Source organism: Arthrobacter sp. ZGTC412 (assembly GCF_002929215.1).
Classification (GTDB): Bacteria; Actinomycetota; Actinomycetes; order Actinomycetales; family Micrococcaceae; genus Arthrobacter.
Genome location: NZ_PJII01000012.1, coordinates 1 through 56,651, shown reverse-complemented (window position 1 = coordinate 56,651; position 56,651 = coordinate 1). Strand labels below are relative to the sequence as shown.

At 65.7% G+C, this 56,651-nt stretch carries 52 protein-coding genes (1 of these 52 running past the window's edge); 27 read left to right on the top strand and 25 right to left on the bottom strand.

The annotated features are described in order from the left end of the window. A protein-coding gene (locus CXQ88_RS14100) for a PEP/pyruvate-binding domain-containing protein (RefSeq protein WP_104044785.1) crosses the window boundary here: on the top strand, positions 1-2,386 show its 3' portion. 311 nt of this gene lie to the left of the window's left edge; the window shows 2,386 of its 2,697 coding nt (coding positions 312-2,697); its start codon lies beyond the left edge, outside the window; it ends in the stop codon at positions 2,384-2,386. Between the two features lie 7 nt (positions 2,387-2,393). Here the strand turns inward: CXQ88_RS14100 and CXQ88_RS14095 are convergent, their stop codons facing one another. After that, positions 2,394-2,660, bottom strand: a complete 267-nt coding sequence (locus CXQ88_RS14095) for a hypothetical protein (protein ID WP_104044784.1) — start codon at positions 2,658-2,660, stop codon at positions 2,394-2,396. A gap of 193 nt (positions 2,661-2,853) precedes the next feature. On the opposite strand from CXQ88_RS14095, the gene CXQ88_RS14090 reads away from it, so the two are divergent. Beyond that, positions 2,854-4,092, top strand: a complete 1,239-nt coding sequence (locus tag CXQ88_RS14090; RefSeq protein ID WP_104044783.1) for an MFS transporter — start codon at positions 2,854-2,856, stop codon at positions 4,090-4,092. A 209-nt stretch (positions 4,093-4,301) separates the two neighbouring features. Continuing rightward, positions 4,302-5,381: a glycerophosphodiester phosphodiesterase family protein gene (locus tag CXQ88_RS14085; RefSeq protein WP_104044782.1), complete on the top strand. Its 1,080-nt coding sequence runs from the start codon at positions 4,302-4,304 to the stop codon at positions 5,379-5,381. On the opposite strand, the gene CXQ88_RS14080 is transcribed toward CXQ88_RS14085, so the two are convergent. Beyond that, on the bottom strand, positions 5,378-6,583 hold the full coding sequence (locus tag CXQ88_RS14080; protein WP_258061876.1) for an FAD-dependent monooxygenase: 1,206 nt from the start codon (positions 6,581-6,583) through the stop codon (positions 5,378-5,380). The two genes, CXQ88_RS14085 and CXQ88_RS14080, sit on opposite strands and share 4 nt — an antisense overlap. A 225-nt stretch (positions 6,584-6,808) precedes the next feature. On the opposite strand from CXQ88_RS14080, the gene CXQ88_RS14075 reads away from it, so the two are divergent. Next, positions 6,809-8,413, top strand: a complete 1,605-nt coding sequence (locus tag CXQ88_RS14075; protein ID WP_104044780.1) for a serine hydrolase domain-containing protein — start codon at positions 6,809-6,811, stop codon at positions 8,411-8,413. A 73-nt stretch (positions 8,414-8,486) separates the two neighbouring features. Beyond that, positions 8,487-9,788 (top strand): hemolysin family protein, encoded by a 1,302-nt coding sequence (locus CXQ88_RS14070; RefSeq protein ID WP_104044779.1) that lies wholly within the window; start codon positions 8,487-8,489, stop codon positions 9,786-9,788. A 26-nt stretch (positions 9,789-9,814) separates the two neighbouring features. On the opposite strand, the gene CXQ88_RS14065 is transcribed toward CXQ88_RS14070, so the two are convergent. Further along, positions 9,815-11,008: a glycosyltransferase gene (locus CXQ88_RS14065; protein ID WP_258061875.1), complete on the bottom strand. Its 1,194-nt coding sequence runs from the start codon at positions 11,006-11,008 to the stop codon at positions 9,815-9,817. Positions 11,009-11,418: 410 nt separating this feature from the next. Between CXQ88_RS14065 and CXQ88_RS14060 the strand changes: the two genes are divergently transcribed. Continuing rightward, positions 11,419-11,853 (top strand): ester cyclase, encoded by a 435-nt coding sequence (locus tag CXQ88_RS14060; protein ID WP_104044778.1) that lies wholly within the window; start codon positions 11,419-11,421, stop codon positions 11,851-11,853. 115 nt (positions 11,854-11,968) lie between these two features. On the opposite strand, the gene CXQ88_RS22140 is transcribed toward CXQ88_RS14060, so the two are convergent. From CXQ88_RS22140 to CXQ88_RS14040, 5 genes are all read right to left on the bottom strand, one after another. After that, the gene (locus CXQ88_RS22140; RefSeq protein ID WP_258061874.1) at positions 11,969-12,901 is read right to left on the bottom strand and encodes an excalibur calcium-binding domain-containing protein; all 933 of its coding nucleotides are present in this window, start codon (positions 12,899-12,901) and stop codon (positions 11,969-11,971) included. 67 nt (positions 12,902-12,968) lie between these two features. Beyond that, the gene (locus CXQ88_RS14050; RefSeq protein ID WP_258061872.1) at positions 12,969-14,081 is read right to left on the bottom strand and encodes a GmrSD restriction endonuclease domain-containing protein; all 1,113 of its coding nucleotides are present in this window, start codon (positions 14,079-14,081) and stop codon (positions 12,969-12,971) included. 376 nt (positions 14,082-14,457) lie between these two features. After that, on the bottom strand, positions 14,458-14,838 hold the full coding sequence (locus tag CXQ88_RS14045) for a VOC family protein (RefSeq protein ID WP_104044776.1): 381 nt from the start codon (positions 14,836-14,838) through the stop codon (positions 14,458-14,460). 339 nt (positions 14,839-15,177) lie between these two features. Then, entirely contained in the window at positions 15,178-15,354 is a 177-nt protein-coding gene (locus CXQ88_RS21835) for a hypothetical protein (RefSeq protein ID WP_181037521.1), read from the bottom strand. A gap of 94 nt (positions 15,355-15,448) precedes the next feature. Further along, positions 15,449-15,982 (bottom strand): proteasome activator, encoded by a 534-nt coding sequence (locus CXQ88_RS14040; protein ID WP_104044775.1) that lies wholly within the window; start codon positions 15,980-15,982, stop codon positions 15,449-15,451. A 237-nt stretch (positions 15,983-16,219) separates the two neighbouring features. On the opposite strand from CXQ88_RS14040, the gene CXQ88_RS14035 reads away from it, so the two are divergent. Next, positions 16,220-17,404 carry a metallophosphoesterase family protein gene (locus tag CXQ88_RS14035; RefSeq protein ID WP_104044774.1) on the top strand — a complete coding sequence of 395 codons (1,185 nt, stop codon included), beginning with the start codon at positions 16,220-16,222 and terminating at the stop codon, positions 17,402-17,404. A gap of 139 nt (positions 17,405-17,543) precedes the next feature. On the opposite strand, the gene CXQ88_RS14030 is transcribed toward CXQ88_RS14035, so the two are convergent. Then, positions 17,544-17,870 carry a hypothetical protein gene (locus CXQ88_RS14030; protein WP_104044773.1) on the bottom strand — a complete coding sequence of 109 codons (327 nt, stop codon included), beginning with the start codon at positions 17,868-17,870 and terminating at the stop codon, positions 17,544-17,546. A 55-nt stretch (positions 17,871-17,925) separates the two neighbouring features. On the opposite strand from CXQ88_RS14030, the gene CXQ88_RS14025 reads away from it, so the two are divergent. After that, positions 17,926-18,321, top strand: coding sequence for a DUF1801 domain-containing protein (locus CXQ88_RS14025; protein ID WP_104044772.1), 396 nt, complete (start codon positions 17,926-17,928; stop codon positions 18,319-18,321). Positions 18,322-18,362: 41 nt separating this feature from the next. On the opposite strand, the gene CXQ88_RS14020 is transcribed toward CXQ88_RS14025, so the two are convergent. Next, positions 18,363-19,286, bottom strand: coding sequence for an AraC family transcriptional regulator (locus CXQ88_RS14020; RefSeq protein WP_104044771.1), 924 nt, complete (start codon positions 19,284-19,286; stop codon positions 18,363-18,365). A 275-nt stretch (positions 19,287-19,561) separates the two neighbouring features. Here CXQ88_RS14020 and CXQ88_RS14015 point away from each other — a divergent pair, with 275 nt between their 5' ends. The 7 genes from CXQ88_RS14015 to CXQ88_RS21580 all read left to right on the top strand — a co-directional run bounded on the left by CXQ88_RS14015 (position 19,562) and on the right by CXQ88_RS21580 (position 26,924). Further along, on the top strand, positions 19,562-20,914 hold the full coding sequence (locus CXQ88_RS14015; protein ID WP_104044770.1) for an ABC transporter substrate-binding protein: 1,353 nt from the start codon (positions 19,562-19,564) through the stop codon (positions 20,912-20,914). A 20-nt stretch (positions 20,915-20,934) separates the two neighbouring features. Beyond that, positions 20,935-21,903 (top strand): carbohydrate ABC transporter permease, encoded by a 969-nt coding sequence (locus CXQ88_RS14010; protein ID WP_104044769.1) that lies wholly within the window; start codon positions 20,935-20,937, stop codon positions 21,901-21,903. Then, positions 21,900-22,820 carry a carbohydrate ABC transporter permease gene (locus CXQ88_RS14005; RefSeq protein ID WP_104044768.1) on the top strand — a complete coding sequence of 307 codons (921 nt, stop codon included), beginning with the start codon at positions 21,900-21,902 and terminating at the stop codon, positions 22,818-22,820. Before CXQ88_RS14010 ends, CXQ88_RS14005 begins: the two co-directional genes overlap by 4 nt. 41 nt (positions 22,821-22,861) lie before the next feature. After that, complete coding sequence (locus CXQ88_RS14000; protein ID WP_104044767.1) at positions 22,862-23,920, top strand: NAD(P)-dependent alcohol dehydrogenase; 1,059 nt, start codon at positions 22,862-22,864, stop codon at positions 23,918-23,920. Positions 23,921-23,922: 2 nt separating this feature from the next. Then, a complete protein-coding gene (locus CXQ88_RS13995; protein ID WP_104044766.1) occupies positions 23,923-24,882 on the top strand; it encodes a carbohydrate kinase family protein in 960 nt (319 codons plus the stop codon). A gap of 4 nt (positions 24,883-24,886) precedes the next feature. Next, a complete protein-coding gene (locus CXQ88_RS13990; protein ID WP_104044765.1) occupies positions 24,887-26,362 on the top strand; it encodes a mannitol dehydrogenase family protein in 1,476 nt (491 codons plus the stop codon). Between the two features lie 112 nt (positions 26,363-26,474). Beyond that, entirely contained in the window at positions 26,475-26,924 is a 450-nt protein-coding gene (locus CXQ88_RS21580) for a hypothetical protein (protein ID WP_146069214.1), read from the top strand. 16 nt (positions 26,925-26,940) lie between these two features. Here CXQ88_RS21580 and CXQ88_RS22385 read toward each other — a convergent pair whose 3' ends face one another. From CXQ88_RS22385 to CXQ88_RS13975, 3 genes are all read right to left on the bottom strand, one after another. After that, the gene (locus CXQ88_RS22385; RefSeq protein ID WP_258061871.1) at positions 26,941-27,408 is read right to left on the bottom strand and encodes a hypothetical protein; all 468 of its coding nucleotides are present in this window, start codon (positions 27,406-27,408) and stop codon (positions 26,941-26,943) included. Positions 27,409-27,477: 69 nt separating this feature from the next. Further along, positions 27,478-27,801, bottom strand: coding sequence for a hypothetical protein (locus tag CXQ88_RS22380; RefSeq protein ID WP_258061870.1), 324 nt, complete (start codon positions 27,799-27,801; stop codon positions 27,478-27,480). 2 nt (positions 27,802-27,803) lie between these two features. Continuing rightward, on the bottom strand, positions 27,804-28,316 hold the full coding sequence (locus tag CXQ88_RS13975) for a GNAT family N-acetyltransferase (RefSeq protein WP_104044763.1): 513 nt from the start codon (positions 28,314-28,316) through the stop codon (positions 27,804-27,806). Between the two features lie 168 nt (positions 28,317-28,484). On the opposite strand from CXQ88_RS13975, the gene CXQ88_RS13970 reads away from it, so the two are divergent. Both CXQ88_RS13970 and CXQ88_RS13965 read left to right on the top strand, forming a co-directional pair. Beyond that, positions 28,485-28,946 (top strand): MarR family winged helix-turn-helix transcriptional regulator, encoded by a 462-nt coding sequence (locus tag CXQ88_RS13970; protein WP_104044762.1) that lies wholly within the window; start codon positions 28,485-28,487, stop codon positions 28,944-28,946. After that, positions 28,943-30,202: an MFS transporter gene (locus CXQ88_RS13965; protein WP_104044761.1), complete on the top strand. Its 1,260-nt coding sequence runs from the start codon at positions 28,943-28,945 to the stop codon at positions 30,200-30,202. Before CXQ88_RS13970 ends, CXQ88_RS13965 begins: the two co-directional genes overlap by 4 nt. A gap of 161 nt (positions 30,203-30,363) precedes the next feature. Here CXQ88_RS13965 and CXQ88_RS13960 read toward each other — a convergent pair whose 3' ends face one another. From CXQ88_RS13960 to CXQ88_RS13950, 3 genes are all read right to left on the bottom strand, one after another. Next, the gene (locus tag CXQ88_RS13960; RefSeq protein WP_258061869.1) at positions 30,364-30,750 is read right to left on the bottom strand and encodes an SRPBCC family protein; all 387 of its coding nucleotides are present in this window, start codon (positions 30,748-30,750) and stop codon (positions 30,364-30,366) included. A 70-nt stretch (positions 30,751-30,820) separates the two neighbouring features. Beyond that, a complete protein-coding gene (locus CXQ88_RS13955; protein ID WP_104044760.1) occupies positions 30,821-31,753 on the bottom strand; it encodes a 2-hydroxyacid dehydrogenase in 933 nt (310 codons plus the stop codon). 94 nt (positions 31,754-31,847) lie between these two features. Next, positions 31,848-32,849, bottom strand: a complete 1,002-nt coding sequence (locus CXQ88_RS13950; protein ID WP_104044759.1) for a phosphotransferase — start codon at positions 32,847-32,849, stop codon at positions 31,848-31,850. Between the two features lie 108 nt (positions 32,850-32,957). Between CXQ88_RS13950 and CXQ88_RS13945 the strand changes: the two genes are divergently transcribed. After that, the gene (locus CXQ88_RS13945) at positions 32,958-33,710 is read left to right on the top strand and encodes an ArsR/SmtB family transcription factor (protein ID WP_104044758.1); all 753 of its coding nucleotides are present in this window, start codon (positions 32,958-32,960) and stop codon (positions 33,708-33,710) included. Positions 33,711-33,783: 73 nt separating this feature from the next. On the opposite strand, the gene CXQ88_RS13940 is transcribed toward CXQ88_RS13945, so the two are convergent. The 4 genes from CXQ88_RS13940 to fdhA form a co-directional block, all read right to left on the bottom strand. Then, positions 33,784-33,999: a hypothetical protein gene (locus CXQ88_RS13940; RefSeq protein ID WP_104044757.1), complete on the bottom strand. Its 216-nt coding sequence runs from the start codon at positions 33,997-33,999 to the stop codon at positions 33,784-33,786. Between the two features lie 54 nt (positions 34,000-34,053). Continuing rightward, a complete protein-coding gene (locus CXQ88_RS13935; RefSeq protein WP_104044756.1) occupies positions 34,054-35,415 on the bottom strand; it encodes an MFS transporter in 1,362 nt (453 codons plus the stop codon). Between the two features lie 29 nt (positions 35,416-35,444). Continuing rightward, positions 35,445-35,795 (bottom strand): GNAT family N-acetyltransferase, encoded by a 351-nt coding sequence (locus CXQ88_RS13930; protein WP_104044755.1) that lies wholly within the window; start codon positions 35,793-35,795, stop codon positions 35,445-35,447. A gap of 112 nt (positions 35,796-35,907) precedes the next feature. Next, positions 35,908-37,125, bottom strand: coding sequence for a formaldehyde dehydrogenase, glutathione-independent (gene fdhA, locus CXQ88_RS13925; RefSeq protein ID WP_104044754.1), 1,218 nt, complete (start codon positions 37,123-37,125; stop codon positions 35,908-35,910). 313 nt (positions 37,126-37,438) lie between these two features. On the opposite strand from fdhA, the gene CXQ88_RS13920 reads away from it, so the two are divergent. Next, positions 37,439-37,768: a DUF6457 domain-containing protein gene (locus CXQ88_RS13920; RefSeq protein ID WP_104044753.1), complete on the top strand. Its 330-nt coding sequence runs from the start codon at positions 37,439-37,441 to the stop codon at positions 37,766-37,768. Positions 37,769-37,789: 21 nt separating this feature from the next. Here CXQ88_RS13920 and CXQ88_RS13915 read toward each other — a convergent pair whose 3' ends face one another. Continuing rightward, positions 37,790-40,117: an FdhF/YdeP family oxidoreductase gene (locus CXQ88_RS13915; protein ID WP_104044752.1), complete on the bottom strand. Its 2,328-nt coding sequence runs from the start codon at positions 40,115-40,117 to the stop codon at positions 37,790-37,792. 256 nt (positions 40,118-40,373) lie between these two features. Here CXQ88_RS13915 and CXQ88_RS13910 point away from each other — a divergent pair, with 256 nt between their 5' ends. From CXQ88_RS13910 to CXQ88_RS13900, 3 genes are all read left to right on the top strand, one after another. Further along, the gene (locus CXQ88_RS13910; protein WP_104044751.1) at positions 40,374-42,077 is read left to right on the top strand and encodes a RecQ family ATP-dependent DNA helicase; all 1,704 of its coding nucleotides are present in this window, start codon (positions 40,374-40,376) and stop codon (positions 42,075-42,077) included. 52 nt (positions 42,078-42,129) lie between these two features. After that, positions 42,130-43,329 carry a TerC family protein gene (locus tag CXQ88_RS13905; protein WP_104044750.1) on the top strand — a complete coding sequence of 400 codons (1,200 nt, stop codon included), beginning with the start codon at positions 42,130-42,132 and terminating at the stop codon, positions 43,327-43,329. Positions 43,330-43,436: 107 nt separating this feature from the next. Next, positions 43,437-47,051 carry a TM0106 family RecB-like putative nuclease gene (locus CXQ88_RS13900; protein WP_104044749.1) on the top strand — a complete coding sequence of 1,205 codons (3,615 nt, stop codon included), beginning with the start codon at positions 43,437-43,439 and terminating at the stop codon, positions 47,049-47,051. 78 nt (positions 47,052-47,129) lie between these two features. Here the strand turns inward: CXQ88_RS13900 and CXQ88_RS13895 are convergent, their stop codons facing one another. The 3 genes from CXQ88_RS13895 to CXQ88_RS13885 form a co-directional block, all read right to left on the bottom strand. Next, entirely contained in the window at positions 47,130-47,468 is a 339-nt protein-coding gene (locus CXQ88_RS13895) for an acylphosphatase (protein WP_104044833.1), read from the bottom strand. Between the two features lie 109 nt (positions 47,469-47,577). Then, the gene (locus CXQ88_RS13890) at positions 47,578-48,504 is read right to left on the bottom strand and encodes a pullulanase X25 domain-containing protein (RefSeq protein WP_104044748.1); all 927 of its coding nucleotides are present in this window, start codon (positions 48,502-48,504) and stop codon (positions 47,578-47,580) included. A gap of 262 nt (positions 48,505-48,766) precedes the next feature. Further along, the gene (locus CXQ88_RS13885) at positions 48,767-49,828 is read right to left on the bottom strand and encodes an adenosine deaminase (protein ID WP_181037520.1); all 1,062 of its coding nucleotides are present in this window, start codon (positions 49,826-49,828) and stop codon (positions 48,767-48,769) included. A 48-nt stretch (positions 49,829-49,876) separates the two neighbouring features. Between CXQ88_RS13885 and uvrA the strand changes: the two genes are divergently transcribed. Next, positions 49,877-52,453 carry an excinuclease ABC subunit UvrA gene (uvrA, locus tag CXQ88_RS13880; RefSeq protein WP_104044747.1) on the top strand — a complete coding sequence of 859 codons (2,577 nt, stop codon included), beginning with the start codon at positions 49,877-49,879 and terminating at the stop codon, positions 52,451-52,453. Between the two features lie 170 nt (positions 52,454-52,623). Further along, positions 52,624-53,298, top strand: coding sequence for a LysM peptidoglycan-binding domain-containing protein (locus tag CXQ88_RS13875; protein WP_104044831.1), 675 nt, complete (start codon positions 52,624-52,626; stop codon positions 53,296-53,298). Positions 53,299-53,460: 162 nt separating this feature from the next. On the opposite strand, the gene CXQ88_RS13870 is transcribed toward CXQ88_RS13875, so the two are convergent. Next, complete coding sequence (locus CXQ88_RS13870; RefSeq protein WP_104044746.1) at positions 53,461-54,051, bottom strand: hypothetical protein; 591 nt, start codon at positions 54,049-54,051, stop codon at positions 53,461-53,463. 156 nt (positions 54,052-54,207) lie between these two features. Here CXQ88_RS13870 and CXQ88_RS13865 point away from each other — a divergent pair, with 156 nt between their 5' ends. The 3 genes from CXQ88_RS13865 (at position 54,208) to CXQ88_RS13855 (ending at position 56,394) form a co-directional block, all read left to right on the top strand. Continuing rightward, positions 54,208-55,122, top strand: coding sequence for an MSMEG_6728 family protein (locus CXQ88_RS13865; RefSeq protein ID WP_104044745.1), 915 nt, complete (start codon positions 54,208-54,210; stop codon positions 55,120-55,122). A gap of 3 nt (positions 55,123-55,125) precedes the next feature. After that, positions 55,126-55,986, top strand: coding sequence for an NAD-dependent epimerase/dehydratase family protein (locus tag CXQ88_RS13860; protein WP_104044744.1), 861 nt, complete (start codon positions 55,126-55,128; stop codon positions 55,984-55,986). 84 nt (positions 55,987-56,070) lie between these two features. Next, a complete protein-coding gene (locus tag CXQ88_RS13855) occupies positions 56,071-56,394 on the top strand; it encodes a DUF1622 domain-containing protein (RefSeq protein WP_258061882.1) in 324 nt (107 codons plus the stop codon). Positions 56,395-56,651: the final 257 nt, after the last annotated feature.

The window sequence follows — 56,651 nt, the reverse complement described above, 5'->3', positions numbered from 1 at the left end:
TCTCGACGGCGGAGACACAGCAGTGGCGGTGCGCTCCTCCGCCACTGCCGAGGACCTCGAATCGGCCAGTTTTGCCGGGCAGCAGGAAACCTACCTCAACGTCCGCGGCGTAGACGCGCTGACAGAAGCCGTAGTCGACTGCTGGGCGTCCCTCTGGACGGCGCGGGCGATTGCCTACCGCGCCCGCGAAGGCGTGGGACCGGAGGAGGTGCGCCTCGCCGTCATAATTCAACAGATGGTGGAGGCCGACGCGGCCGGGGTGATGTTCACGGCCAACCCCACCAACGGGCGGCGCGACCAGACAGTGATCAGTGCCGCGTGGGGCTTGGGCGAGTCGGTGGTCAGCGGGACCGTCACCACGGATGACGTGGTGGTCGACGCCGGAACCGGCACCGTGGTGTCGCGGCAGACAGCCTACAAGGAAGTCATGACCGTCTACGCGGAGAACGGCACCCGCGAGCAGCCGGTGGCGGCAGCCCGCCGTCGTACGCCTGTTCTTGATGACCGGGCGGCGGCCGAGCTGGCCGGCTATGGACAGCGGAGCGCGGATCACTTCGGCGTTCCGCAGGACATCGAGTGGGCGCGGGCCGGTGGCCGGTTCTTTATCCTGCAGTCCCGGCCCATCACGGCGCTGCCTGAACCGGCGGCCGACACCCCGGAGACTTGGCCCCTGCCGTATCCGAAAGGGCTCTACTTCCGGGCGAGCATTGTGGAACAGCTGCCGGACCCGCTCTCGCCGCTGTTTGCCGACCTGATTGACGGCTCCGTGGCGCGGTCACTCAGAGCCCTGATGGCCGAGGCGCTGGGCAAGAACGTGATCCGCGACGGCGACGTCGGGCTGCCCACCATCAACGGCTACGCCTACTACTATTACCGCAGCTCGGGCATGTGGCGGATGATGGGCAAGGCGCTGACGGCGGTGGGCGCGCTGGCCCGCGGCAAAGCACACATGGGAGTGGCCGGCTGGCGAGAGTTCTCGCATCCCCGGTACGAACGGGTGATCAAGGACTGGCAGGCGAAGCCGCCGGCGGAGCTCACCGGCGAGGAAATGCTGGCGGGTGCGCAGGCGCTGCTGGACGCCGGCACCGTGTATTACACAGCCGTGCAGTCGATCATTCCGCTCGCCGCCACCAGCGAAATCTCCTTCCGGGCGTTCTACGACAAGCTCGTCCGGCGCGACGGCGATCCTCCGGCCCAGACGTTCCTCCTCGGCTACGACAGCGAACCCATCCGCGCGGAGAAGTCACTGTACGATCTGGCGGGCTGGGCCCGCAGCGATCCCGGGCTGGTATCGGCTTTGCTGGAACGGCCGACGGCGGTACTAGCCGAGTGCCTGCGTACCGGTTCGCCGCCCGAAGGGGTGGACGGCGTCCTGTGGCAGGAATGGCGTTTCGCCTTCCGGGAGCACCTGGGCCTCTTCGGCCATGCAGTCTACAACCTCGATTTCGCCAGCCCTGTGGCGGCCGACGATCCGTCCGCCCTGCTGGAAACGGTGAAGTTCTACCTGCGCGGGCAGGGCACGGACCCGCATGAGCGGCAGCGGCAGTTGACCGAGCGACGGGAGTCGCTCACTGACCAGATGGCCGGCCGGCTGGGCCCGCGCCGCCGGGACGCCTTCCTCCGGCTGCTCCGGTGGGCGCAGGACCTCGCACCGCTCCGCGAGGACGCGCTGGCCGACGTCGGTCTGGCCTGGCCGCTGCTGCGGCAGATGCTGCTCGAGCTGGGGCAACGACTGGTGGACTCGGGCGTCATCGCTTCGCCGGACGACGTGTTCTGGCTGCGGTACCAGGAGCTGCGGAGCGCCGTCGAGTTCGGCCTCGCCGCGCCCGGTGGACGGACTGAGGCCCGGGCCGCCGTCGTCATTGCCGGAGCTGAGCGGCCGGTCCGCGCCGCCGCCGTCGAGGAGCGGAGGATGCTGTGGCGGGGCCAGGCGAAGGCCGCCGCCCCGCAAATGCTTCCCGAGAGCCGGTGGATGGAGCGGGCCTTCGGGTCGATGATGCCGGCAGGCTCGCAGCACCAGAGCGGCGACATCATCAAAGGCGCCGGAGCCAGTGCGGGCCGGGTCAGCGCTCCCGCCCGGGTGCTGGCCGGGCCGCAAGACTTTGGTCAGATGGAGCCCGGGGACGTCCTGGTGGCCCGCATCACCACTCCCGCATGGACGTCGCTTTTTGCGATGGCCTCCGCGGTGGTGACCGACGTCGGCGGCCCGCTGAGCCACAGCTCCATCGTGGCCCGCGAGTACGGCATCCCTGCCGTCCTCGGCACGGGAGTGGCCACACAGCGGATTGCCACCGGCCAGCAGATCAGCGTGGATGGCGACGCCGGCACGGTCACGATTGAGCGGCAGGCTGCTGCGGTGCCTGGTGACGATACCGCGGGTGCCTGAGCGCCGGCTACTCCCCCATCCCGGGATGAACCGGAACGAAGTCAATCTTGTTGCCGGAGTTCGTCCGGCCCGACGACGTCCTGGAGTATCCCCGCGCATCGAGATCGTTCTTGGCGCGGAAATCAGCGAGCGCTGCATCGTAGGCGTTATTCAGAGTCTGGCCTGAGAACTCACCGGTGGTGCCGTCGGTGAAAGTGATGCTGATTCGGACGCTGGCGGGGTAGTGCCGGCTCATCCGGATAAAGCCTTCTGCGTCCTGTTGGAGAGTAATCAAGGGAATCTGCTTTCGTTGTGGGGCAAAACTCCAGTCTGACGCAGATTGCAACTGGCAGGTACCAGCAGGGCCCCCCAACGCGTGCCGCATCTGCACCGAGGCCCTTAGTTCACCCTGTAAACTTGTTGGAGGAATCGTTGAGGCCAGCAGCGCCCGGGTTCCGCTCCCCTCCCCCTTGAATGGAACCCCCTTAATGTCCTCCGCGATTTCCGCGCCGGTGGCCAAGCCTTTTCCGCTTGCCGCCATGGTGGTCCTGGCCACCATCGCCTTCACCGCCATCACCACCGAACTGCTCCCCTCCGGCCTGCTCCCCCAGATCAGCACGGCACTCAACGTGTCCGAGCCGGTGGCCGGCTACCTCGCCGCCGCCTACGCCGCCGTCATTGTGGTCACCGTGGTGCCCGCCGCGCGGCTGCTCGCCAACGTACCGAAGCGGCCGTTGCTGGTGGCACTTGTCCTGACGTTCGCGCTCAGCAACGCCCTTGTGGGCATCGCCCCCGACTTCACGTTTGCGATGGTGGCACGGCTGGTGGGCGGCCTGGCGCACGGGCTGCTCTGGACCACCATGGCCCCGTACGTCGCCCGCGTGGTCCCGGCCGACAAGGTGGGCAAGGCCCTGGCCATCGTCTTCAGCGGCAACAGCCTGGGCCTGGCCATCGGTGCCCCGATCGGAACCGCGCTGGGCACAGTCCTCGGCTGGCGCTCGGCGTTCCTGGCCCTTGCCGGCTTCGGCGTGCTCCTCGCCGTCCTGGGCTTCCTGTTCCTGCCGTCCGTCCGGCGCGGCGCCGGCGAGGTCCGCCCCTCCATGCGCGCGGCCATCGCCCAGCCCGGCGTGAAGTCCGTCGCGATGGCCTGGCCGCTGCTGGTCCTGGCCCACTTCGCGCTCTTCACCTACATCGCCCCTTACATCCGCGAGGCCGGCCTGCCCGACTACGCCATCAGCCTCTCCCTCACCGTCCTCGGCGTCGCCGGTCTGCTCGGCATCTGGATCGCTGGGATGACCGTTGATTCGCACCCGCGCCGTTCGCTTTTGATGACGACGGCGGCAATCGCCGTTTCGATGCTGGCGTTGCCGTTCGTGGGTGGCAGCCTTGTCTTCGCGCTCGCTTTGATGACGGTGTGGGGTGCCGGGCTGGGAGCCATCGGCATCTACAACCAGTCGGCCATCCTCCGCGCCGGCCGCGAGAACAAGGACGCCGCCAACGGGCTCACGGTCCTGACCATCCAGCTGGGCATCACCATCGGCGCCCTCTACGGATCCGCCGCTTTGGTTGTGGCCGGGCCCTTGTTGGTCCCGGCGGCTGCGGCGCTCCCGGTCATCGCCGCACTGGTTATCGCCTGGGCTGGTAAGACGGCGGCGTACCCGCCCGGCCCGCGCGAGTCCACCTGGAAGCGGCCCCGGCCCGTCAAGGAACTCGAGGAAACGCACTAGGCGCCGGATGCGCGAGCGCTGTCGCTAGGGAAAAGAGGAATGGGGAAAAATGGCTGCAAAGTCCGCTCAAGATTGACCGGCAAGCAGGGCATCAGCATCCCGCGTTAACCTTCGCTCCAACTCCCTACCCCAAGCACGCAACCTGCCCTCCCTAGCGTTGACGGGTCACCGGCCAACAGCCGGCCCCGTCTCACCAGGAGGAAACACCCATGCGCCAAGTCCTGACTGCCGCGGCAGCCGCCGCCCTGATCGCCGCCATGGCGAGCCCCGCCGTCGCGAGCTCCGAGAACGAAGCCGGCACGCCGTCGTCGAACGCTTCCGGAGCGGCGCCAACGGCGACAACAAGCGTCATTAAGACGAACGAGCGCAACGGCTCCTTCGACCTGCAGAGCCACCGCGGCGGCCGCGGCGAATGGACCGAGGAGTCCCTGGCCGCGTTCGAAAACTCCCTGGCGCTGGGGGTCACCACCCTGGAGCTGGACACGCACCTGACCGAGGACGGCAAGGTGGTCGTGTGGCACGACGACACCATCCAGGCCGGCAAGTGCAAGGACACCGCCGCCGCCACCGCCAAGGATCCCGAGTTCCCGTACGTGGGCGACCGCGTCGCCGAGCTGTCCCTGGCGCAGGTCAAGACGCTCGACTGCGGCTTCAAGCAGCTGTCCGGCTACCCGGAGCAGGACGTCGTCGAGGGCAACCGGATCGCCGAGCTGAAGGATGTATACCAGCTGGTCCGCGATACCAAGGCCGCGAAGGTCCGCTTCAACGTGGAGACCAAGGTGGAGAGCAGCGAGATCGGCGGCGCCGGCATGGAGTCCCTTACCCGCGCCGTGGTGGCCGAGATCAAGGCCTCCGGCATGGCAGACCGCACCACCCTGCAGTCCTTCGACTGGTCCTCCCTGAACCTCACCAAGGAGATCGCGCCGGAGCTGCCGCTAGTGGCGCTGTCCAGCGGCAACGCCTGGATGGGCGTGGGCCAGCCCGGCGCCAGCCGCAACCTGGGCGGCATCGACATCGACGACTACAGCGGTTCCCTGCCCAAGGCGGCAGCTGCCCAGGGGTACGACGTCGCCTCCCCCACGTTCAGTTCCGTCACCCCTGAGATGATCGCCGAAGCCCACCACCTGGGCCTGCCCGTCATCCCATGGACCGTGAACACCACCGCCGACATGGAGCGCCTGATGGACCTGGGCGTGGACGGCATCATCACCGACTACCCCACCCGCCTGCGCACCCTGATGGAGGAGCGCGGCCTGAAGCTGCCGAAGGCGTATGAGGTGAAGGGCTAACCTTTTCCGCTCCTGCCCACGATCTGGCGGGCCACCAGCCGGTCAGCTCCTGGCAGGCGGCTTCCCCTGATAATCCACCGCCGCAGGAGGCGCTGGGCCCTGTTTGCGGGGAGGAACGAGGACGCCGCGCGCCTCCCCGCAGCCTGGGCTTCCTCCACCACGGGCCGCCAGCGCCGCTCGAACTCAACGAGAGCGGGGCTGATCCCTTCAGGCGACGTCACCGGGCCGAGGACGTCACCCAGCAGCGCTGCGCCGGCGACAGCCAAAGAGGCCCCTTGCCCCGCGACGAGCGACACCGCGCCGCACGCATCCCCAACAAGAACGCACCGCTCCCGCTGCCAGCCGGGCATAACCACCTGGGCGACAATGTCGTCGTACGGATGCTCCGGACACAGATCAAGCAGGCGGTCCACCGCCTCACCAAGCCCGGAAAACTCCCGGTGCAGCCGTTGCCCCGGACTCCCGGCGGGCAGATGCCCAGCCGCGCCGGTGGCATCCCGATAAACCATAAAGGCCGCCACCTGATCCGAGCGGAGGCCGTAGAGCCCCGCCATCCGGTCGATGCTGTCGGTCAGGACAAACCGGTTCCGGAAGCGGGCGTTGAGGACCGGCTCGGTCACGATGAAGGCGACGGCACGCATACCCAGAGGCCGCAGATACTCCTCTTCCGGGCCGAAGACCTGAGCCCGGACGGCGGAGTGGATGCCGTCGGCGCCCACGAGGACGTCGGCGGGTGCCTCGTCCGGCAAGTCATCGACGGTGACCCGCACGCCGTCCCCGCCACTCACAATTCTGCCCGCCGTCGCACCGTAGCGGACCCGCACCCGGCCGGGTGCCACGTCGTCGAGGGCGGCAAGGGCAGCCTGCTCCAGGTCGGGACGCAGCAGGCTGAGGACTTTACCGCCAGCGAAGCGGGCGAACTGTCCGTAGTCGAGGCTGGACGTGGTCCGTCCTCTTGCGTCGACGTATTCGACTGCGTCCACGCGGTAGGCCACGGCTGCGAGCCGGGGGTAGAGACCGATGCGCTCCGCGGCCTCCACCCCAAGTCCAAAGAAATCCATCATGTAGCCGTCAGGGCGCGGAGCCGCGGCCTTCTCCAGGACCTCGACGTCCCATCCGGCCAGACCGAGCTGGCGGGCCACCACGAGGCCGGCAATGCCCGCCCCGACCACCACAGCCCTCATGACCTGCCGAACCACCACGGACGGCTGCTAACGGTCCGTATTGACCACAATGAACGGCACGGCCGAGTCCTCAGCTTTCAGCTTGAGCTGCTGACGGGCCAGCGCTTCGATCGAGATCTTTTGCATGAGGCAAACGTACCCACGGGTGGGTCAAATTGGCAGGGGCCGGTTCCTCCACTGATTGTTTTCCCCCCGGCCAGGCCCTACCGTGAAGGGACCGTCAGCCGAAACGCAGGTGTGGGCATGCGAACAGTTTTTGGGTCTTCGCGGTGGCTCCTGTTGTGCTTGCTGGCCGCGGGGATGCTCGGCCTTGCGACGCCGGAGCCCGCCGCACCCGGTACCTCACCGCCGGGCCCCGCGACTTCCGGGCAGACCTACGAGGCGTTGGACGACTTCCTGCAGGACCAGCTCGACTCCCTCGGGATTCCCGGCGCCGCCGTCGCCGTCGTCCGGGACGGCGTCCAGGTGCACTCGGCGGCGTTCGGCCGCGCTGACGACTCCGGCCGGCCGATGACCGCGCAGACGCCGGTGCTGCTGGCCTCCACCAGCAAGTCCTTCACCGCCATCGCCGTGATGCAGCAGGTGGAGGCCGGGCGGCTGGAGCTGGACGAGCCCGTCCAGACCTACCTGCCGTGGTTCACCTTGAACGACAGCCGTTCCTCCACGATCACGGTCCGCCACCTGCTCCACCAGGCCAGCGGCATGTCCTCGAAGGACACGGCCTTCGAAGCCTCCGACGCACAGGAGCCGGAAGCCCTCGAAGAGGAGGTCCGCGCCCTGTCCGGCTCTCCCCTTGCCGGCCAACCGGGCGCGGCCTTCCACTACGCGAGCGCCAACTACAACGTCCTGGGCGTCCTGGTGCAGACAGTCTCCGGCCAGCCATTCGGAGACTACCTGGAGGAGCACGTCTTCGAACCGCTGCAGATGGCCAACAGCCATCCGACCCGGGCTGCCGCACGCGCGGACAACGCTGCCGCCGGCTACTCCCGGTGGTTCGGCTCATTCTGGCTCAAGACTGATGTGCCCGCTCCCATTGCCGGGATGCCGTCCTCCACCCTGTACGCCTCGGCGGAGGACCTGGGGCGCCAGCTGACGGCACTGCTCGACGGCGGGCGGTTCGGCGGCGCCCGGATTCTTCAGCCGGCAAGCGTGGCGGCGATGTTCGAGCCACGGGTCAGGGTAAGCGATTCACAGAGCTACGCGATGGGCTGGTTCAGCCGGGCACTCGTGGAGTCCACAGATCCCTCGGCACCTCCCGTCCCGGACGAAGCGTTGCCGCGGCTCGTGGAGCACCAGGGGGAATGGGGCAACAGCCACACCTACCTGGCTGCGGTTCCGGAATCCGGCCTCGGCGTCGCACTGGTCATCAACGGCAACGACACCGCTGCCCCGTCGCGGCTGAAGTCGATCGACACCAACCTCCTCCGGATCCTCCACGGACACTCCCCCGTGCCCGCCGTTGTTTTTGAGGACTGGCTGCAGCAGTACAGCTGGGCGGTGTCGATGGCACTGTTGCTCGGGGAGCTGCTGAGTCTGTGGCTGTCGCTCCGGTTCCTCCTCCGGAGGCCAGCACCGCTAAAGGCGCGGTGGGTTCTCCTGGTGTGGGCCGCCGTCGCGCTCGCCCTCGACGCGTTCGCCCTCTGGCTGTGCCTGATCTACGCGCCCGCCCGGTTCGACACCCACCTGTTCGTGATCGTTCGCCAGTTTCCCGACGTCGGCATCTCGCTGGTGCCTATCCTCGCCCTCGCCCTCCTCTGGCCACTCCCGCGGACGGTCTGGCTGCTCGGTAGGTTGCGCGCGGACTCGGGGGAACCCGCCGTTCGGGCTAGGGACGCCGGCGGCAACTGAACGCGCCGCCCGGCGCCCAGCCCAACGCCCCGCCTGCGGCCCGACCTACCCAGCCATTGGGTAGTGTCTGATCATGGACGGCGACACCCTGCTGAATTTTCTGTTGGTCCTCTTCTTTGTGCTGCTGGGCGGAGTCTTCGCCGGCACTGAAATGGCGTTGGTGTCACTCCGCGAGAGCCAGGTGCGCCGGATGGAGAAGTCAGGAAAACGCGGCGCCCGGATCGCAGCGCTCGCCGGGAACCCCAACCGGTTCCTCTCCACCGTCCAGATCGGGGTGACTCTGTCCGGTTTCTTCTCGGCTGCTTACGGCGCCTCCACCATCGCGCCCGACGTCGAACCCCTCCTGGCAGGCATCGGCTTCGGCGCCGCCGCGGAACCTGCTTCATTCATCGGCATGACGCTGCTGGTGGCGTACCTTTCCCTGGTACTCGGTGAACTGGTGCCCAAGAGATTGGCCATGCAGAGCGCCGTCGGTTTCACCAAAGTCCTGGCCCCTCCCCTGGGCGTCCTCTCTGAAATCATGCGGCCCGCCGTCTGGTTGCTCTCCGTCTCAACGGACGCCGTCGTGAGGCTCTTCGGCGGCGATCCCAACGCCAAGCAGGAAAGCGTCAGCTCGGAGGAACTGTGGGACATGGTGGCGGAAAGCGACATGCTGGAAGAACACAGCCGCAGCATCCTGTCCGACGTCTTCAGCGCCGGGGACCGCTCGCTGCAGGAGGTGATGCGCCCCCGCACCGACGTAACGTTCATCAGCGGCAACCTCAGCATCGCCGAGGCGTTCAGCGCGGTCAGGGACGGGCCCTTTTCGCGCTATCCCGTGATTGACAAAACACCCGACGACGTCCTTGGCTTCATCCACGTCCGGGACCTCGTGCCCCGGGACGGGAAGCACGACGACGGGCAGGTGCGGGACATCGTCCGGGAGATCCTCCCGCTGCCCGGAACCAACAAAGTCCTGCCGTCGTTGCAGCGCATGCGAAGGCTTGGCCAGCACATTGCGCTGGTGGTGGACGAATACGGCGGCACGGACGGCATCGTCACCCTTGAGGATCTGGTTGAAGAGCTGGTTGGTGAGATATACGACGAGTACGACGCCGGCACGGACGCTGAGGACCGCGTCACCAAAGGCGACGGGTCTATTGACATCGACGGCGGGCTGATCCTGCAAGAGGTCGCCTCCGCGTCTGGCATCGAGCTGCCGGAGGGGCACTACGAGACGGTGGCCGGCTTCGTTATCGACCGGCTGGGACGGCTGCCCCGGGTCGGTGACAGTGTGGAAGCTGACGGCCACGTTTTGACGGTGACGGCGATGGACCGGCTGCGCATCTCCCGGATCCGGGTGACGCCAGGTTCCTTGGAGCTTCCACCTTCCTGATCCCACCGGTGCCCACCGCCGCGCGCTCATGGGCCTGCCAGGTCCTCCAAAACACTAAGCGCGACGGCGGTCCCGTCCTCTTTCCGCAAGCGCTCTCCAACTTGGACTGCCCTGTCCCGGCATCCCGCTGACGCGGCGAGGGCAGCGGTCAGCCTGTCCTTGGTGAGCCTCCGGTACGGGATGGGCTTCGGTGCCAGGCCTTGGCGGTGCAGAAGATTCCCCCAAAACGGCTGATCAGCAATGAAAGGCACCACCACCGATGGAATTCCCGCCCGCGCGACGGCGTGGACCGTCCCCGCGCCGCCGTGGTGAATGGCGGCCGCAGCCCGCGGCAGGACAAGGTGGTGGGGCACGGAGTCCCTGACCAGCACATCGGCTGCCCCGGTTACCTCGCGAACGTCCATCCCTCCCCAACCCCCTGCCACCAGGATATTCAGTCCGCTCCTGCGCGCTGCCTCGGTAACCGTCGCCCCCCGTTCCCTGGCGTCGCCGGCCTTCATGGAACCGAACCCCGCATACACAAAGTCCCCGGAGTTCATGAAGTCCTCCAGCTCGCCGTCCCCGTGCGCTGCCAAGGGCTTGGCGACCCAATGGCCCGTGAGGTGGGTTGTTTCGGGCCAATCCGATGGCCGGGGCAACAGCTGCGGACTTACGGGGACCATCGCGAACCGTGTACCTGCCCTCCGTTTGGGGCCGGCAGGCAGTATCTTCAGCGCAGTCTTCAGCTTATTCCTGAACATCATCGGACCCGCGTTAGCCGCACTGTAGGTGGCACGGTTCAGCGGACCCAGGCTTGCAATACTCGTAAACGGCGCAGCGAACTCCCGTGTGGGGGTGAGTGGAACGGTCTCGACGATAACGGCCGGAACTCCAAGGCTCTCTGCAGCGATCGGCGCACTAAGAACCTTCGGGTGATACACCACAACATCCGGCGAGAAGGCAACAGTGTGCTCCACAGCGGCGAGCAGCATCCGTCCCATGGCAGGCCGGATCACGGCACGGAATGTTCTGGCCGCGGCCCGCGGAGACACCCCCTGGTCGCCGATGAGATGCGCGAAATCCATGCGCAGGCTGACCGTATCCAGGTTTGCCGTGTCTGCCCCGGAGTTTTCCGGAATGGCGATCCGGATCTGGTGGCCCCTTGCCTTGCCGGCCCGTGCCAATGCCAGAAAGGGCTCGACGTCGCCGCGTGTCCCCGCGGTAAGCAGCAGGATCTTCACAACTCAGCCCCAGCGGTCGGCCAGGCTCACACCGTTGGCGGCCACGGCGGCGATGTCCCGCCAGGCACGCTCCGCGCACTCCTCCCACATAGGTCCAGTATCCGCCCGATGGGCAAGCCCGCAATCCCCCAAAGTGGGGATTCCTTAAGCACCCGGGGACCCCGGTGAGATGATCGCGACCGGTGGTGCCGTCGTCGTATTTTTCCTGGGAGTCCTTGCCGGGTGGTGGCTTTCGGCGCCACGGTGCTGGCTCTGATAGCGCTGGTTGCGCTGCCGTTCTGAAGGCGTAGCACGGCTCGTTGACAGTGGTGATGGAGGGATGTGCAATTAATTTGGCTCCCACAGCAGCGGAAGCCAATCCCCGAAGCGGCCCCCGCTTCCGTGAGGCCGCCCAAAATTGGAGGTCAACAATGGGACAGGCACGGGAAGTCATGGATCGCCTGACCACGGCCATGAATGAAAAAGACAAAGAAACACTGGCACGTTGCTACGCCACCGAGGCTGTCGGGTACACCCCTGACAAGGGGGAGCTCCGCGGGCGTGACGCCATCACCAGCTACCTCTTTGACTTCTGGGAATCCATGCCAGATGTCCGGTACGAGCACGCGGCAAGGCATGAGGCAGGAAGCGTGGCGGTGGATGAGGGCTTCGTCGTCGGAACCAACACAGGCCCGCTGCGCATGCCCACAGGCGGAACCATGCCAGCAACCGGCAAACAACTCAGGATCAGAAGCTGCGACATCGCGACCGTTGAGGGTGGCGAGATCACCTCTCACCGCTTCTACTTCGACCAAGTGGAGTTCCTGTCACAGCTCGGACTGATGCGGGAAATGTCCGAGCATTAACCGGCTGTACGCCAAGAAGAAGAAACGGAAATGCCGTGGACACCCTGCGAAGGGGTATCCACGGCATCCTGTTCACCGGGTCACTTATTCGACGATGCGAGTTGGGTAGTGGACCCTACTTGTCACACCCAATGCCGTCGCGGTCCCTGTCGAGGTGCGTTCCATAGCCTGGCGTGCCGGCATACACCGGCGCTGCTCCTGCTGCCCGCGCTGCAGCGCAGTTGGGGTAGTAGGCCGCTGCCGGTGCTGGCACGGCTGGGGCCGGAGCGGGAGCTGGGGCGGGAACCGGCACCGGTGCAGGCTTTGCAGCCTGCGCAGCTGCTGCTTCGGCCGCTTGCCGGGCTGCAGCCTGTTCTGCGGCCAGCTGAGCGGCGGCGGCCTTGTCTGCAGCCACCTTGTCGGCCGCTGCCTTCGCAGCCTTTGCAGCCGCAGCTGCCTTTTCAGCCGCAGCCTTTTCAGCCGCAGCCTTTTTAGCCACAGCCTTTTCAGCCGCGACCTTCTCGGCCGCCGCCTTGTCTGCAGCAGCCTTCTCGGCGACAACTCGCTTTGAGTCAGCCTCGTTCATCCAGACCAACCGCTGATCGGTTCCCCGGGTGCAGATGAAGGTCTGGCTGTTGTACTTCTGCGTTGCAGCAGCAGTGGCGCAGGTCGAGTTTGCGGGGTTCGTCGCCGTCGGGGTGGGAGTTGGCGTGGCCGTTGCCGACTGAGAAGCAGGGCTCACAAGAGCTGCCTTGTCTGTATCCGCCCGGGGCGCGGCGGTAGCACCAACGACCCCCGCGCCCAGAATCAGAGCAACGAATCCGGAAACAGCGACCAGACCGCCGGATTTACGGTGCGGCAGCCCAACCCACGAGCGGCGCTTGAACAGCAGCACATAGAGCCCTGTGAGCAAGGCGACCAGGCCAAGGATAAACAGCACCATCCCCACTCCTCCGGCCACAGCAAATGGAATCAGCAGTAGCAGCAGCACTGCGGCCACGATCCAAAAAAGTACGGTGGGCTTCCAGCGACGCTGCTGGGGCGCAGGAGCATATGGATTATGTGTCAATTTTCCCCCTAGGAAATGGTTGTGATGGTGATGCAGATGGGGCGTGGAAGCCCCAAGACTTTGGGTGCTACTCGCAGGCCACGCCGTCGGAATCGCGGTCCATCCCCGAGCGGTAGCCAGCCTGCCCGGCGAAAAGCGGCGCGGCACCTGCAGCCCTGGCCGCTGCGCAGTTCGCGTAGTAGGCGGCTGCGGGGGCGGCCGGGACTGGGACAACCGGGGCCGGGGCAACCGGGGCGGGAGGCACTGGAACCGGTGCCGGTGCTGCGGCAGCCGGAGCAGGAGCAGGTGCCGCCACTGGCGGTGCCGGCTCGGCAGCAGGCGCAGAAGCTGGTGCCTGCTGGTTCGTCGGTGCCGGCTGGCCGGAGCAATTGGCAAGGATGCTGGCCATCGCGACGTGTTCCGCCTGCGTGATCCACAGGCTATACGTCGCCTTCACCGAAACCTGCCGGGCGACATACTCGCACCGGAACCCCTTGTTCGGCGGCAACCAGGTGGCGGCGTCGCCGTCGCCCTTTTTTATGTTGGTGGGTCCGTCCGTCGCCTGAAGGTTCAGCGGATCATTGGCGAAAGCCGTCCGTTGCTCCGTGGTCAGCTGCTGCGCACCCTTCTGCCAGGCATCGCTCAACGCCACAACATGGTCGATCTGGACCTTGCTGCTGGTCCCACTCCCCCGCAGGAAGCTGATGCTGGCGCCGGTGTACGGGTCGGCGAGCATGCCGGACTGCACCTTGCAGGGGACGCTGTTTGTGTAGGTGATCACGGTGAGGTCGCGCTTCAGCATGTCGTTCCGGGTGTCGCAGCCGTTGCGGTCAACGTCCGCCCACGCCTGCCCGAACAGCCCGCGGTCATACCCCGTCTTGGGCGCCCGGCCCTTGATGGGGAGGGTGGCCAGCAGGTCGATCGCCTTGGTGGCGAAGGCAGGCTGCGTCTTCGGAGGTGCCAGTGTGGCGCCTTGGGCCACGACGGCGGTGGCCCCGGGATCCAGCGGGGCGCCCGTCTCCTGTGCAGTTGGAGCCGACGACGGCGCCGGCGCCGCTTCCGCAGTTACGCTCGCCTTGGCAGGCGCGGCCGCAGCTGTGCTGTCCGACGAAGCAATCTCAAGGTCAGCAGCAAATACCTGCGGCAAGGCGACGGCGCCGGCGCCGGCGATAAAGAGTGCAAAAGCGGCGGCAAGTGCCACTGCCCCCGGCTTGCGCGGTGGCTTCGCTTTTTGCCCGGACCCCGGAGACGGTGCTGATCCCAAAAGGGCCTCGTAGTCCGACAATCTTTCCCCCAATAAAAATGGCCCGGCAAATAAGCCGGGCCTTTTGCTAAGCCGCATTGGTTATAGTTGAAGCCTATTTCCGGGATTGAGGGTGAACCGTGAAACTGCGGTAAAGCTGGGACAACATTGATGTCGTCTTGATCCATTCTTGATGCGACTGGCTACACCCTGAATCAGTAGCCCGCACAAGGGCGGGCCAAGGGACGGCGGCGAGCGCCGGCGTCGTAAGTTCTCCTTAAACGCCCCACTTCAGTGTCCTGTGGTGCCCGCCGCCCTGCCCCTCGGACTGCGGCTACGTGCGCTGGGTGAGGTTGAGGATGTTGCCTTCGCTGTCGAGGAACCAGGCGGCCTTGCCCCAATCACTGGTGGCAACCCCGTTTTCCGTCTTCAGGCCTGGCATGTCGTACTCTTCGAACGTGACGCCTCGGCCCCGAAGTTCTTCCATTTCGCTTTCGAGGTTGTTCGTTTCCCAGCCCATCTGGGTGTTCTTGGCCGACCCCGCATTATCTGTTTGGTAAACCAAGAAGGCGGTTCCGTTGCCGCAGCGGTACAGCAGGCTGTCCTCCTCCATGGACTCGGAAGATTCCAATCCCAGCTTGTCCCGATAAAACTCCTTTGCCCTGCTGATGTCCTTCGCGGGAAGGACAGCCATAAGTGCTGAGTCCTTGAGCATGATGGTTCCTTTGTGCATGTACTTTCGCGTTGATGGCGATGCTCTCCCCTTGGGGCGGTCCCGGAACAACACTGTCCGGGGCGCGTGGCCGCCCTTTCCGCCTTATGCCGGGCTGCCACCTGGGACTCTGAAGCGCCCCGCCAGCCATCATCGGCGCGAGGGTCCCCGAAGCGTATGTGCCCATTATGGAACTGTTCGGTGGCAACGGAAATAGGGTTTTGGTGCTCTTCACGATGCGTGCGCACGGCGAACGGGGGGGTGTTTCTTGCGGACACGCTGGAAGAGCTCGAGCCCTGGCCTGCAGGCGCGCGTCTACTTGCGCGGCCCGCCGGTTTCCTCTTAGGACTTATCGCGGGCTTCCCGCAAATGCTGCTCCAGTTTGGCCTCCGCGTCCCGCCGGCGGTGGCCGATGGAGCGGGCCTGTTCAGCGGTGGGATGACGGTGCTCCCGCTCCCCCGAAAGGTGTTTAGCCCCTGCGGGCACGACGTCGTTGTCTACTTGGTTGTTATCACCCATACCGGATGGTCTCACACACACCTCATGAGGGAACAGGCCACCGCGCGATGGACGCGCAGTTTAGGGGAGGCGTCCGTGCCCGAAAGCCACGGCTTCAGAGGTACTGGCCCGGAAGCTCGACGTCGTCGGCCGGGTTTTGTTCCCGTCCGCCGCTTTGCCCCAGCGGGCCGCTGTCCAGCACCACTGTTGGCATGCTGCCGGGCGGATCAGGGAGGGGAGGCTGCACGGGTTCCAGCAGCTGCCGTGTTGCTGCCTGTTTCGCCTCAATGGTCGACTGGATGTCCTGCACCAGTCCCCCGATCCACCCGGAGAGTTGCGCCTGGCCGATCCGCAGTTCTTCCTCCGACGCCGAAGATGCGCTGGTCAGCGGCTGCCACAACCGCCGCAGTTCCTCCGCCGGGCCCGGCGCGAGGCCGTCCTGGAGTTCCTCCACCGAGCGCTGGTGGACGTGGGCGAGCCGGGCCCGGGCGTCGTCGAGAGGTGCGTTGTGTACTTCATCCAGGAGCCGGAGAATGCTCGTTCCAATCCGCATCACCTTTGCCGGGTCTTCCGCCAGGCGGCCGAGCGGGCTGCCGGTTCTGCCCCCGGCACCAGGATCGGCGAGCGGGCCTTCAGGTCCGGCGGTCATGGTTCTTCCTCTCACGTGCAAGATTGTTTCCTGACGAAAGCCTCGGCAACGCCGGCGAATGCGGCGGTCATCAAGGTAAGCATACTTACTATCGACCCTCAGGGCCGCATCGCTCCCCGTCCACACCGGCGCCGCATCCGCTGTTCACCACGCGTTAGGAAACCGGATGCCAGGCCTTCCTACTGTCGCAGGGACGGCGGCCGGACGCGTGGCCGCGAAAAATGCAGGAAGGCAGCCATGACCATCAAAATCAACCAGCCCAGCTTCAGCAGGCGCACCGCTTTAGCGGCGGCCGGAACCCTCGGCGCGCTGGGAGCCGCAGTGGCCGCGGGAACCAGCGCCAACGCAGCTCCAGGGGCGAAGGCGCCCAAGCCAACCCTCGCGTTCCGCCCGGACGGCCGGTTCAAGGTAGTCCAGTTCAACGACACCCAGGACGATGAGCAGACGGACCGGCGCACCATCGAACTCATGGACCGGACCCTGGACGAGGAAAAGCCGGACTTTGTGGTGATCAACGGAGACGTCATCAACGGCGGCTGCGATACCGAACTGCAGGTCAAGCAGGCACTGAACCACGTGGTCCGGCCGATGGAAAGCCGCAAGATCCCGTGGGCCGTCACCTTCGGCAACCACGATGAGGACTCGGTGGCACGGACCGGGATGACCGAAGCCAAGATGCTGCAGTTCCTGCAGAGCTACGAGTTCAACGTCAACGGCGACACCACCGACGGCGTCACCGGAACCTCCAATTCGCTGCTGCTGGTCCAGTCCTCCAAGTCCAAGGACCCGGCATTCGGCCTCTGGCTGATCGACACCGGCCGCTACGCCCCGGACAGCATCAACGGCCAGGACTTCGAAGGCTACCCGGACTGGGACTGGGTACGCATGGACCAGGTCACCTGGTACCGGAACCTCTCCATCGCCACCGAGCAGAAGTACGGCAAGAAGGTCCCGTCCCTGATGTGGGGCCACATCGCCCTGCACGAGCACCGCAGCATGTGGTTCGCGAGCATCGATTCACGGACGGACGCGGACCACCAGCGCGCGATAAAAAAGCACAGCATCGCTGGCGAACGGAACGAGGACGAGTGTCCTGGCCCCTTCAACTCCGGCCTGTTCAACGCCTTCCTGGAGCGCGGCGACGTCCGCGGCTACTTCGTGGGCCACGACCACGTCAACACCTACGTGGGCAACTACTACGGCGTGGAACTCGGCTACGCACCCGGTACCGGCTTCGGTGCCTACGGGCTGCCGGGCGCCGACCGGAACAGGCTCCGCGGTGCGCGCGTCTTCGAGCTCGATGAAAACCACGCCGGGATCTACAAGGAGACCCGCCTGGTGTTCGCGAAGGACCTGGGCATCGACCTGGCGGCGAACGACCAGCCGATCACTCCCCTGCCCCTGAACCCGGCGCAGCTCTAGCGGCTACTTCCGGATCTCGGCCAGCCGCAGCCGGACCATCTCCGTCACCACGTAATCCGGAACGGGATGGTCCGGCGCCAATCACGGCAATGGCGGCCGACGGCGGGAGGCACCTTCCGCCGTCGGCCTCCCTGGTGCTCTAGGACTTTGCGGCGCGGATAGCCTTGCGGACGGCGGCGCCGACTGCCGAGATCACCGGGACCAGGCAGACCAGCGCCACGACGGTGTTGGGGCGGAACGCCACCTGCCCGTCCACGGACCGGTAGACGCCGAGCGGCAGCACCATGCCGCCTCCCCCACCGCCGGAGGCGCCCTCCTGCCCGGCCTCGCCGCCGCCGCCGAACCCGAAGGAGACCAGCGCCACCGGAATGACCTCTTCCCCTCCCAGCTGGACCGGGGAACCATAGGCCTTGGAAACGCCTACGTTCTTGAAAGTTTCAACCAGGGACGCAAAAGTATCAGCCATGGCTCCACCCTAGGAGCCCATGACAGCCGGCAACAGCCCTCGAAGGAGTTCACCGATGAGCTACGGGAAGGACCCCCGCGTCGACCAGTACATCGACCCCCTCCCACCATGGCAGCAGGACATCTGCCGGAAGGTGCGCGACCTGGTGCGCGCCGCCGATCCCGCCGTCGAGGAAACCATCAAGCGCACCGTCCAGCCGTACTTCGTCCTGCAGGGCAACGTCTGCGCGCTGCTTGCGGCAAAGGACCACGTGAACGTTTTCCTCTACGACGGGGGCATCACCCCGGACCCGCACAACATCATCACGGCGGGCCACGGCAACAAGACCGGCCGGATGATCTCGTACCACGAGGGCGAGTCCATCAACGAGGAAGCCCTGGTGGAGATGTTCCGTGCGATTATCGCCAACAACCGCGCCGGCGGCTGGCGGAAGCTCAAGGAAGGACAGTAGCGCGAGCCCTGCCCCCGCCGTCGTTTGTGACCAGCGCACCCTCAGCCCCGGAGGCGCTGGCGGTAATTCCTTGGTGTCTCCCCTGCGTCGCTCAAAAAATGCCGGTTGAAGTTGGACAGGTTTGAGAACCCCACCTCGTAGCAAATGTCGGAAATGGCCTTATCGGTGCGCTCCAGCAGGCGCCGCGCGTGGGCCAGGCGCAGCTTGCGGACCAGGTCGCTGAAGTTCTGGCCGGTGGCGCGCTTGAAGTATTTCGAGAACGTCGGCTCCGGCATACCCACCAGCGCGGCCGCCTCGGACATACTGACGCTGCCGGCATGGTTGCTGAACACGTACTCCAGGACAATGTCGACGACGGCGGCAGCCTGGCTGTCCAGCTGCGGCCGGAACCATTCCTCGGCAAGGTAACGCCGTTCCTCCTGCGGTGCCCGGACCAGGATCCCGAAGAGTGCAAAAAGATGCTGGAGCCGTGCCAGCCCGGTAGTGGCCCCCATCGCCTCAATGGCTGCCGCCGCAGTCTCGGCAGAGCGACCCAGGAACTCAATCCCGCGCTGCGACTGCTCCAGCAGGGGCCTCACCTCGGCCATCTCAGGGACCAGGGTGGCGGTCTGCTCAACCCATTTCCCGTCGAACTGGATCACGGCGTCCCGGTTTTCCAGCACCTCCCCAGGCTCCAGGTCGCTGACCCAGTCGTGCGGCAGCCCGGACCCCACCAGGGCGACGTGACCGGCCTCGAAGGTGCCGATGTGATCCCCGACGATGAATTTTCCGTTGCCCTTGCGGATGAGGTGGATCTCGTACTCGGGGTGGTAATTCCACCGCGCCACCGGGCTCGGGTAGCTGTGCTCAACCCACCGCACCGAGTGGTTCGGGTCCGGCGGGATGACCTCCCGGTTGGCCCGTATCCCGAGCAGCCTCTCGGCCAGCCTGGCGGTTGCTCGGTCGGCAGTTTCCGCGCCAGTCATGGTAGCTCCCCTACGTCGGAGGGTTATGAAATCTGGACAGCACACGAGCCGCCCTACCCCAGAGTAGCGCCTGCGAGAGGGACCAGCACTGGAAAATAAGTATCAGAAAGTGGCAACCAGGGCGCTAGTTGTGACCTATGTCGCCCGCCTAACCTTGAAGAACATCAGCGAGGTACACCGGAACTCCGGTCACAGCCCCCGCCCCGCCGGACACATCAACGCAGCAGTTGAGGTGCACCGGTTCTGCACTTTCCTGAAGAACAAAGGAGTCCTTAATGCGCTCAAAAACGCGCGCTGCCGTCCTGTCAGCCGGAGCCCTCTGCATCGCCCTGAGTGCCTCGGCCTGTGCAGGTGCCGGCGGCGGCAATTCTGCCGGCGACCCGAACAGCATCAGTGTCCTGATGGTGAACAACCCCCAGATGGAGGACCTGCAACGACTCACCGCAGAGAACTTCACCAAGGAAACCGGGATCAGGGTCAATTACACGATCCTGCCGGAGAACGATGTCCGGGCCAAGATCAGCCAGGAGTTCTCCAGCCAGGCCGGCCAGTACGACGTCGCGTCCCTCTCCAACTACGAAATCCCGTTCTATTCCGCGAACGGCTGGCTCGCCCCTCTGGACGATGTGGCCAAGGATCCGGAGTTTGACCAGGACGACATCCTGCCCGCCTACACCGCATCCCTCACCGGTGAGGACGGCAAGCTTTACGGCGAACCGTTCTACGGCGAGTCCTCATTCCTGATGTACCGCAAGGACATCCTGGAGGCCAAGGGCCTGACCATGCCGGCGAAGCCCACCTGGGATGAGGTCGCGGACATCGCGGCGAAGGTAGACGGCGCGGAACCTGGGATGAAGGGCATCTGCCTCCGCGGCCAGCCGGGCTGGGGCCAGGTCTTCGCACCGCTGACCACCGTGGTGAACACCTTCGGCGGGACCTGGTTCGACAAGGACTGGAACGCCCAGGTCAACTCCCCGGAGTTCACCGAGGCAGTTGAGTTTTACACGAAACTGGTCCGCGAGCATGGTGAAGCAGGAGCCGCGCAGGCCGGGTTCACCGAGTGCCTTAACAACATGAGCCAGAGCACAGTGGCCATGTGGTACGACGCAACCTCCGCCGCAGGCGCCCTGGAAGCCGAGGACTCCCCGGTCAAGGGCAAGATCGGCTATGCCCAGGCCCCGGTGAAGGAAACCAAGTCGTCCGGCTGGCTGTGGACCTGGTCCTGGGCCATGCAGGCCGCCTCCAAGAAGCAGGACGCTGCCGAGAAATTCATCGCCTGGGCAAGCTCCAGGGACTACGAGGAACTCGTCGCCTCCGAGCTTGGCTGGGCCAAGGTCCCGTCCGGCAAGCGGATCTCCACCTACGAAAACGCCGAGTTCCAGAAGGCCGCCCCGTTCTTCGAGGCAGAACGCTTCGCCATCGAGAACGCCGACCCGAAGAACCCCGGCGCCCAGGAACGTCCCGCCGTTGGCATCCAGTTCGTGGGCATCCCCGAATTCGCCGCCCTGGGCACCAACGCCTCCCAGGGCGTCAGCTCCGCCATCGCCGGCCAAGGCAGCGTGGCCGACGCGCTGGCCAAAGGCCAGGAAGCCGCCCAAAAGGTCGGCAACAAGTACAAGCAGCCCTAACCGAACCGCAGGAGAACATCATGACTACCGCAACGGCGCGCATCTCCCGCCCGGGACACCACGCAGCCAAACCTTCACGGGATGCCAAGTCGCGCGAACGCGCCCTGGCCTGGGCACGGCGTGCACCGCTGCTCCCGGCCCTGGTCTTCCTCATCCTGGTCACCCAGCTTCCGTTCGTGGTGACCCTGATCATCTCGTTCATGAACTGGAACAGCCTCAGCCCGGACAAGACCGCCTTCGCCGGCCTGGAAAACTACGCCACCGTCCTCACGGACCCTGACCTGCGCCTGGCAATCTTCACCACCATCCTCCTCACCGTCTCCGTAGTGCTGATCAGCCTGCTCATCGGACTCGGCCTGGCCCTGCTGCTGGACAAGAAGTTCATCGGCCGCGGCCTTGTACGCACCCTGCTGATCGCCCCGTTCCTGGTGGTTCCCGTGGCAGCGGCCCTGATCTGGAAGCACGCCCTGCTCAACCCCACCTACGGGCTGATCAACGGCATCCTCACTTGGGTGTGGTCCCTGTTCGGCAGCGCCGCGGCGCCGCAACTGGACCTGCTCTCGCAGGCACCAATGATGGCCGTGATCCTCTCCCTGGTGTGGCAGTGGACACCGTTTATGATGCTCATCCTGCTGGCCGGCCTGCAGTCCCGCCCCATGGACACCGTGGAAGCTGCCCAGATGGACGGCGCCACCCCGTGGGCGATCTTCCGCCACCTGACGCTGCCGCACCTGCGCCAGTACCTGGAACTCGGCGGACTGCTCGGTGCGATCTACATCGTGCAGAACTTCGATGCCGTCTTCACCCTCACCGCCGGCGGACTGGGCACCGCAAACCTGCCCTACGCCATCTACCAGACCTTCTACTTCGCCAACGAATACGGTCTGGCATCCGCCGCCGGCGTCGTGGTGGTCATCGGCACCATCATCGTGGCGACCTTCGCCCTCCGCACCGTCTTTTCACTCTTCAAGAAGGAGGCAGCACGATGAGCACCCTCACCCCCGCTGCACCACAGAGCACACCGCCCGGCCCCACCGCCCTGAACACCGGCCGCACCCCCCGGCGCGGCAAGTCCCGCATGGACCCCACCCGCAACAACACCGCCGCAGGCATCGCGGCCTGGCTGCTCGCACTGCTCTTCGCAGTCCCGGTCCTGTGGATGATCCTCACCTCGTTCCACTCCGAAACCGACGCGGCCACGAACCCGCCCTCGATCGCCGCGAACCTCACCCTGGACGCGTACCGGGAATTCTTCGGCGAAACCTCCGGCGTCAGCCCCTGGCCGTCCCTGATCAACTCCGCCACTGCCTCGATCCTGTCCACGGTCCTCGTGCTGCTCCTGGCCTTCCCGGCCGCGTACGCGCTCTCCATCCGGCCGGTGAAGAAGTGGACCGACGTGATGTTCTTCTTCCTCTCCACCAAAATGATGCCCGTCGTGGCTGCGATCCTGCCGCTCTACCTCTTCGCCCGGACCGTGGGGGCCCTGGACAACATCTGGTTCCTGATCCTGATGTACACCTCCATGAACCTGCCTATCGCGGTCTGGATGATGCGCTCGTTCCTTGCTGAAGTTCCGGAGGAAATGCTGGAGGCGGCACAGATCGACGGCGCCAACCTCTTGCTCATCCTGCGCAAGGTCATCGCCCCAGTGGCCATGCCCGGCATCGCCGCCACCGCCCTGATCTGCTTCATCTTCAGCTGGAACGAACTGCTCCTTGCCCGGGTCCTCACCGGCGTCGTGGCAGGCACCGCCCCGGTGTTCCTCACCGGATTCGTCTCCGGGCAGGGCCTCTTCCTCGCCCAGGTCTGCGCCGCCGCCGTCGTGATCTCCCTGCCGGTGCTGTTCGCAGGCTTCGCGGCCCAGGACAAGCTGGTCCAGGGTCTCTCCCTCGGCGCCGTGAAATAACCCGCCGGTTTCCCCGCAAAACTCTTTCAAGGACTACTTCGATGACAACAACAACCACCCAGTCACCTGCCACCGGCTCCGGCCTGCCAGCCACCATGCGCGCCAACATCCTCAAGAGCCAGGGCGACATGGCCATGGAGACCCTGCCCCTTCCGCAGCTCGACGCCGACCAGGTCCTGGTGCAGGTGGCCGCCGTCGGCGTCTGCGGCAGCGACGTCCACTACTACGAGCACGGCCGGATCGGCCCCTACGTGGTGGACCATCCGCTCATCCTCGGCCACGAACTCTCGGGCCGGATCGCCGCCGTCGGAAGCGCCGTGGACCCCGCCCGCGTTGCCCAGCGCGTCGCCGTCGAACCCCAGCGCCCCTGCCGCAAGTGCAAGCAGTGCAAGGCAGGACGCTACAACCTCTGCCCGGACATCGAGTTCTACGCAACACCCCCGATCGACGGCGCCTTCGCCGAGTATGTGACCATCCAGAGTGACTTCGCCTACGACATCCCGGACAGCGTCAGCGACGAAGCCGCCGCCCTCATCGAACCGCTCTCCGTTGGCCTCTGGGCCTGCGAGCGGGCCGGGATCAAGCCCGGCAGCCGGGTGCTGATCGCCGGTGCCGGGCCCATCGGCATCATCGCTGCCCAGGCCGCCCGCGCTTTCGGCGCCACCGAAATCTACATCAGCGACGTCGCCGAGGACCGGTTGGCGTTTGCGCTCGAACACGGCGCCACACACGCGCTCAACGCGAAGACGGACAGCGTTGAAGGGCTCGACGTCGACGCGTTCATCGACGCCTCCGGCGCACCCCAGGCAGTCCGGTCCGGGATCAAGGCCGTTGCCCCGGCCGGACGAGTGATCCTGGTGGGGCTCGGCGCCGACGACGTCGAACTCCCCGTCTCCTACCTGCAAAACCGGGAGATCTGGCTCTCCGGCGTCTTCCGCTACACCAACACCTGGCCACTGGCCATCCAGCTCATCGCCGACGGAAAGGTGGACCTGGACATCCTCGTCACCGGCAAGTTCGCCCTCGCCGAATCCGAGGAAGCCCTCAAGGCCGGCAAACAGCCCGGCCAGCTCAAAGCCGTCGTCTACCCGGGCCGCTGACCATGTTTACGGTCATCGGCGAGTCCCTCGTTGACATCATCGACGCCCCGCGGGGAGCCGCGCGGCAGACGCATCCTGGCGGCAGCCCGCTCAACGTCGCGGTCGGCGGCGCACGCCTTGGCCTGCGCACCACGCTCGTCACGCACTTCGCCGAAGACCCGCACGGGCACCTGATCGCCGACCACCTGCGCAGTAACGGCGTGGAAGGCATTGTGGGAGGTTCCTCCCCCACGTCGTCCGCGCTGGCAACACTGGACAGCACCGGAGCAGCCGAGTACACGTTCTCGATCACCTGGGACATCAACGGCGCGTCCATCCCTGCCCTGGAAGCGGTGGAGAGCTCGCTTCACGTCCATACCGGCTCCATTGCCACCGTTGTTGCTCCCGGGAGCAACGCGGTCCGCGGGCTGGTGGAGGCTGCGCGTCCGCACGCCACCGTCAGCTTCGATCCGAACTGCCGGCCAGCGATCAGCCTCGACGCGGACGCGGCCCGGCGCGAGGCTGAAGACTTTGTGGCTGCCAGTGACATCGTTAAAGCGAGCGACGAGGATCTGCACTGGCTCTACCCCGGCAGGACTCATGATGAGTCGCTGGCCGCTTGGCTGGAGCTGGGCCCGGCAGTGGTGGCGCTGACGCGCGGCGCGGACGGGCCGGTAATCCTGACCCCGCAGGGGCGTGTGGAGATACCCGGTGAAACTGTCACGGTGGCGGACACGGTCGGGGCGGGCGACTCCTTTATGGCGGCCCTGATTTCGGGCCTGGCGCAGCTGGACGCGCTGGGCGCCGCGAACAGGCTGCGGCTGCGGAGCCTCTCCCTCGAAGAACTGAATGCCCTGGCGGCCTACGCGAACCGGGCCGCCGCCATCACCTGTTCCCGGCCGGGCGCGAATCCACCCGCGTCGGGCGAGCTGGGGTCACTGGCCGGAACGCTGCCCGATTTCCTCGCGACTGCGGAAGGTTAGCCTCATGACTGCACTTGAAACCGGCGTGCTCGCCCGACTGCCTGCTTCCCTGGCAGTACCCTCCTACGACCGGAGCACGCTGACGGCGGGAATCGTCCACTTCGGCGTAGGCGGGTTCCACCGGGCCCACCAGGCTATGTACCTGGACCGGCTGATGAACGCAGGAGAGGCCCGCGACTGGGCCATCTGCGGGGTGGGCGTGCTGCCCGGCGACGCCCGCATGAAGCAGGTCATGGACAGCCAGGACTGCCTCTACACCCTGGTGGTCAAAAACCCGGACGGGACGCGGGAAGGGCGCGTCATCGGCTCGATCATCGAGTACCTTTTCGCTCCTGACAACCCGGAGGCCGTCATCGAAAAAATGGCTTCCGACGCCGTCCGGATCGTCTCGCTCACCGTCACCGAAGGCGGCTACAACTTCCACCACGTCAGCGGCGAATTCGACGCCGGCAACCCCGACGTGCTGCACGACCTCCAGCCGGGTGCAGCACCCCGGACAACCTTCGGCCTCATCACCGAAGCCCTGGCCCGCCGTCGTGCACAGGGCCTGGCACCCTTCACCGTGATGTCCTGCGACAACATCCAGGGCAACGGCGGCGTGGCACGCAGGATGTTCACTGCCTTCGCCACCCTCAAGGACCCGGACCTCGGCAGCTGGGTCACCGCAAACGTTCCCTTCCCCAACAGCATGGTGGACCGGATCACCCCGGTCACCACAGACGCCGACCGGGCCACGGTTTCGGAAGAGTTCGGCGTCGAAGACGCCTGGCCGGGGGTGTGCGAGCCGTTCGAACAATGGGTTCTCGAGGACAGGTTCAGCCTCGGGCGCCCGCCCTTTGAGGACGCCGGGGTCCAGCTCGTCGCGGACGTTGAACCGTACGAACTGATGAAACTCCGCCTCCTCAACGCCAGTCACCAGGGCATGTGCTACTTCGGCTACCTGGCCGGCTACCGCTACGCCCACGAGGTTGCCCAGGACCCGTTGTTTGCGCAGTTCCTGCTGGGCTTCATGGACCGGGAAGCCACTCCCACCCTCGAACCCGTGCCGGGCATTGACCTGAACACCTATAAGCACACCCTGATCGAGCGGTTCTCCAACGAGTACGTCCGGGACACCCTGGCCCGTCTCTGTGCAGAAAGCTCAGACCGGATCCCCAAGTGGCTGTTGCCGGTCATCCGGATCAACCTCGAACGGGGCGGTGAGATCGCCCGGTCCGCCGCCATCGTGGCCAGCTGGGCCCGCTATGCCGAAGGCACCGACGAGCAGGGAAACCCGATCGACGTCGTCGACCGCCTCAAGGACAAACTCATGACCGCCGCATCACGGCAGCGGCAGGAACCGCTGGCCTTCATCTCCGACCGGGAGGTTTTCGGCGACCTGATCGACAACCAGCAGTTCGTGACGGCCTATTCCCACGCTATGGAGAACCTCCGCACCCGGGGCGCGCGGGCAACTCTCGAAGCATTGGCATCCCTCTAGGACGGATCCGGGATGGGCGGCTGGACCGCCAGGCCGCCGATCCTCGTCAAAAGCGCCAATCCATGCTCTGATGAATAACAAAAGTGATGGATTCCCATGCCAGGGAGTAACCATGAGCAGCAATCTCGAACCACTGATTCCGGCCCCACTCGATGGGCGCAAGATCTGGGTTGTAATACTGGGCTTTGCAGCCGCCATGTGCTGGTGGCTCGGGATTGTGGGGGTGATCGTCAGCGGAGGCGGTGGCCAGGCACTGCAAGTATTCCTGGCGGTTCCCGTCCTGGTGACCGTCGGAACGGCGCTGGCCGCTCATCAACGGCATCGCCGTCGTCGGGGCGCCAAACACGTCCGCCAACCCCACAGCCACAAGATGCGGCGGGGTTTGCCTGCGAAAGGCAGTTCCGTGGTCCTTCTTTGTGGCTTCACCGCGGCGCTCTGCTGGTGGATTGCGATTGTTGCAGTGGCGACCACCGGCGGCGGCACCCAAGTCTTCCTGGCCATTCCCGTGCTGGCGAGCGTCGTAACGTTCCTGGCCGCCCGGAAGCGTCCAGCTGCAGCCTGAACTGTGGATCCCCGTACTACTTCACCCAGCCAATCTTTTGTAGCCAGCCGATCAGGATGGGCAGGACAACGGAACTTTGCATCGCGCCGAGGTGATCGAGCCCGGGCACAACCTGCACGTCCCAGCCGGCGGCGGTGAGCTCGTCCCGGTGTTTGGCCAGCGGCTCGCCGATGCTCACGCGGACACCGCCCCACTGCGGGCTGTAGTCGATCTGGTCGTCGGCCCCGGCGAAGGCAAGACAGGACAGGCCGGGCGGCACGCCGGCTGCGCCGTCGTCGAAATCCTGAAGCGCTTCGTAAAGGGTGACGAACTGCCGTGTCTGGGCCTCGGTGGTCTCGACGGCAACAGAGTCCCAGTGCCCCGGCTCGGCGTCTTCGACGGTAACAGCGGACGGGTCCGGCGGCCGGGAGGACGCGGCGTGTGCGGCACGGGTGACGGCCAGCATGCTCCGGTACGGCCCCTCCCGCGGCGTGAAACCGCCCATCGCGAGCACCCGGAGGCGGTTGCTGCGGAGGGCCAGCTGTAGACCGGCCAGCGCCAGCCAGGAGTAGCCTTAGTAGCCAAAGGCATCGGCGCCGCCCGCATCAGCGATGGCCAGCAGGTCAGCCACGAGGTTGTCGGGAGTGAGGGTCTCCGCCGCGGGCTGTGCCATTCGGTGGCCTTCGTAGTCGGCCACGATGACGCGGTTTGTGCCCGAGAGCCCGGCCACCAAAGCTGGCCCCAGATCAGGATCGCCGCCCCATTTGCGCATGGTCTCCGCTTCAGCTGGCTGATACGGCTTGAGCCGGACGGGCAGCAGCAGCGCGGGCCCGTCTCCGTGGATGGAGACGGGAATGATCGAACCGTCGTGAAGTACAGCCTCAGCAGCAGCAGACATCGTCAGCCCCCTCGGTGTTCCCGCCCGTCCCGCACCATCCGTATCTCCGGCATGCCTTCCCACTCGGGCGGCAGTAGCCCGCGCTTACCGTCCGGCCGGAAACCGTGCCTGCGGTAGAAAGCCTGTGCCCGCGGGTTGTCCTCGAGCACCCAAAGGTACGCCGGGGACTCCCCGATTGCGGCACCCATCAGGGCCGCCCCCAAACCCCTGCCCTGCGCACGGCCCAGGATGTAGATCGAATACAGCTCCAGCGGAACGGGACCGTCCTCGTCCCGGCCAGGTCCGGCGTCGGCCAGTCCCACCACCTCGCCATGAGAGTCAAGGGCGATGATCCGCGGGTGAGGAACGTCCAGGTACTTCCGACGGCGGTCCACGCGTTCCGGAATTGCCTCCCGGCGGGCGGCGAAAAAGGCCGGGGACAGCAGATGGGGGTAGCACTCCTCATGGGACAGCGTGTGCATCAGCACCACTGCCTCTGCATCCTCAGGAGTGGCTTGGCGAAGCAGATAATCCATACCTCAGGCTAACCAACCCACCTACCGTTTTGGGGAGACGGCGCCCTGCCTGCTGTCCGGTGACGCAAATCAACCTCCTCAAACCTTGCCGACCCTTCAATACCGCAGCATACTTATTAGCAGGACTAATTAGCAGTGCTAAGCATCTTCAGGAGGCGCAACGCGAGCGTGACAACAACCAACACTGAGAGCAGCGAAAGTACGGAACCGGCCAGCCCCGACAACCTGGCCATAGACCTCCGCACGGCCGTGATGCGCACTTCCCGCCGGCTCCGCGTCGAGGCAACCGGCGAGGTGATTACCCCGGGCCAGTACACAGTGCTGGCCCAGCTGAACGGCAACGGGGCGCAGACCCTCCGCACCCTCGCCGAACGGGAGCACGTGCAGGCCCCGTCCATGACCCGGATAGTCAATGCCCTCGCTGAGCAGGGTTTCGTATCGAGAGCGGCAAACCCTGACGACGGCCGACAGGTCCACGTGGACATCACCGACGCCGGGCGGGCAGTTTTGGCGGAAGCCCGGACCCAGCGGACAGCGTGGCTGGCCCAGCGCGTGGCCGGTTTGAGCGAAGAGGACCGCCTGGTCCTGAGCCGCGCCGCGCACATCCTGCAGGAGATGAGCGGCAAATGAGCGCCATGTTCCGGGCTTTGGAAAACCGCAACTACCGGATCTGGGCCGCAGGGGCGCTGGTCTCCAACGTTGGCACTTGGATGCAGCGGGTGGCACAGGACTGGCTGGTCCTGACGGTCCTCACCAACCATTCGGGCGCCGCCGTCGGCATCACCACCTCCCTGCAGTTCCTGCCCATGCTGCTGCTCGGACCCTACGGCGGGGTCCTGGCCGACCGGTACCGCAAGCGGGTGATCCTCCTGTGGACGCAGGTGGCCATGGGCCTGACCGGGCTGGTGCTGGGACTCCTGGTGGTGACCGGCAGCGCCCAACTGTGGCACGCCTACCTTGCCGCCCTCTGCCTCGGAATCGCCGGTGCCATCGACGCACCGTCACGCCAGGCGTTCGTTTCCGAACTTGTGGGACAGGACAACATCTCCAACGCCGTCGCGTTGAACTCCGCGTCCTTCAACACCGCCAGGCTCACCGGCCCCGCCGTCGCCGGGCTGCTGATCGCATGGGTGGGCACCGGACCGGTGTTCCTGATCAACGCCGCCAGCTTCGCCGCCGTCATCATCTCGCTGTTCCGGATCCGCACTCCGGAATTGGCCCCGGCTGCACAAGCCAGCCGCAGCAAACACCAGGTCGCCGAAGGCGTGCGCTATGTCCGGCAGCGGCCGGACCTGGTGTTGATCATGGTCCTCGTGGGCATCCTCGGCGCCTTCGGCATGAACTTCCCCATCATCAATGCGCTGATGGCCACCGTCGAGTTCGGAATGGGCCCCGGCGAATTCGGACTCCTCGGGTCCATCATGGCCGTGGGCACACTGGCTGGTGCGCTGCTCGCGGCGCGCAGGGCCGGGCCGCGGCTGCGGTACCTGCTGGGCGGGGCGCTCGGGCTCGGGTTCTTCACGCTCCTGGGCAGCGTATCGCCGTCATTCTGGCTGTATGCCGTGGTACTGATCCCTGTTGGCCTGGCGTCCATCACCTTCCTGAACAGCTGCAACACCAGCATCCAGCTCTCGGTGGAGCCCCAGTTCCGCGGCCGGGTACTGGCCCTCTACCTGGCGGTCCTCCAGGGCGGCACCGCCGTGGGGGCACCGCTGATGGGCTGGATCGGCTCGGAGTTCGGTGCACGCTGGTCCGTGGCCGCCGGCGGTGTGGTGGTTTTGGTAACTGCACTGTTCGCCGTGATCGTGGTCAGCCGGAGGAGCCACATGACCTTCCGCGACAACCTACGCATCGTATTCCGCAGGCGGCGCCAGCCGGCACTCTAAACACCGGACGACGGCGTCGGCCGACATCCGCCAGCTCAGAGCCTCAGGTGAGGCTGCTTCGAGTGGCGGGTGCCGCCGTCGTCAGCTCTTTCTTGCCGCCACAGCCTCGGTGAGCGACTTCAGCCCGCGTTCGAAGTCCGACCCCACCAGCTTGTCCATGTTCATAAAGAGCGCAAACACCTTTGCGGGGCCTTGTTCTCCCCGGTCATCGCCCAGGTGACCTCGGTACCGCCCTGCACTGGGGTGAACGTAAAGGACGTCGGGTTCAGCGCCTTGAAGGGTTTGGTGAACTGCAGCCGGACGTTGATCTGGCTGCAGGGTACTGACTCAACGATTTCCATGGTTCCGCTGCCAGCCTTGCGGTTGCCGCTCCACTCGTAGCCGGCTCCCACGCCGGCGTCGCTGCCGAAGTAGCGCCGGTCCATGCCGGGGTCCACCGTCTCCCACGGGGACCATTTGGTCCACTCGTGGAAGCTGTTGACCAGCGGAAAGATGTTCTCGGCGGGGGCAGGAATGACCGCGCTGCGGCGGACCTCATATGTGGACATGGCCCCAGCTTAGGAGCCGGGGCCATGCCCGCACAGGCCGCCGCACCGTCGATGCGGCTATCCGCTGCACCTAGGCCGGGGCCGACCCGCCCAGCACCACGTTCACCGGTTCCTTGCCCTCGAGCATCAGCCCGATCTGCTGCTTGATCAGCCGGACCATCCGCGGGAACATCGCCGAACTCGCCCCGCCCACGTGCGGAGTAATCAGCACACCGGGGGCAGTCCACAGCGGATGATCCGCCGGCAGCGGCTCGGGATCAGTGACGTCCAAGGCCGCCCGCAAACGGCCGGAAGACGTCTCCGCCAGCAACGCGTCCGTGTCCGCTACTTGCCCGCGGGCCACGTTCACCAGCAGGGCGCCATCGGGCATGGCCGCGAGGAACTTCCCGTCCACCAGCTTCTGGGTCTGCTCGCTCAGGGGAACGCTGACCACCACGATGTCGTGCAGCGGCAGTTGCTCGTACAACGAGTCGATCCCAAGAATCTTTCCGCCGGAGTCCTCGCGTCCGCGGCTGGCCATCCGGGTCACTTGTGTTTCGAACGGCAGCAGCCGCGCCTCGATGGCCTTGCCCACTCCCCCGTAGCCCACCAGCAGCACGCGCCGGTCCGCCAGGCTGGGCCGCTGGCCGTTGCCCCACGTCCCGCTGGCCTGGTTCCGCACGAAGTCCACCATCCCGCGCTGGCTGGCGATCATCATCCCCAGGGCCAGCTCCGCCGTCGACGTCTCATGGACGCTCGCAGCGTTGGCGAAAACGAAGCCGCCGGACAGGACGTCCTCGACGCCGTCGTACCCGATGGACTGGCTCTGGATCAGGCCGATGTCCACGGACTTCAGCGCCGCCAGCACCTCCGGCCCGCGCATGTACGGCGGCACCACGATGTCCAACCGCTCCCCGGGGGCAGGCCCGGAAAAGTCCCACAGCAGGAACTCGACGCCGGTGGTCGGCTCCAGCGCATCCAGCAGTTTCTGATCCGGAAGGGAGACGCGCAGCGGCCCGGTCATGCCGCCACCACCGGGAGTTGTGAGGATTTCATAAGGGTGATCTTAGTGTGCTGTCCAGCGGAAGAGCGTTAGCTGAGCGCTTTCGCCGGTTCGTTTAGGCGAGCACCTGTGCCGTTGCCAGGACGATGTTCCGCTGGTCTGCGTAGTGGCCGGCCAAGTATCCGTGCAGCTCTTTGACCCACCTGTTCCCGGCAGCTTCCAGGAGTGTTCCATCCAGATCCAGGACACCGGGGGCCTCGAGGACCTGTTGCGCTGCGAGCGCGGCACGGTGCAGTTGCAGGTCCTCAAGACTCACGGCAAACCCTGCCCTCTGCTCGTATCCGGTCAGGAAGGCTTCAAGGAGTTCCGGGTGCTCAGGGGCGCCTGGAGCCAGGCCGAGGAGGTCGCGTACCGCCGAGGCCACGTCTGCAGCGGCGGGCATCACTCCGCACTCGTCAAGGTCAAAACAGGTGGCTTTTCCCTGCGTCCACCTGAGGTTGTCGAGCTCAAAGTCGCCATGCCCGACCACGAGCAGGCCTGGTTCCCTTCTTTCGGCCAGCAGGGCCAGGGCCTGCGCCGCGTCCCGCAGGTCCTGTTCAGGGTGTCCCATCAGTCGGGCAAACACGTTAGCCTGCTCCCGCTCAGGTACAGCGCCGGCCGGCCCGGCAGCCTGATGGAATTCAGCGAGCGCCGCTCCCCAGGCTGCGGCAACGCCGCCGTCGAGTTCGTCCACGTCCAATTGGTCGCCGTCGACCCTTCGGGTCACGCACCCGGCCATCCCGCCGACGGGGGTCGGAATCAGCTCCGCCGCCAGGCCCGCTCGTGAACGCACAAGTTCCGCCACGGGAGCGCCCGCGTGGCTGAGCCGAGCATGCAGATGGGCTCCTCGCCGCAGGCGGCGTCCCGCTGTCGAGCCGGCCGGGGCAAAGCGGGCATAGAGCACCCCACGGGCATCACCGCCAGGCGGGATCACGAAGACGTGCGCCGCCGAGGACCGCCAATACCGCAGAACCCCAGCCGGGATATTCCAATGCAGGCCCACGGCGTCGGCCAGCGGTGAGCGCCATTCGTCATCGACCGTTGCTTTCATCCCGTAGATTTCGCTCAACGGCAACATGCTGCCTATCCTGCCACGGCCACTGCAGGGACCGGGAACCTCCGGCAGTCGCCGAGGAACCAGAAAAACTCTTGATAGGTGACCATATGGTCACCTATCATTATTCCTATGGATGCCGTGTTCAAGGCACTCTCGGACCCCACCCGGCGGGATTTGCTCGACGAACTCTTCCGGGAAGACGGGCAGACCCTCGGTGCTCTTGAAGGCCGCTTCGACATGACCCGTTTTGGGATCGCCAAGCACCTTCGAATCCTGGAGGAAGCCGGACTGCTGGTAACCCGCCGTCGGGGGCGTGAAAAGCTGCATTTCCTGAACCCGGTCCCCATCAGGCTCGTCCACGACCGCTGGGTGAGCAAATACGCAGAACCATGGGCCGCTGGCCTCAGCGACCTCAAATCCAGATTGGAAAGTCCCATGGAAAAAATCTTCGAAATCTACATCAAAACCACCCCGGAACGGCTCTGGGAAGCCATCACGGACAGCGAGATCCGCAGCAAGTACCAGTTCGGGAACACCATCGAGGCGGACTGGACGCCGGGCGGCAAGTTCGTTATGAACAACGTCAAGGCTGATGCGCCCCTCGGCGAAGGCGAGAACCTCGAGGTGGACCCGCCGCGGCGGCTCGTCCAGACCATGCGGGCCCTCTGGGGTGAAGACGTCAAGGCCGAGGGAACGTCGAAGGTGACGTGGGACATCGAACCCGTGGGCGACTCCTGCCGCCTCACCGTTACCCACAGCGACCTCCGCGAAGGCGCCAACGAACAGCTTTACGGCGGCTGGCCGATGATCCTTTCCGGCCTGAAGACCTGGCTGGAGACCGGCGAGAAACTCACCACGCCCGGCTCACTGATGTACACCTGAAACGCGTACGACGGGGGGCAGGGAAAGGAAACCTGCTGCTCCGCAAGGGCAACCTACTTTAGGGGTGGGGGCGCTATCCGGCCGGTGGCCGGTTGGTGCCGCCCCATCCCCGGCGCCGCAGTTCGCGCGTGGCCACCAGCGAGCCCCCGATGAACAGCACGCCCAGGACCACGATCGCGACGCCCACGTAGAACCATGCACCCCGGCCGAAGATCATCAACGCCGCGCCCAGGATGCACAGGCCCTTCGCAGTAATGTCCAGGTACAGCTGCGTCTTTGGAGAAGCCATAGCTCCACGATAAACCCGGCGAACGCGGGTCCGCACGGCCCTTCGAAGCCAGCCCTATTCGGTCCGCTGCCGCCACAGCAGGCACACACCGAACGTCACCAAGCACAGGACCAACATGGCGAGCACCATTCGCGCCCAGCTTTCCTGGTCCACGCCGCCGGCCGCAAAAACGCCGATCATCACGGTGGCGGCAATGGCCCCCACGTACCGACAGGTTTGGTAGATGCCGGCCGCCACTCCCCGCTCCTGCGCCCGGGTGGAGACAAACATGCCCTGGTTGGTTGCAATGCTCACCGTTCCGTACGGAATACCCATAAGTGCTGTCAGCACCACCACCAGCGGGATCACCAGGGTACCGGTGAGCAGCCACATCAGGGCGGCCACGGCGGTCAAGAGTACGACGCCGGCGATCAGCACATGGCGTACGCCGAACTTTCCCATAGCCTTGACTGCCCATGGCGTGGCGACGACGGACATCGCGGCGAGTGGCAGCATCAGCAGGCCCACCACGCCCGGATCGTAGCCGCCCGCTTCCTGCAGCAGCTGGGGCAGGCCGAAAAAGACGAAGTAGTAGACGCTGCTGAACACCGCGAAGCCCAAATACACCAGCATCAGCGGGCGGTTGCGTCCCAGCAGACGCAGGTCCAAAAACGGCCGGTTGAAGCGCAGCTCGCGCCAGGCGAACAGCGCGGCGATTGCCATTCCGGCTGCCAGCATCAACCAGCGGTAGTCGGGCGCCACGTTCAGCGCCGCCATCATCACCAGCAGCAGTGCGGTCACAAAAGCCAGAATCCCGGGGATGTCCGAGTCCCGGATCAGCTCGGCCAGGCTGCCGTGTTCCCGGGCTTCGTCCTTTTGGGCGGCCTGCCGGACGATCAGCAGCGCGGCGAGCGCCAGCGGAACGTTGATCAGGAACAGCGCCTCCCAGCCCACAAAGCTCACCAAGAGGCCACCCACTACAGGCCCCACTGCCGCCGCGGACGTGTTGGCCATCTGGAGCCGGCCCAACGGACGGGCGGAGTCAACATTGGCCCGGTGCGCAATGGCTCCCACCATCACCACCGCGCTGGGATAGGCGGTAGCCGTGCCCAGTGCCATCACGGCCCGGGCCACGCAGAGCAGGGCGAAGTTAGGCGCGAGCGGTGCCAGTGCGCAGGTTACCGCAACCAGTGCCATGCCGAGCATAAACATCCGCCGCGGGCCGAACCTGTCGGCGAGCCTGCCCATCACGGGCTGGCCCGCGGCTGAGGCGAGGTAGAAGGAGGTGACTACCCAGGTGACGGCAGCGACGTCGAGCCCGAAGTCCGCGCGGAGCACCACCAGGGCCACGGCGATCATCGAGGAGTTGAGCGGGTTCAATGCCGTGCCCAGGCTGAGGCCGGCGACGGCCAGGGCAGTCCGGGGTTTGTTGCTCACGGAAACAGTCTGGTGCACCGGCCCGGGCGCTAGCGGGTGCGGGCAGCGAGCGCGGTATCCAGAAATTCCAGGTGGGCAGGGGTCGTGCGGACCGTATTCGCCTCGTATTCGGAGTGCTTGGTCAGGAATTTTTTGATGTAGGGGCACACCGGAACGATTCCGAACCCGGCACTGACCGTCTCGTCCAAAGCCGCCGTAGCGAGCTGCCCTGCCAAACCTTGCCCGCCGTACTCCTCGTTGATTACGGTGTGGTAGAAAATCCGCTGGGGTGAGGCGCCGCCGTCGTAATCCTTGTACGCTGCCTTGCCGATCACGTTGCCGGCGTCGAGGATTTCGAAGCGCTGGCGGTCGGGGTTGTGGCGGACGGTGATCTGGCTCAAGGGGATCTCCTTCGATGCGGTTATGTTGCTGCCCGTGCAAAGCCTAACCCGGGCCGGGCAGCCCTTATTTCCGCGTCGATTTTTCAGCCAGACCAACGTCCGCCGCTCCGCCTTAGCTCAGGTACCCGTTCGGATTGAGGACGTACTTGGTGGCCGCACCGGCGTCGAACTCCGCGTAGCCCTTCGGCGCCTCTTCAAGCGTGATGGGCTTTGCATTGACGTTCTTGGCGATGTTCACCCTGTCATGAAGGATGGCCATCATCAGCTGCCGGTTGTACTTCATCACCGGGCACTGGCCCGTGGTGAAGCTCAGCGACTTTGCCCAGCCGGTGCCAAGGCTGAGGCTCAGCGCACCCTTCTTGGCGGCCTCGTCGATACCGCCCGGATCACCCGTGACATACAGGCCAGGGATGCCCAGGGCGCCGCCGGCCGCGGTGATGTCCATCAGCGAGTTCAGCACTGTGGCCGGCGCTTCCTCAGCGTCCCTCCCGTGCCCGTGCCCACGGGCTTCGAATCCAACGGCGTCCACGCCGCAGTCCACTTCCGGCACGCCAATGATCTGTTCGATCTGCTCCGCGGGGCCGCCCTTGGTGAGGTCCACCGTTTCGCAGCCGAAGCTCCGCGCCTGTGCCAGCCGGTCCTCGTTGAGGTCCCCCACAATTACGACGGCGGCGCCCAGCAATTGCGCACTGGTCGCCGCTGCGAGGCCAACAGGACCTGCACCGGCCACATAAACGGTGGAACCTACGCCTACTCCAGCGCTGACGGCGCCGTGGTAGCCCGTGGGAAAGATGTCCGAGAGCATGGCCAGGTCCAGGATTTTCTCCATGGCCCGGTCCTTGTCCGGGAACTTCAGCAGGTTCCAGTCGGCGTAGGGCACCAGCACGTAATTTGCCTGGCCACCCACCCAGCCGCCCATGTCCACGTATCCGTAGGCGCTGCCCGGGCGGTCCGGGTTCACGTTCAGGCAGATGCCGGTCTTGCGTTCCTTGCAGTTCCGGCACCGGCCGCAGGCAATGTTGAACGGCACCGAACAGAGGTCGCCGACTTTAATGAACTCGACGTCGCGGCCCACTTCCACCACTTCGCCGGTGATCTCGTGGCCCAGTACCAGGTTCGGCGGTGCGGTGGTGCGTCCACGCACCATGTGCTGGTCCGATCCGCAAATGTTGGTGGCCACGGTTTTGAGGATCACCCCGTGGTTGACCGGACGCCCCACGTTTGCCGGGTTGACGCCCGGTCCGTCCTTGAGCTCGAAGGTGGGGTAGTCAATGTCGATCAGTTCGACTTTCCCTGGCGCTTTGTAGGCAACGGCTTTGTTCCCTGTCATCTGTTTCTCCTGTAGTCAGGCCCACCCGGTAGGGCAGCCGTGAGTGGGGTAGGCGATGTACCCCTGCAGGCAGTGCCCCGCTCCGATCAGATGGCGCTTTCCTTGTTGCCAGTGATCAGGTGCCGACGCTCCTGGGCTGGGGTCCGCCCAGTCTAGGCAGGGCGGGGGAGGGTGTTCCAGAGCCAAAAGGGAGGGAGCTCTACCCTTTTTTGGATTAGGGGTTTTGGGGACCCCATGACTTCCACTCCGAAGCCTTGTAGTGTCGGCACCGGAATACAGCCAATTGCGGCCGACGTTGACGAAGGAGCGAACCATGGCAGTCAGTGACGAAGAAGCACAGGTACTGGACCAATGGAGTAACCGGCTTACCCAGGCCCTGCAGATCCTGGACCTGGACGTAGACAACGAACTGCTTCTGGATTTGGCCCGCAAATCAGCCGAGTCCGTGATTCACCCGGCCGCCCCGGTCACCACGTTCCTGGTGGGCTATGCCGCCGGCCTCGAAGCCGGGACCGGGAGTGCCGGGACGCGGGAAGCATCGAGTGCTGCGGTTTCCAGGGCTGCCGGCGTGGCTTTCGGGCTGTGCGAGGACGGGCACGACGGCGGGCCCGCCAGCAAGGGCTGGGCAGACACCGCGCAGTAGCCGGCCAGGTTCAACCGCCAGCTACCCTGCTGCGGTCGGCTCCTCTTCGAGTACCGGAACTGGCTCCAGCCGGACGATCACGGCCTTGGAGGCCGGCGTCTGGCTGCCCTCGGCCACGCTCTCCAGTGGCACCAGGACGTTCGCCTCTGGGTAGTAGGCCGCAGCACACCCAAGCGCTGACGGGTAGGACACCACCCGGTAATTACGAAGAATCCGCTCTACGTTGTCCCGGTAGACGCCCCGGATGTCCACGTGCTGGCCGTCCTCAAGTCCCAGCTCGGTGAGGTCCGCCGGGTTCACGAACACCACCTCGCGGCCCTTCTTGATGCCGCGGTACCGGTCATTGTGGCCGTAGATGGTGGTGTTGAACTGGTCATGCGAGCGGATGGTCTGCAGGATCAGGGTGCCGGCGGGCCTTTCAACGTGTTCGAGTTCGTTCACGGTGAGCATTGCCTTGCCGGTGGGCGTGTTGAAGGTGCGGGAGTCGCGCGGCCCGTTGGGCAGGACAAAACCGCCGTCCTGCCGGATCTTCCGGTTGTAGTCCTCACAGCCCACCACCACGTGGGAGATGTGCTCGCGTATCAGGTCGTAGTTCTTTTCGAAACCGGCCCAGTCCGCGGAGATCCGGTCCCCCAGCACGTGCTGCGCCAGCCGGCAGACGATGGCCACCTCGGACAGTAGCCCCGGCGCCACCGGCTCCACCGTGCCCTGGGAGGCGTGCACGGCGCAGACAGTGTCCTCCACCGAAACGAACTGCGGCCCTGACTCCTGCCGGTCGATCTCGGTGCGCCCCATTGTGGGCAGGATCAAAGCTTCGGCACCGGTTACCGCGTGCGAATGGTTGAGCTTGGTGGAGATCTGGACTGAGAGCTCGGTGTTTTCCATCGCCGCTTCAGCTGCACGGGTATCTGACATGGCGCCCACAAAGTTGCCGCCCAAGGCTATGAATACCTTGATGCCGCCGTCGCGCATCTGCCGGATGGTTTCCACTGCGTCCGCGCCGTGCTCCCGGGGCGGTTCGAAGCTGAATTCCTTGCCCAGCGCGTCCAGGAACGCCGGCGGCATCTGCTCCCAGATGCCCATGGTGCGGTCCCCCTGGACATTGCTGTGCCCGCGGATGGGCGAGGCGCCGGCCCCGGGTTTGCCAATGTTTCCGCGGAGCAGCAGCAGGTTGATGATCTCCTTGATGGTGGGCACGGCCTTCTTGTGCTGCGTGATGCCCATGGCCCAGGTGATGATCACCTTCTCCGCGCGCAGGTAGCGGCCAGCCAGCTCGTCGATCTCCTCGGCCTGCAGCCCGGTAGCCTCAAGGACCGCTGCCTCATCCAAAGTGGCAAGGTGCGCCCGGAGTTCCTCCAGCCCCAGGCAGTGTTCCTCGAGGAACTGATGGTCCAGCACCGTCCCCGGCGCCGCGGCCTCGGCGTCCAGGACCCGCTTGGACACAGCCTGCAGCAGCGCCATGTCCCCGCCGAGCCGGATCTGGAGGAACTGGTCAGCCAGGTCCGTCCCGTGCCCGATGATCCCTTTCACCTTTTGCGGGTTCTTGTAACGCATCAGGCCGGCCTCCGGCAGCGGATTAACCGCCACGATGCTGGCCCCGGCTTCCTTGGCTTCCTCGAGCGCGGTGAGCATCCGCGGATGGTTGGTGCCGGGGTTCTGGCCCAGGATGATGATCAGCTCGGCTTTTTCGAAGTCGTTGTAGGAGACCGTTGCCTTGCCCACGCCGATGGTCTGGCCCATGGCCCAGCCGGAGGATTCGTGGCACATGTTGGAGCAGTCGGGCAGGTTGTTGGTGCCGTACCCGCGGATGAACAGCTGGTACAGGAACGCGGCTTCGTTTGAGGTGCGGCCGCTTGTGTAAAACGTGGCCTGGTCCGCGCTTGGCAGGGACTTCAGTTTGTCCGCGATGATGCCGAACGCCTCATCCCAGCTGACGGGCCGGTAATGGTCCTCGCCCGCGGGCTTGTACACGGGCTCCGTGAGGCGGCCCTGCATGCCCAGCCAGTACTCGGACCGCTCCCGTAGTTCGCTGACGGGGTGCTCGGCCCAGAACTCCGAACTGACCACCACGGGGGTGGCCTCCCAGGTGACTGCCTTGGCGCCGTTCTCACAGAATTCGAACGTCTTGCGGTGGCCGGGGTCCGGCCAGGCGCAGCTCATGCAGTCAAAGCCGTCCTTCTGGTTCAGCGCCAGCAGGGTTTTCCGCGACCTGTCCACACCCATGTGCTTCAGGGCGGGCTGCATGGAGTGATAGACGCCGGGCACTCCGGCAGCCCAGGTTTTGGGGTGTCCCGTCACCTCAAGCTCGGACTCGTCGGCTTCTTCGACCTTCGGGTTTTCGCGCGTCACGATGCACTCTCCTTGCTTGTCCCGGCCCCAAGCCTCACAGTTCCTGCGGGTTGGACCAGTTCCTTCCACAGTTGTTCAGGGTGGCCGGGAAGTCAAGGATGGCGGCGGGTAAGTGCACAACGGCCGCGCCGTGCAGGAGGGGAGCGTTTGTCCACATAGGGATGGCCAGGACGACGGCGGGTCCCGGCCCGCGCTAGGCTTGGTACCTCGGCTGAAGCAAGCGGCCGCAGGAACCACTGTGCGGAGCCGCTCCCGAATGCCCGACGATGTTGCCCTCAGCGCCCTCGCGGCGTCCTCCTTTTCCCTCCCCCACCTGCGCGACGGCCAGCTGGATGGCATCCGTGCCCTCGCCGACGGCCGAGATGTTCTGGCCGTGATGCCCACCGGCTACGGCAAGTCGGCTATCTACCAGGTCGCGGCCCGGTACCTGCACAACACAACGGGACGTCCCGCCGTCGTGGTTTCCCCGCTCATTGCCCTGCAGGAGGACCAGCTGGACCGGCTGGCCGCCGAGCTGGGTGAGGGCGCCGCCGTCGCCGTCAACTCCTCCCGCAGCGACTCGGAAGTGGTGGCCGCCTGGCAGGCGGTCGAGTCCGGCGAGGCAACCTTCCTGTTCCTGGCACCGGAGCAGCTGGCCAAGCAGGAAACCGTGGACCGCATCGCCAAACTGGACATCTCCGTGTTCGTGGTGGACGAGGCCCACTGCGTCTCCTCCTGGGGCCATGACTTCCGGCCCGATTACCTCAACCTCGGGAACGTCCGGGACCGGCTGGGCAACCCGCCGGTGGCGGCGCTCACCGCCACCGCCTCACCGCCTGTGCGCGATGAGATTTGTGAGCGGCTGGGCATGGAGGACGCGCTGGTCCTGGTCCACGGCTTCGACCGGCCCAACATCACCCTCGACGTGGTCCGCCACCAGGAGGACAAGGCCAAGCGCAAGGCCGTGCTGGAGCAGGTTGCGGCGTTCGCCCGGGAACAGGGGCAGGGGCTGTTGTACGCCGCCACCCGCAAGGACACCGAGAAGTACGCCGCCAAGCTCGAAAAGGAGGGGCTCCGCGCGGAGGCGTACCACGCGGGCCGCTCCGCCGGGGACCGCGAACGCATCCACGAGCTGTTCCTGGACGACCAGCTGGACGTAGTGGTTGCCACCACCGCTTTCGGCATGGGCATCGACAAACCCAACGTGCGGTTCGTGGTGCACGCCGACATCCCGGAATCCTTGGACTCGTACTACCAGGAAATTGGCCGGGCGGGCCGTGACGGCGAGCCTGCTTCGGCTGTGCTGCATTACCGCGCCGAGGACCTCGGCCTGCGCAAGTTCTTCGGCACCCACTCCCCCGATCCGGATTCGCTGCTGGACGTGTTGAAGGTCCTCAAGTCCGCGGGCGCACCCGCGCCCAAGACCTCCCTGGCGGAGCTCACGGGCTTCCCGGCCCGTCGGGTCACGGGGCTGGTGAACCAGCTGGAGGACACAGGTGCCGTCACCACCGGCAAGCGCGGCATCCGCCTCACCTCGAAAGCCAAGCTGCCCTCCTTGGTGGAGCGCGCCGTCGACAAGGCTGAGGCCCGGCAGCGCGTGGACCAGTCCCGGCTCACCATGATGCGCGCTTTCGCGGAGACGGACGGCTGCCGCCGGCAGTTCCTGCTGGGTTACTTCGGCGAGGACCTGCCGGAGCCGTGCGGCAACTGCGACGCCTGCGCCGACGCTGCTGAGCGCGCAGATGCGCCTGGCGTGAGAACAGACGCGCACGACGACGGCGGGCCGGGGGTGGCGGAACAGGCCGCCTCAGGTGCCGGGGAGCCGTTCCCGCTCCAGTCCGCTGTGGTCCACAAGGAGTGGGGTCCGGGGCTGGTCATGCGGCACGAAGACGACGTGATTACCGTCCTTTTCGAGCAGGAGGGCTACAAGACCCTGTCCCGTACCGCCGTCGTGGAGCACGAACTCCTGAGGCCCGCTTAGCTGCTGCCAACGCGGGTAGGCTGGAAGGACACTCCGACGAAAGGCCCGCCGCGTGGAAGTACCTTCCTATGTCTGGACCCTGACCATCGTAGGAATTGTTGGTCTGCTCGCCTTCGATTTCTTTTTCCATGTGCGGAAGGCCCACACGCCCTCGCTTAAGGAATCCGCCACCTGGTCCGCCATTTATGTGGGTATCGCACTGCTCTTCGGACTGGGTGTGCTGATCTTCGGCGGGCCCACAATGGGCACGGAGTACTTCGCGGGGTATGTCACGGAGAAGGCACTGTCTGTGGACAACCTCTTTGTGTTCCTCATCATCATGGCCAGCTTCAGGGTGCCCCGCGCAGACCAGCAGAAGGTGCTGCTGTTCGGCATCGTTTTCTCGCTTATCGCCCGCACGGCATTCATCTTTTTGGGTGCCGCGCTGATTAACAGCTTCGCCTGGGTGTTCTACATTTTCGGACTCATCCTGCTTGTCACTGCCGGCAACCTGCTCCGCCCGAACGCCCACGACGACGAGTCCGAAGGCCTGGTGGTCCGGCTCGCCAAGAAGTTCCTGCCGGCGTCGGAACACTACGACGGCGACAAGCTCTTCACCATGGAAAACGGCAAGCGCGTCCTCACCCCGATGCTGCTGGTGATGGTGGCCATCGGCGGCACGGACATCCTTTTTGCGCTTGATTCCATCCCGGCGATCTTCGGCCTTACCCAGAACGTCTTTATCGTTTTCACTGCCACCGCGTTCTCCCTGATGGGTTTGCGGCAGCTGTTCTTCCTGATCGACGGGCTGCTGGACCGGCTGATCTTCCTCTCCTACGGCCTGGCAGCAATCCTCGGTTTCATCGGCGTCAAGCTCATCCTGCACGCCCTCCACGAGAACACGCTTCCGTTCATTAACGACGGCGAACACGTCAACGTGGTGGAAGTCAGCACCGAGGTTTCCCTGAGCGTGATCCTCGGCGTCCTCGTGGTTACCGTCCTGGCGTCCATCTTCAGCCCCAAGGGCAAGGCCAAGAATGCTGTGTCCGGCGCCAAGCGCCACGCCATCGAGTACCTGGACCTCAACTACGAGACGGACATGGTGGAACGGGACAAGCTCTTCGCAAAGATGTGCCGCGAGGAGGACCAGATCCGCCAGCTGCCCGAGAAGTACAAGAGGCTCGTCCGTAACGAGACGCAGTTCCTGGAACTGCTGCGCAGCGCCCACATTGAGCACGACAAAGCCCAGGTGCGGGCGGCCGCGGAAAGCTAGGTCTTGCCGAGTTTGTCCCGGCAGACCGTATTGTCAGCGCCTCTTGCTAGGTTGGATCCAAGGCCAGGGGAATCGTCCTCCGGCCCGGCTGTCAATGGGGAGGCCCCGTGTTTTTGCTCGAAGCTGCAGTGGCTGGCGCGCCGCCGGACCTGGTGTTCTCCGCCAGTGACCTGGTGGCAGCCAGCGAGTGTGAGTACCGTACGCTCCGGATCCTGGACGAAAAGCTGGGACGCACCCCTAAGGCGGTCTTCGAGGCCGACGAGATGCAGGTCCGGGCCGGTGAGCTGGGTGACAAGCACGAACAAACCGTCCTCGCGAGCCTGATCGCCGAATACGGGGAATGGAATGCCAGCCGGGGTGCGGGCGTCTACTCCTTGGAACGCGGCCAGAACCTGCGCGGGGAGCTTCAGGCCAGGCACGCGGAAACCGAGCTCGCCCTCCGTTCCGGCGCCGACGTCGTTTTCCAGGCCACGTTCTTCGACGGCGAATTCCTCGGCTACGCGGACTTCCTCGTCAATGAAGCCGCCGGCACGGGCAGCCCCGGGCGCTACGAAGTCTGGGACACCAAGCTGGCCCGGCATGCCAAAGTCGGCGCCCTGCTACAGCTCGCGGCGTACGGGGACCAGCTTATCGGGATGGGTCTGGAGCCCTCCCCCACGGTGACCCTGGTGCTGGGTACCCGCGTGGGTAAAGACTGGCTCCGCAGCAGCCATTCCCTTCCGGACCTGCTGCCTGTTTTCCGCGAGCGGCGACGCCGCTTCCGGGAGTTGACGGAGCAGCACCGGTCCGCTGAGACCATTGTGCAGTGGCAGCAGCCTGGGATCGTCTACTGCGGGCGGTGCGATTACTGTGCCGAGCAGGTGCAGGTGCATCGGGACCTGCTGATGGTGGCCGGGATGTCTGTGGTGCAGCGCAGGAAGCTGCGCGGGGCCGGTATCACCACCATCGACGGGCTCGCAGCGATGCCCGCCGAGGATGCTAAAAATTCGGTGGTGCGCCTGCGGGCGCAGGCGCGGATGCAGCTGGGCCTGGACGCACCGGCAGGATCCCGGACCTTTACGAAGGACGGCCAGCCGCACACGGTCTCGTTCACGGTGCTGCCGGGGAACACTATCGGGTCCCTCCCTGCGCCCAGCCGGGGAGACATCTTTTTCGACTTCGAGGGCGACCCGCTCTGGCAGGACCCTGCCACCGGAGCATGGGGCATTGAGTACCTGTTCGGTGTGGTCGAGGCACCGGTGCCAGGTGATCCGGGTGACCCTGTGTTCCGCCCGTTTTGGGCGCACTCCCGGTCCGAGGAACGCCGCGCCTTCCTGGAGTTTCTGGACTACGTGGAAGAGCGCCGGGTGCGCTACCCGGACATGCACGTCTACCACTATGCCGCCTATGAAAAGACTGCGTTGCGGAACCTCTCCCTTGCCCACCAGGCCGGCGAGGATACCGTGGACACCTGGCTCCGCGAGGGCCTGCTCGTAGACCTCTACGCCACGGTCCGGCATTCGCTGCGCATATCGGAATCGTCGTACTCCATCAAGAAGCTCGAACCGCTGTACATGGGCGACAACCTGCGCTCCGGGGACGTCAAGGACGCCGGAGCCTCCGTGGTTGCGTACGCCGCGTACTGTGCAGCGCGGGACGCGGGGAACGTTGCCGAAGCCGGGAAGGTTCTCGCGTCGATCTCCGATTACAACCAGTACGACTGCCTGTCCACGCTCCGGTTGCGCGACTGGCTCCTCGAGGTTGCCGGGCAGCGCGCCGCCGTGGCCGCCTCGGGAGCAGAGGCCAGCCAGCCCGCTGTTGCCGCGTCTTTGGAACGCCCTGCAGCCCCGGAGGAAACTCCGGAGGAATCCAGGTTGCGGGAGTACCTCGTAAGCCTGCCGGACAACGAACCTTGGACGAACGACGAACGTGCGATTGCCATGGTGGCTGCCGCCACCGGCTACCACCGCCGCGAACGCAAACAGTTCTGGTGGCAGCACTTCGACCGGGTGGAAGCACCGATCGAGAACTGGTCTGACCAGCGGAATGTGTTCCTAGTGGAATCGGCAGAAGTGGCGTCCGACTGGGCACTTGCCAAGCCAAGGGAACGGATGCGCACCCGGATCCTTCGCCTTCGTGGCACCATGACGGAGGGGTCGGACTTTCGAGCGGACTCCAGCTGGTGCCGGCTCTACGATGCACCGCCGCCCGATGGCATGGCCGCCTCCGACGCCGCTCCCGGAGCGAGGGCGTACACGTTTGGAACCAGAATCAGCGAAATAGCGCCGGCGCCCGACAACCCGGAACACGTCATCATCATCATCGCCGAGCGTGAGTCCGGCAAGGTTGCGGCCTACCCGCACCTCCCCGTCGCCCTCACCGAGGACCAGCCCCTTGCCACGGCCAGCATCGAAGCTGCCATCGCAGAAATCGCCGCCAGTGTTGGCGCGTCTGTGCCAGACTTGCCGGCTCAACCAGGCCTGGACATCCTGCGCAAACAGTCCCCACGGTTCCGCACGCTCCAGCAGCCCGTGGATGTCCCCCACGGGCCGGACGGCGCAGCCGACTACGCTGCCGCGATTACCGATTCCGTCCGCGATCTTGACCGTTCCTACCTCGCGGTCCAGGGACCGCCTGGCACGGGAAAGACTTACGTAGGCGCCCATGTCATTGCCCGTCTCGTCGCTGAAGGCTGGAAGATCGGCGTCGTGGGCCAGTCGCACAACGTCGTCGAAAACCTGCTTTGCTGCGCCATCAACACCGGCGGCGTGGATCCCGCTGTAGTCGCCAAGAAACTCTCGGCGCCGCACGACGTTCCGTGGAAGTCGTGCGGGGACGGAGACGTCGCACGGCTGTTGGCTTCGCCCGGGGGTTGCCTCGTGGGTGGCACAGCATGGACCATGACGGGCAAGGAAGTCCCGGCCGGTTCGCTGGATTTGCTGGTCATTGACGAGGCCGGGCAGTTCTCCCTCGCCAACACCCTGGCCGTCTCCCGGGCGGCCAAGCGGCTCCTCCTGCTTGGTGATCCCCAACAGCTCCCGCAGGTCACACAGGGCGCACACCCCGAGCCGGTGGATGAATCAGCGTTGGGCTGGCTCGCCGCGGGACACGCCACCCTGCCGGCAAACCTTGGCTACTTCCTGGCGGACAGCTGGCGGATGCACCCGGAACTGTGCCGTGCGGTCTCCCGGCTGAGCTACGAAGGCAAGCTCCAGGCGGCGCCTGCGGCTTCGCAGCGCGAACTTGAGGGATGCCCGCCGGGGGTTGAAACAGCCTTCGTCAACCACAGCGGCAATACCACCGTCTCGAGGGAAGAAGCTGCAGAGGTGGTCCGCCAGGTGCGGCGGCATCTCGGGCTGAAGTGGACTTCCGGTGCGGATGAAGAGTCCCGGCCTTTGAACCAGGGAGACCTCTTGGTGGTGGCTGCGTACAACGCGCAGGTCCACCTGATCAGGAAAGCCCTCGCGGAGGAAGGCCTGACCGGCGTCCGGGTCGGGACGGTGGACAAGTTCCAAGGCCAGGAAGCACCGGTGGTGCTGGTCTCGATGGCGTGTTCGGCAGTCAGCGAGGCGCCACGCGGGGCCGAGTTCCTCCTGAACAGGAACAGGATCAACGTGGCAGTATCGCGCGGGCAGTGGCGGGCCGTTATCATCCGCTCCCCCGAGCTCACCAGCTACATGCCGCACCGGCCGGCAGCCTTGGAGGAGCTTGGCGCGTTCATAGGCCTCAGCCCTCGTGAGTGAAGTTGCCAGACGGTACGAGGCAAGCCCGCGTGAACCTGATAATGCCAACACTCGTGCGGCAAGCCCGCGTGACCAGGGTTAGCGGGCCTTGAAACCGCGGAAGTTGCCCTCAGCCGAGGACATGGAATCCTCCACCCGTTCCACCCGGCCGGGGGTTGCATCGGAGTTCAGCCATGCCCTGAATTCGTGGATCTTCCACTGAGGCCCTTCAGCCACCAGGGCGACCGAACCGTCGTCGAGATTCTTCACCTCGCCGGTGAGGCCCAGCTCCTCCGCCTTGCCCATAGTCCAGAAGCGGAAGCCGACACCCTGCACCACGCCGAAGACGCGGGCAGTCAACCGCACCGAATCAGCATCAGCCTCGGACGGCTCGGATGAATCGGGCAGCCCTGATGATGGACCTGTGTGCCTCGCCATGCGTGCCTCCCGGGCGTCAGCGCCGTCCCCTCCCAACTGAGTCGCAGTTAACGCTCCGAAAACGTGCTTTCACGACGTTAACTGCGAGTCAGTTGGGCAAGCGGGGAACTTAATTGATGGTGATGTCGCGGGTGCTGTGGTTGTAGCGGATGGTAACTGTACCGCCATCGTGGTGCAGTTCGTGGTTGGGGCCATCGAAGGTGCCGAAGGCGCCGTAGTTCTCGTCCCAGGACCGGTTCAGGGCGATCTTGAAGGTGTAGTGGCCGGCAGGCAGTTCGGCGCTCTTCTTCCAAAGCTGGTCCAGGAAATCGAACTCCATCTGGGCTTCGTCGTACTGCGGCGCCCAGTTCTCCGGCGCCCCGAGGAAGGTGTTGAAGTCGCCTGCAACAGCCACGGCTTCGGGCTGCGGGTGCGTCTCGACGTCCGCGTCCTCAAACGGCTCAGCAGCACTTTCGGCTCCCGAGGTCTTGGCAGGCGACTTGCCACGCACTGCCTTCACAACGGGTTCGACAGCGTCCTCGATCACCTTGGCTGCCTTGCCGACGGCTGCAGCGGCCTTCTTCGCAGGAGTCTTTTTCGCGGCGGCCTTCTTGGTCTCCGTCTTGGCAGCGGCCTCTGCCGGCACTGCCGCCAGGGGAACCGCGCTCGTCCTGCGGACGAAGCCTGCGGGAGCCGCAGGAACCTGGACGTCGGCAGGAACGGGGGTGCCGGCGTCGAGCGCGGTGGCAAAGGACACCGCGTCCGGGTAGGCGACCGTGGCGCGCATGCCGTCCTCGGTGATGGTCCAGCCGGAGCGGCCCTTGACCAGCCAGCCGGCCTTAACCAGCTTGGCCGTGGCTGAAGTCAGCGTCTTGTGGCCACGGGGAATGCCGCCGCTGAGCAGCTCGCCCTCGTGCTCGTTGAACGGCACGCGTGCCGTAGCCTCCGCGAGGACCTCGCCCGCGTTCAGTGCATCGCCGGACCACACACCTTCGGTCAGGACATCCAGCACGGTCTTGAGTCGAAGGAAGGTGTTTTCTGCGGTGGACTTGGCCATGATTCCCCTTTTATAAAAGCGATCGGTCTTAGGCATCTTGCCAACTGCCCGTTAAATCGCGCGACTTGAAATGGTTAACTCTGCGTGTCGTGACCGACTATTAAGCGGACATTCCAGCAAGTGAGTCTGGGGTCTCAGGTTTTGGGGCTGGCTTCACAACCCCGGAGCGCTGACATGGGTGCCACCCGGCACGTCCCAGACACGCCTGCGGCACCCAGTTTAGCGGTATTACCCCGCGCTTGTTGCGTGAGACACAACGGCGTCAGTGCGTGACTTCTCCGCTGTTCAGTTCGTCCAGCAGTTCCGCCTTCCGCTCCTCGGAGGCGAAGGACGAATGGATGGAGTTTGCGGCCAGCCGCGCCTTGTCGAAATCCGAGAGTTCGAAGGCGGCTTCCAGCTGGGTGAAGTTGTCATCCACGTAGCCGCCGAAGTAGGCAGGATCGTCCGAGTTCACGGAAACGTTGAGCCCCGCAGCGAGCATGGCGGGCAGGGGGTGGTCGGCCAGGGTGTCGACGGCGCGCAGCCGGACGTTGGACAACGGGCAGACGGTCAGCGGAATCCGGGCGTCCACGAGGCGCTCCACCAGGTCAGGATCGTCCATGCAGCGGATGCCGTGGTCGATGCGCTCCACGCCGAGGATGTCCAGGGCCTCAATAATGTACGACGCCGGCCCCTCCTCGCCTGCGTGCGCCGTCAGCCGGAGCCCCGCCTCACGCGCCTTGGCATACAGCCGCTCAAACTTCGACGGCGGATTGCCCACCTCTGCCGAGTCCAGCCCGATCGCACCGATGGGCGCGTTCATGGCCAGCAGGCCGTCCAGGACCTCCAGCGCGGACTCCTCGGAAAGATCGCGCAGGAACGCCGCGATAAGCATGGTGGAGATCCCGTAGTCTTCCTCGGACGTCGCCAGGACCGAGGCGACGCCATTGACGCAGGTGTCCAAAGGGATGCCGCGGGAGATGTGCGCCTGCGGGTCCATCATGATTTCGGCGTGCCGCACGCCGGCCGCGGCGGCCCGCTCAAGGTAGGCGCGGGTCATGTCGGCGAAGTCCTGTTCCGTCTGCAGAACGGCCATATTGGCGTAGTACAGGTCAAGGAAGGACTGCAGGTCGGTGAACTCGTAGCGTGCCCGGAGTTCTTCCAACCCGCTGTAGGGCAGGGCGATGCCGTTGCGTTCCGCCAGAGCAAAGATCAGCTCCGGCTGAAGTGTCCCCTCGATATGGAGGTGCAGTTCCGCCACCGGGAGAAGCCGGGTGGGGACCTCGGGCTCAACTGCGACAGGTTCGGTTTCAGGCGCGGCAGTACCGCCCGCAAAGTTATCCATCCGGTCAGGATAATGCCCTCCGCCGGAAACGCCACTAGAGTCGAACCAATGCAGAATGCCAAGCACGCTGATGACCTGCAGTATCCAGCTCCTGCTCACGCAACGGACGGCTTTGTCCGGGTGCGCGGAGCCCGCGAGAACAACCTCCGCAACGTGGACGTTGACGTTCCACGGGATGCGATCGTGGCGTTCACCGGGGTTTCCGGCTCCGGAAAGTCGTCACTTGCTTTCGGCACCATCTACGCAGAGGCCCAGCGCCGCTTCTTTGAGTCCGTGGCCCCGTATGCCCGCCGCCTTATCCAGCAGGGGCACAATCCCAAGGTGGAGCTGATCAGCGGCCTGCCGCCCGCCGTCGCGCTTCAACAGCGCCGCGGCGCACCCAGCAGCAGGTCCACGGTGGGAACGGTCACCACGCTCTCCAACTCCCTGCGCATGCTCTTTTCCCGCGCGGGCACGTATCCCGCCGGCAGCACCCAGTTGGACTCGGACGCCTTCTCCCCCAACACAGCGGCAGGGGCGTGCCGGGAATGCCATGGCCTGGGCATCGCGCACACCGTCACTGAGTCCTCGCTCGTCCCGGACCCGTCCTTGAGTATCCGCGACGGCGCCATTGCTGCCTGGCCCGGCGCGTGGCAGGGAAAGAACCTGCGGGACATCCTCACCCACCTGGGTTACGACGTCGACACTCCGTGGCGCAAGCTGCCAAAGAAGCACCGCGACTGGATCCTCTTCACCGAGGAACAGCCTGTGGTCGAGGTGACGCCCCAGCGCGACCGAGTGGCCAAACCGTACAAGGGGCGGTTCTGGAGCGCCAGGAGCTACGTGCTCCATACGCTGGCTGATTCGCAAAGCGCCTCCATGCGGGAGCGGGTGCTTGCGTTCATGGAGTCGGGGCCGTGCCCACGCTGTTCAGGCACGGGGCTGACGCCGGAGGCCTTGGCCGTCACGTTTGCCGGCCGGACCATCGCGGAACTCAACCGCCTTCCCATGGCGGACCTTGCGGAGATCGTCCGTCCCACCTCCCAGTTGCACGACGCCGGCACGGCCTCGCGCACGCATGTCTCCGGTGAGTCGAACGAGGTTGCCGTGGCCATCACCCGCGACCTCCTTCAGCGCATCACTGTCCTGCTGGACCTCGGGCTCGGTTACCTCGCAATGGGCCGCGCCACGCCCACTTTGTCGCCGGGCGAGATGCAGCGGCTCCGCATCGCCACCCAACTGCGTTCAGGCCTCTTCGGCGTGATTTACGTGCTGGACGAACCGTCTGCAGGGCTCCACCCGGCCGACGCCGAGCCCCTGCTGGACGTGCTGGAGCAACTGAAGTCCTCCGGCAACTCGGTGTTCGTGGTGGAGCACAACATGGATGTGGTCCGCAGGGCGGACTGGCTGGTGGACGTCGGCCCACGCGCAGGCGAAGGCGGCGGCGAGGTGCTCTACAGCGGACCCGTGGACGGGCTCGCCGGTATCGAGGCATCTGTCACGAGGCCCTTCCTGTTTGCCGAAGCCCTGCCGCTGGTCCCTGGTGATGCGCGCAAGGACCACACGCGGGAGCCCGCCGGATGGCTGGAGCTGAAAGACGTCAGCCGGCACAACCTGCGCGGATTGGACGCGCGTTTTCCCCTTGGCGTCCTGACTGCGGTCACCGGCGTTTCAGGTTCTGGCAAGTCCACCCTGGTGAGCCGAGTGCTGGGCGAAGTTGTGGGCTCCGGGCTCAAGACGCCCGTCGAGCCCGATGAAGCAGCGGAACCCTTGGCGCTGGGAACCGTCACCGGAAGCCACCACATCGATCGCCTGGTGACTGTAGACCAGAAGCCCATCGGCCGGACGCCGCGCTCCAACCTCGCTACCTACACGGGGCTTTTTGACGCGGTACGCAAGGAATTTGCCGCCACTGAGTCGGCAAGGGTGCGCGGCTTCGGTGCCGGCAGGTTCTCCTTCAACGTAGCCGGCGGGCGCTGTGAGACCTGCCAGGGCGAGGGCTTTGTTGCAGTCGAACTGCTCTTCCTGCCCGGCAGCTACGGCCCCTGTCCTGAATGCGCCGGGTCCCGCTACAACCCGGAAACGCTTGAGGTGGAGTACCGCGGCCGGAACGTCGCCGAAGTGCTGGCCATGACGGTGGACATGGCAGGGGAGTTCCTGGCCCATGTCCCTGCCGCGGCGCGGAGCCTCAAGAGCCTGCAGGACGTTGGGCTCGGCTATCTTCGGCTAGGGCAGCCGGCCACGGAGCTTTCGGGCGGGGAGGCGCAGCGCATCAAGCTGGCCACCGAGCTTCAGCGGGCCCAACGCGGGCACACCCTATACCTGTTGGACGAACCAACCACCGGCCTGCACCCCGCCGATGTGGAACTGCTGATGGCGCAACTCCACGGCCTGGTGGAGGCCGGAAACTCGGTGGTGGTTGTTGAGCACGAGATGGCAGTGGTGGCCGGCGCCGACTGGGTGATCGATCTCGGACCGTCAGGCGGGGACAAAGGCGGGCAGATCATGGCAACCGGGACACCCGCCGTCGTCGCGCAGTCCCCTGAAAGCCGCACCGCCCCCTACCTGGCTGCGGCACTCCGTCAGGAAAGCACCAGCCAACGCCCAGAAAAATCTCGATTTGATAACGCCCGCGCTATGTCTTAGCGTGAAATGCATGCCCGCGAACGTGGGCGCATGAATGCCCGGTGCTGCCCCCACCAGAACTGCCCAGCTGGCAGCCACCGAAATTGACCTCTATTCGTCAGGGGTGGGCAGTGGCGCGACGATCTCCGGGGACGGAGCCAGCGCAGGTGGCCTTCAGGAGCATCACCATCATGAAACACACCAAATTCCGTACTGCCGCGCGCCGCGGCGCCACCGTCGCGGCCATCTCGGCCGCAGGGATCGCTCTCTCGGCCACCGGGGCAAACGCCGCTACAAGCACCTCCACCTGGGACGCCCTCGCACAGTGTGAAAGCGGCGGCAACTGGGCCACCAACACCGGCAATGGCTACAGCGGCGGCCTTCAGTTCAGCCCCAGCACGTGGGCAGCCTACGGCGGCACCGGTTCTGCCGCGGACGCCAGCCGCGAGCAGCAGATTGCGGTCGCCGAGCAGGTCCAGGCGTCGCAGGGTTGGGGTGCCTGGCCGTCCTGTGCTGCGCAGCTTGGCTTGAACGGGGGCGCCACCGGCGTGGCACCGCAGAGCGTTCCTGTCCAGAGCGCGCCAATCCAGGCAGCGCCCGTCCAGGCTGCACCCGTCCAGAGCGCACCCGTTCAGGCTGCACCCGTCACCTCGACGCCGGCTGCCCAGGCACCCGTTGCCAAGCACGTCACCGCGGTTGCCCTGAGCGGCGAGACCTACACCCTGCAGGCCGGCGACACCCTAAGCATCGTGGCAGAGAAGCTGGGTGTCGATGGCGGCTGGCAGCACCTTGCCGACGCGAACCTGGACACCATTTCCGACCCGAACCTCGTCTTCGAGGGACAGGTTATCCAGCTTCCCGCGTGAACCCCTTCCCGCGAGAACGATGGCACGCTAGTGCCCGAGCCCGCAAGGGCTCCCCAATCGGTCGGCGATAGACAAATTCCGTTGACCAAAGAACGACGCCGGCGCGCCCCCACAAGGGGCGGGCCGGCGTCGTACTTCTTTAAGTTGTTGTAGCCGGATGCCTTAGCTGGCTACGGGCAACTCGCGGACGATGCGCACCTTCCAGGCCGAATCGTCGCTCGTGTCCAGCAGGGCAACGGTGCCGTGTGCCAGGTTGAGGGCCACGCGTTTCGCGGCCAGGAGCTCCAGGTAGAGGTGCTCATTCATCCGGCTGGGAGTGTCAATCATGTACTTCACGGCGTCGCGGACCTTGCGGTAGTTGGCGCTGCGTTCGCGGTGCAGGTGCAGCTCCAGCGCCGACCGCTGCTTCAGCCTCGGCTCATGGCGGTTCAGCCAGGTGACCGCGGCGTGAACGCCGACGACGAGGGTGAGTGAGACGGCGTAAATCCACCATCCGCTGGAGAGAAGGAACAGCGGCAGATTCGCGATGGCAACGGCCGCGATCACCACGCGCAACGCGGCGATGCGTTGCACGGTGGTGGCGACGGCGGCCATGCCCGCGCGGAAGCCATGCTGCTCCTTGCGGGCGGCTTCGGGGTCAAGGGTAAATTCGTCAAGGACCAGGATGCCCTTAGCTTCCGGACTCAGCATCTGCCCGTAGCGGGGCGCGAAGGAGTGTGTGTTTCCGGCGGGGTTTTCAGGTGTAGTTGTCATGAGAGGGCTTCCAGAACGCTGGGGTGGTTGCGGTGATCTTAGTGGTTCTGTCCACCTGGTGTATGCATGGGTCCACGATGTGAACTTTTTGGTGGCGCTTCTGTGGTGCCGGGCACTGCAATTGGCACATCCGCCGGCTGCCGTCAGACTGAAGGGATGCAAACCTTCCTCCCGTACCCCGATTTCCGGCAGAGCGCCGCTTCCTTGGATACTGCCCGGCTCGGCAAGCAGCGTGTCGAGGCCCTGCAGACGCTCCGCGCACTGGTGATACCCGGATACGGCTGGCAGACCCACCCGGCCATCCGGATGTGGATGGGCTACGTGCCCGCTCTGACCATGTACGGGCTGGCGATGGTGGACGAGTGGACCGAGCGCGGGCACCCGGACAAGACCCGCGCGAATATCACCGAGTTCGCGCCGCAGGCAGCGCACCCGGATTACGCCTCGAAAATTCCGATGCCGCCGTGGCTTGGAGATGAGGACTTCCACCGCAGCCACCGCTCCAAGCTGGTGCGCAAGGAACCGAAGTTCTACAGCTCCGTCTTTGCGGACGCGATTCCGGACATGGACTACCTCTGGCCCGAGCCCAAGCACGAGTTCCTGCCGCAGGAACCCGAGGGAGACATTCTCTGGATCCTCCGCTCGCCGCATCACGACGTTGATCCCCAGTCACTGGACACGGTGGCACTGCCGCCGGTGCATGGTTTCACCGCTGCCGCCGCTACGGATGCCGATGACGATTACACCCCTGTTTACGTCGAGGACTCATCCCGCCGCCCCTCAAAGCAGCCCCGGAAGGCACCGCCGAAACAGCTGGTGAAGAAGCCCACGCGCAAGCGCCTGGCGCAGGAGGAAGCCTTCTCCACGCTCCCCGGAAAAACGCCCGTCGCCGTCCCTTTCGAGCACGGCACGAAGTTTGCAGTCGGGCAGGTGGTGGGGCGGCCCATCACGCTCGACGACGGCAGGTTCGGCAGGAACTTCAACGTCACCGAGATCATCGACCGGTCCGCCTTCGCTTACCCGGCGCTTCTTCAGGATCCACGCGTGTTCTTCCCGGTGCAGGCACCGTAGGGCATGACAATCCTCCTGGCCGGCTGCGGTGACCTGGGAACAGAAGCCGGGTTGCGGTTCGCTGCCCGGGGTAACCGGGTCGTCGGCTGGCGCCGCTCCCCTGCAAAGCTGCCGCCCGCTATCGAAGGGGTGGCGGCTGACCTGAGCGCACCCAACCTTCCACTGGTGCCTGAGGACACCACCGCCGTCGTCATAGCCGTAGCCGCCGACTCACCAACGGAGGACGCCTACCGGGGCGCGTACGTGCGGGGCCTCGCCAATGTCCTTGACGCGTTGGAGCGCGACGGCGTGACACCTGAGCGGGTGCTCTTTGTCTCCTCTACCGCTGTTTATGGTGACGCCGGCGGCGGCTGGGTTGATGAGGGTACGGCGGCGTTTCCGGGCGGGTTCTCCGGGCGGGTCCTTCTGGAGGCCGAAGAACTCCTGCATGCCAGGTTTGAGGGGACCGGGACGACGTGGGCCTCGCTCCGGCTTGGCGGCATATACGGCCCGGGCAGGACCCGTTTGATCGACCAGGTGCGCGGCGGTTCAGCCATCATTCCCGAAGATGTCCGGTACACCAACCGTATCCATCGCGACGACGCTGCCGCCGCGATAGTCCATCTCGCCGCCATGCCTCTCGAACTGGCGCCCGTTTATGTTGGTGTTGACGACGAACCCGCCGACCTCGGCACCGTACTCCGTTTCCTGGCCACCGAGATGGGCCTGGCCGAGCCGCCTGTGGGAGACGCAGGGCCCGCGCGCGGCGGCAACAAGCGGTGCCGCAACCAGCTCCTGCGCGGCACTGGCTTCGAGTTCAACTTTCCGTCGTTCCGCGAGGGCTACCGTGACATTCTTGCCGGGAACGGGGTCCGGCACCCGTAGGTTGTCGCCTTTCCCGCGGGTATCAGCTCTTAGGCTGTCACCTGGACGCCAGCAACTTTGATGCGACGCGAGTGAGGCAGGGTCATAGGGGTGCTGGTTTCCATTCCGTTGGCACTCCGCGGACACCAGCCGCGCAACTTGCCGGCGGGGGCTGAAAGCCTCAGCACCTACCGCCTTTACCGGCAGCTGTTGGGCAGGTCCATCCTGCTGGGCCTCGAACTCCTGGTGGCGGCCGACGCCATCCGCACCGTGGCTGTCACGCCGACGTTCGAAAGCGTGGGAGTCCTGGCCATGATTGTGCTGATCCGGACGTTCCTGAGCTTCTCGTTGGAGCTGGAAATCACGGGTCGGTGGCCGTGGCAGAAGGAACCACGTATGTCGGATTCCGAGGAAGTTCCTGCGCGCTGACCGCCTTGGTGGGCACCCGACAGCGGGAGCTGCAGGTTATCCACATAGCGGTTGTTGCAGGCACTTTTGTCAGTGGTCTTTGGCAGAGTTGTCCTATGGAAGCCATTGGGGATCAGCTTGCGGAGTCCGGCGGTTCTACCGGCGTGCTTACGCGGGCTGGGACCAGTTCCGCCCGTGGCTCTGGAGCGTACGACGGCGGCTCTCGCCTGAGTCTTACCGGTCACCTTCGGATCGTTCCCGGCCATCCTGGCCCTCAT

Coding starts and splice junctions, on each gene's coding strand:
- CXQ88_RS14040 (WP_104044775.1), bottom strand. CDS start 15,982: ATGACCGCCGGACCTGAAGGCCCGCTCGCCGATCCTGGTGCCGGGGGC.
- CXQ88_RS13875 (WP_104044831.1), top strand. CDS start 52,624: ATGAAACACACCAAATTCCGTACTGCCGCGCGCCGCGGCGCCACCGTC.
- CXQ88_RS13860 (WP_104044744.1), top strand. CDS start 55,126: ATGACAATCCTCCTGGCCGGCTGCGGTGACCTGGGAACAGAAGCCGGG.
- CXQ88_RS14015 (WP_104044770.1), top strand. CDS start 19,562: ATGCGCTCAAAAACGCGCGCTGCCGTCCTGTCAGCCGGAGCCCTCTGC.
- CXQ88_RS14010 (WP_104044769.1), top strand. CDS start 20,935: ATGACTACCGCAACGGCGCGCATCTCCCGCCCGGGACACCACGCAGCC.
- CXQ88_RS14045 (WP_104044776.1), bottom strand. CDS start 14,838: ATGCTCAAGGACTCAGCACTTATGGCTGTCCTTCCCGCGAAGGACATC.
- CXQ88_RS14020 (WP_104044771.1), bottom strand. CDS start 19,286: ATGACTGGCGCGGAAACTGCCGACCGAGCAACCGCCAGGCTGGCCGAG.
- CXQ88_RS14030 (WP_104044773.1), bottom strand. CDS start 17,870: ATGGCTGATACTTTTGCGTCCCTGGTTGAAACTTTCAAGAACGTAGGC.
- CXQ88_RS14000 (WP_104044767.1), top strand. CDS start 22,862: ATGACAACAACAACCACCCAGTCACCTGCCACCGGCTCCGGCCTGCCA.
- CXQ88_RS13895 (WP_104044833.1), bottom strand. CDS start 47,468: ATGGCGAGGCACACAGGTCCATCATCAGGGCTGCCCGATTCATCCGAG.
- CXQ88_RS13965 (WP_104044761.1), top strand. CDS start 28,943: ATGAGCGCCATGTTCCGGGCTTTGGAAAACCGCAACTACCGGATCTGG.
- CXQ88_RS13920 (WP_104044753.1), top strand. CDS start 37,439: ATGGCAGTCAGTGACGAAGAAGCACAGGTACTGGACCAATGGAGTAAC.
- CXQ88_RS13885 (WP_181037520.1), bottom strand. CDS start 49,828: ATGGATAACTTTGCGGGCGGTACTGCCGCGCCTGAAACCGAACCTGTC.
- CXQ88_RS13940 (WP_104044757.1), bottom strand. CDS start 33,999: ATGGCTTCTCCAAAGACGCAGCTGTACCTGGACATTACTGCGAAGGGC.
- CXQ88_RS22385 (WP_258061871.1), bottom strand. CDS start 27,408: ATGGGCGGTTTCACGCCGCGGGAGGGGCCGTACCGGAGCATGCTGGCC.
- CXQ88_RS13870 (WP_104044746.1), bottom strand. CDS start 54,051: ATGACAACTACACCTGAAAACCCCGCCGGAAACACACACTCCTTCGCG.
- fdhA (WP_104044754.1), bottom strand. CDS start 37,125: ATGACAGGGAACAAAGCCGTTGCCTACAAAGCGCCAGGGAAAGTCGAA.
- CXQ88_RS13975 (WP_104044763.1), bottom strand. CDS start 28,316: ATGGATTATCTGCTTCGCCAAGCCACTCCTGAGGATGCAGAGGCAGTG.
- CXQ88_RS13950 (WP_104044759.1), bottom strand. CDS start 32,849: ATGTTGCCGTTGAGCGAAATCTACGGGATGAAAGCAACGGTCGATGAC.
- CXQ88_RS21580 (WP_146069214.1), top strand. CDS start 26,475: ATGAGCAGCAATCTCGAACCACTGATTCCGGCCCCACTCGATGGGCGC.
- CXQ88_RS13955 (WP_104044760.1), bottom strand. CDS start 31,753: ATGACCGGGCCGCTGCGCGTCTCCCTTCCGGATCAGAAACTGCTGGAT.
- CXQ88_RS13890 (WP_104044748.1), bottom strand. CDS start 48,504: ATGGCCAAGTCCACCGCAGAAAACACCTTCCTTCGACTCAAGACCGTG.
- CXQ88_RS14085 (WP_104044782.1), top strand. CDS start 4,302: ATGCGCCAAGTCCTGACTGCCGCGGCAGCCGCCGCCCTGATCGCCGCC.
- CXQ88_RS14070 (WP_104044779.1), top strand. CDS start 8,487: ATGGACGGCGACACCCTGCTGAATTTTCTGTTGGTCCTCTTCTTTGTG.
- CXQ88_RS13960 (WP_258061869.1), bottom strand. CDS start 30,750: ATGTCCACATATGAGGTCCGCCGCAGCGCGGTCATTCCTGCCCCCGCC.
- CXQ88_RS13995 (WP_104044766.1), top strand. CDS start 23,923: ATGTTTACGGTCATCGGCGAGTCCCTCGTTGACATCATCGACGCCCCG.
- CXQ88_RS13910 (WP_104044751.1), top strand. CDS start 40,374: ATGCCCGACGATGTTGCCCTCAGCGCCCTCGCGGCGTCCTCCTTTTCC.
- CXQ88_RS14025 (WP_104044772.1), top strand. CDS start 17,926: ATGAGCTACGGGAAGGACCCCCGCGTCGACCAGTACATCGACCCCCTC.
- CXQ88_RS13865 (WP_104044745.1), top strand. CDS start 54,208: ATGCAAACCTTCCTCCCGTACCCCGATTTCCGGCAGAGCGCCGCTTCC.
- CXQ88_RS22380 (WP_258061870.1), bottom strand. CDS start 27,801: ATGTCTGCTGCTGCTGAGGCTGTACTTCACGACGGTTCGATCATTCCC.
- CXQ88_RS13990 (WP_104044765.1), top strand. CDS start 24,887: ATGACTGCACTTGAAACCGGCGTGCTCGCCCGACTGCCTGCTTCCCTG.
- CXQ88_RS14060 (WP_104044778.1), top strand. CDS start 11,419: ATGGGACAGGCACGGGAAGTCATGGATCGCCTGACCACGGCCATGAAT.
- CXQ88_RS14035 (WP_104044774.1), top strand. CDS start 16,220: ATGACCATCAAAATCAACCAGCCCAGCTTCAGCAGGCGCACCGCTTTA.
- CXQ88_RS14005 (WP_104044768.1), top strand. CDS start 21,900: ATGAGCACCCTCACCCCCGCTGCACCACAGAGCACACCGCCCGGCCCC.
- CXQ88_RS14090 (WP_104044783.1), top strand. CDS start 2,854: ATGTCCTCCGCGATTTCCGCGCCGGTGGCCAAGCCTTTTCCGCTTGCC.
- CXQ88_RS14075 (WP_104044780.1), top strand. CDS start 6,809: ATGCGAACAGTTTTTGGGTCTTCGCGGTGGCTCCTGTTGTGCTTGCTG.
- uvrA (WP_104044747.1), top strand. CDS start 49,877: ATGCAGAATGCCAAGCACGCTGATGACCTGCAGTATCCAGCTCCTGCT.
- CXQ88_RS13945 (WP_104044758.1), top strand. CDS start 32,958: ATGGATGCCGTGTTCAAGGCACTCTCGGACCCCACCCGGCGGGATTTG.
- CXQ88_RS21835 (WP_181037521.1), bottom strand. CDS start 15,354: ATGGGTGATAACAACCAAGTAGACAACGACGTCGTGCCCGCAGGGGCT.